The sequence below is a fragment of the Pseudonocardia endophytica genome (assembly GCF_004339565.1).
GTDB lineage: Bacteria > Actinomycetota > Actinomycetes > Mycobacteriales > Pseudonocardiaceae > Pseudonocardia > Pseudonocardia endophytica.
In genome coordinates, this window is sequence record NZ_SMFZ01000001.1 from 3,663,343 (window position 1) to 3,721,013 (window position 57,671).

Genomic DNA, 57,671 nt, shown 5'->3' on the forward strand with positions numbered 1-57,671 from the left:
ACACGAGGAGAAGAGATGGCCAAGCTCGACCTGGACACCGGCTACACGATGACGATCAACGGTCAACCGGTGACCTCACCCGGCACCGTCGACGTGGTGAACCCGGCGAACCTGCAGTCGATCGGCGCGGTGCCGGACTGCACGCGCGAGCAGCTCGACGAGACGATCGACGCCGCGTGGGAGGCGTTCGGCGAGTGGTCGCAGCGCCCGCTCGCGGAGCGCCAGCAGCTGGTGTCCACGCTCGGTGACCTGCTCGAGGAGCACGCCGAGGAGTTCATGGCGCTGCTCACCCGCGAGCAGGGCAAGCCGCGCGCCGGCGCGGAGTGGGAGGTGTTCGGCTCCGTCGCCTGGTTCCGGGAGATCGCCAAGCAGGGCCTCGGCGAGGAGGTCATCACCGACGACGACGAGCGTCGCGTGATCACCCGGTACACGCCGCTCGGCGTGGTCGGCGGCATCACGCCGTGGAACTTCCCGATCCTGCTGGCCGTCTGGAAGATCGCGCCCGCGCTGGTCACCGGCAACTGCATCGTGATCAAGCCGTCCCCGTTCACGCCGCTGACCACGCTGAAGCTGGCCGAGCTGGCCGCCAGGGTGCTGCCGCCCGGCGTGTTCAGCGTCGTGTCCGGCGGCGACGAGCTCGGCCAGTGGATGACCGCCCACCCGCGGCTGCGCAAGATCGCGTTCACCGGCAACACCGAGACCGGCAAGCACGTCATGGCCTCCGCCGCGACGAACCTCAAGCGGATCACCCTGGAGCTCGGCGGCAACGACCCGGCGATCGTGCTGCCGGACGTCGACCCCGCGACCGTCGCGCCGAAGATCTTCTGGGCGGCGTTCCAGAACAACGCCCAGTTCTGCAACGCGGCCAAGCGCATCTACATCCACGCCGACGTGTACGACGCGGTGCGCGACGCGCTCGTCGAGTACGCGAAGACGATCAAGGTCGGCAACGGCGCGGACGCCGACACCGGGCTCGGCCCGATCCAGAACGCGCCGCAGTACGCGAAGGTCAAGGAGTACTTCGACGACTGCCACGCCAACGGGTACACGTTCGCGCTCGGGGGCGAGATCGACGAGAAGGCGGAGGGCTGGTTCGTCCCGGTCACGCTCGTCGACGATCCGCCGGAGGACTCCCGGCTGGTCCGCGAGGAGCCGTTCGGGCCGATCCTGCCGCTGGTGCGCTGGACCGACGAGGAGGACGTCGTCGCCCGCGCGAACGACACCGACTGGGGCCTCGGCGCCACGGTGTGGGGCAGGGACCTGGACCGGATCGAGCGGATCGGCCGCCGGATCGAGGCCGGCACGGTGTGGCTGAACGAGGTGCACCAGTACTCGCCGCTGCAGGCGTTCGGCGGGCAGAAGCAGTCCGGCATCGGGTGCGAGAACTCCGAGGACGGGCTCAAGGAGTACACGAACTGGCAGTCGCTGACCCTGAACAAGGTCGCCGGCGCGGTGTGACAGCGGGTGGGTGCGGCCGGTCGGGCCGCACCCACCACCGCCTCCGCAGATGCGGATCGCCTCCCTTGCGCGGCTCCGCAGTTCGCGCTGAGATCGGTGCATGGGACTGCTGGACGAGAGCGTCTGGGCCGGGAAGCTGCTGCGTCGCGAGTGGACGGCGGGCCACGGCGGCGAACGGACCGTCGTGGAGCCGGCCACCGGCGGCGAGCTCGGCCGGGTCGGCGTCGCCGACCCGTCGGACGTCACCGCGGCGTGCGAGCAGGCGGCCGAGGCCCAGGGCGAGTGGGCGGCCCTGCCGTACTCGCGGCGCGCCGCGGTGCTGCGACGGGCGGGCGCCCTGTTCGAGGAGCACGCCGAGGAGATCCAGGGCTGGATCGTCCGCGAATCCGGTGGCATCGGTCCGAAGGCCCAGCTGGAGACGCACATCGCGGCCGAGGAGTGCTACGAGGCGGCCGCGCTGGCGTCGCACCCGACGGGCGAGATCCTGCGGACCGAGCAGCCCCGGCTGAGCTTCGCGCGCCGCCGCCCGGCCGGCGTGGTCGGCGTGATCGCGCCGTTCAACTTCCCGCTGATCCTGTCCATCCGGGCGGTCGCGCCCGCCCTCGCGCTCGGCAACGCCGTCGTGCTCAAGCCGGACCCGCGCACGGCGGTCTGCGGCGGCGTGAGCGTGGCGCGCGTGTTCGAGGAGGCCGGTCTGCCGGCCGGCGTGCTCGCGATGCTGCCGGGCGGCGCGGACTGCGGCGAGGCGGTGATCGCCGACCCGCGGGTGCGGGTGGTCGCGTTCACCGGCTCGACGCGCGCGGGCCGGGCCGTCGGCGCGCTGGCCGCGCAGCACCTGACCCGCGCGCACCTGGAGCTGGGCGGGAACTCGGCGCTCGTCGTCATGGGCGATGTCGACGTCGAGGAGGCGGCCTCGGCCGGAGCGTTCGGCTCGTTCATGCACCAGGGCCAGATCTGCATGACGACCGGACGGCACGTCGTCGACGCCGCGATCGCCGACGACTACGTGGCCGCTCTCGCCGAGCACGCCCGGAAGCTGCCGGTCGGCGATCCGGCGTCCGGCACCGTCGCGCTCGGCCCGATCATCGACGCCGTCCAGCGCGACCACGTCCACGAGCTGGTGACCGCGTCGGTCGCGGCGGGCGCCCGTGTCGACGCCGGCGGCACGTACGAGGACCTGTTCTACCGGCCGACCGTGCTCTCCGGAATCACCCCGCAGGCTCCGGCGTGGGCCGAGGAGGTGTTCGGGCCGGTCGCTCCGGTGATCCCGTACTCCACCGAGGACGAGGCGATCGCGCTGGCCGCGGACAGCGAGTACGGCCTGTCGCTCGGGATCCTCGCGCGCGACGGGCTGCGCGCGCTGGAGCTGTCCGAGCGGATCCCGTCCGGCGCGGTGCACATCAACGACCAGACCGTCGCCGACGAGAGCGTGGCCCCGTTCGGCGGACTCGGCTTCTCCGGCAACGGGTCGCGGACCGGCGGCATCCAGGCCAACCTGGACGCCTACACCGAGACCCAGTGGGTCACGGCGCAGAGCACGATCGCGCGTTACCCGTTCTGATCAGCCGGGCACGACCGCGGGGCCGACGACGGAAGGACGGACCCGATGACCGGACTGGACTGGCACGCGGAACGCGCCGACATGGACGGTCTCGCGCGCCTCGACCGCGAGCCGACCGACGACGGCATCGACCTCGCGGCCGTGCGCGGCTACCGCCTCGGCCGGGTCCGCGCGCAGATGGAGGCGCTGGACGTCGACGCGCTCGTCGTGTCCGACCCGGTCACCATCCGCTACGCCACCGGCGCGCGGAACATGCAGGTCTTCTCCATGCGCAACGAGCCGGCCCGGTACCTGCTGCTCACCCGGGACCGCTCGATCCTGCACGAGTTCACCGGCTGCCTGCACCTCGCCGAGGGCCTGGAGACGATCGACGAGATCCGCCCGGCGACGACGGCCAGCTTCGTCGCCGCAGGGCCCGGCATCGCCGACCGGGAGCGGGCCTGGGCCGAGCAGACGGCCGCGGAGATCACCAGGCTGGTCGGGGCCGGCGCCACGGTCGGGCTCGAGCGGCTCAACGCGGGCGCCGCGATCGCGCTCCACGAACGCGGGTTCCGGATCGTCGACGCCCAGCACGCCGTCGAGCTCGCCAGGGCGGTCAAGTCCACCGAGGAGCTGCGGTGCGTCCGGGCGTCGCTGCGGGCCACCGAGAACGGTGTCGCCGCACTGCGGGAAGCCCTGCGCCCCGGGCTCACCGAGGCCGAGCTCTGGTCGGTGCTGCACGCGTCGGTGATCGCGCAGAACGGCGACTACATCGAGACCCGGCTGCTGAACGCCGGTCGTCGTACGAATCCCTGGTTCCAGGAGACCGGCGACAACCGCATCGGGGCGGACGAGCTCGTCGCGCTCGACACCGACGTCGTCGGCTGCCACGGCTACTACTCGGACTTCTCCCGGACGTTCCACTCCGGACCCGGGAGCCCGACGTCGGAGCAGCGGGAGCTCTACCGGGTCGCCCACGAGCAGGTGCAGCACAACATCGGGATCCTGCGCCCGCACATGGGCTTCCGCGACTACGCCCGCGAGGCGTGGGACATCCCCGACGCGTTCTACGCGAACCGCTACTACCTGTCCGCGCACGGCTGCGGGATGACCGGCGAGTACCCGTACCTCTACCACCACGGCGACTTCCCGAGCGCGGGCTACGACGGCGAGATCCTGCCGGGCATGGTCGTCTGCGTGGAGAGCTACATCGGACGCGACGGCGGGGCCGAGGGCGTCAAGCTCGAGGAGCAGGTCCTGGTCACGGAGACCGGGACGGAGATCCTGTCCCGGTTCCCGTTCGAGGGCGCGCTGCTCGGGTAGCTCAGGCCAGGTGCTCGGCCAGGAACGCGTCGATCCGCTCCCACAGCGCGATCACGTTCTCCGGGTTGACGAAGCCGTGGCCCTCGTCGTCGCGGACCATGTAGTCGACGTCCACCCCGCGCGCCCGCAGCGACTCGACGATCCGGTCCGACTCGGCCTTCACCACCCGGGCGTCGTTGGCGCCCTGCGCCACGAACAGCGGGGCGGTGATCCGGTCCACCCTGGTGATCGGCGAGCGGGCCCGCATGTCGGCCAGCTGCTCCGGGTCGGCCGGGTCCCCGACGTAGCGGTACCAGTTCGGCGCCAGATAGGGCCGCACGAAGTCCGGTTGCGTGCGCATGAAGTTCTCCAGGTCGGAGATCCCCACCACGTCGACGACGGCGGCGAAGCGGTCCGGCGTGAACGTCGCCCCGACGAGCGCGGCGTACCCGCCGTAGGAGGCGCCGACGATCGCGACCCGGTCCGGGTCGGCGTAGCCCTGCTCCACGGCCCAGTCGACGCCGTCGAGCAGGTCGGTGTGCATCGCACCGGCGAGCTCGCCGATCCCCGCCCGCGTGTGCGCCCTGCCGAAGCCGACCGAGCCGCGGAAGTTCACCTGCAGCACGGCGTACCCGCGGTTGGCCAGCAGCTGTACCCCGGTGGCGTACTCCCAGGCGTCGCGCGTCCACGGTCCACCGTGGACGGCCAGCACGAGTGGCAGCCCGCGCGGCTCGACGCCGACCGGGAGGGTCAGGAACGACGGCAGCGTCAGCCCGTCCCGCGCCGTGATCGTCACCGGCCGCATCGGGGCGAGCGCCTCGGGGTCCAGGTGCGGGAACGGGCGGAACAGCAGTCGCCGCTCGCCGGTGGCGTGGTCGTAGAACCAGGTCACCGCGGGGTCGCGGTCGTGGGTGAACGAGACGACCCACCGCCGGCCGGACTCGTCGGAGCTGATCCGCGCCAGGTCGCCGTCGGAGAGGCCCTCCAGGTTCTTCAGCACGTCGGCGAAGTCCGGGTCCAGCGCGTGGATCACCTGCCGCTCACCGAGGTAGCGCACGCCGAGCAGCGCACCGGTGCGCCGGTCCTGGATCAGCGCGGACGGGAGCGCCGGGAACACCAGGGAGCGCGTGTCGATGTCCAGCGTCGGGTGGCTGTCGACGAGCGTCTCCTCGCCGGTGGCCAGGTCGATCCGGACGAGGTGGGTGCGGTCGGTGCCGCGGTAGGACGGCGCCCAGATCGCCGTCCGGTCCGGCGTGAGCTCGAACGGGCTGATGCCCACCGGGAAGTCGTCGCCGAGGAACGTCGTGACCGGCTGCGGGTCGCCGTCGTTCCATCGGGACAGCACGGTGTCGCCCGCCTCGGTGGCGGAGCTGACGAACAGCTCGTCGCCGGGGCCGCGCATCCAGCCGGCGTGGCCGGGGTTCTCGGCCAGCATCGTGAGCTCCCCGCTCGCGACGTCGATCTCGTAGAGGTCGAACAGCGCGTGGTCGCGGGCGTTGAGCTGGACCTCGGCCGTGCCCGGCCGGTCGCGCGGCTGCTCGATGCCGAGCACGCGCGCGCCGTCGAACGGGGTGAGGTCGTCGATCGCGCCGGAGGCCAGGTCGACGCGGAAGACGTGGTTGTTCTCGTCGCCGCCGGTGTCCTGCAGGTAGAGCACGCGGTCCGGTCCGGCCCACTCGAACCGCTGCACGGTCCGGGTCTCGTCGGCGGTCACGCAGCGCGGCTCTGCGCCGCCGTCCAGGTCCTCGATCCAGACGTTCAGGCGGTTGCGCCACGGAGCGAGGTACGCGATCCGGGTGCCGTCCGGCGAGATCGTCGCGGCGGTGCGCTCCGGCGGGGCGAACAGGTCTTCGACGCTGTAGCGGGTCATGACACCAGGACACACCGTGCCGTCGCGGCACACTCAAGCGTCGGTTCTCCGTCCCACCCGGACGTCACCCGAGCGAGGCGGCCGCCGTCCGCAGCTCGTCCAGTGCGGACGTCGCGTGCCGGGCGAGCGAGTCGGCGTCGCCACGCTCGTCGTCGGACCAGCGGGCGAAGGCCTGCTTGAACGCGAGCACCCCCAGCTCGCCCGCCACCCGGGCGGTCGCGTCCGGCACACCGCGGGCGACGAGCGCGTCGGTCACGGCCGCCACGAGACCCGCGGTCTTCGAGGCGTCCCGCTCCCGCAGCTCGGCACTGCCCGCGACGGCCACGCCCAGGAGGTGCCCGAACGCGTGCTGCTCCGGCGTGAACGACGCGGCGAGCACGGTCAGGCCTCCGGCCACCATCTCGATCGGCGAGGCGTCCGCCGGCGCGCCCGCGACACCCTCGGCGAGCAGCGCGCTGTGCTCCTGCTGGCCGGCGAACAGCACCTCCCGCTTGTCCGGAAAGTGCCGGAAGAACGTGGCCTTCGTCAGCCCGGCCCGTTCGGCGATCTGCGCGACGGTCGTCGTGTCGTAGCCCTGCTCGCCGTACAGGTCGATCGCGGCGCGCACCAGCCGCAGGCGCGCGTTCGGCTCCCATCGACCCACGCGTCCCATCCTAGTGACGAGACCTGGTCTCGTCATGGTGCTACGGTGACGAGACAAAGTCTCATCGCATCAGGGAGCACGTCATGCACGTCTTCGTCACCGGGGGGACCGGCACCATCGGCACCGCCGTCGTCGCCGAGCTGCTCGACCACGGCCACACCGTCCTCGCGCTGGCCCGGTCCGCCGACTCGGCACGGACCATCGAGACCGCGGGCGCCGAGCCCCTGCGCGGGGATCTGTCCGACGTGGACGTTCTGCGGTCCGGCGCCGCGCGGTCCGACGGGGTGGTCAGCCTCGCGTTCGGCCGTGACTACGGCAGCCCCGAGGCGCTGGCCGCCGGGATCGCCGAGGAGAGCGCCGCGCTCGCCGCCCTGTCCGACGAGCTCGTCGGGAGCGACCGGCCTCTCGTCGCCGTCTCGGGCACGCCGTGGATCCCGGGCCGTCCGTCCACGGAGGACGACCCGCTGTCGACGGACGGACCGGTCGGTGGCCGGAGCCGATCGGTGAACGCGCTGCTGGACATGGCGTCCCGCGGCGTGCGCAGCACGGCGGTGCGGATGCCGCGCTCGGTCCACGACGAGGGCCGCGGCGGGTTCGCCGGGCTGCTCACCGAGGCGGCACGCCGGTCAGGGGTGGCCGGCTACCCGGGTGACGGCACCCAGCGCTGGCCCGCCGTGCACGCGCGCGACGCCGCCGTCCTGTTCCGCCTCGCGCTCGAGTCGGCGCCCGCCGGGACGGCCTGGCACGCCGTCGCCGACGAGGGCGACGCCGTCCGTGACATCGCCGCCGTCGTCGGCAGGCGGCTGGGCCTGCCGGTCGAGCCGGTCCCCGAGGAGACGTTCGGCCCGTTCGGGCCGATCTTCGCCGCCGACCAGCCGTCGTCGAGCGCGCACACCCGCGACGCGCTCGGTTGGAAGCCGACGCACCCGAGCCTGCTGGAGGACCTGGAGAACATCCGGCCCAGATCCCGCTCAGCCCGTGGCGTTGTGCCCGCGCTCGCCCTCGGCGAACTCGACGGTGAAGCCGTCCGGGTCGCGCAGCTGCATCGACCGCTCGAAGCCACGGTCCCGCGGCGGGACCCGCACCTCGATCCCCTTCGCGACGAGGTCGGCGTACAGCCCGTCGAGGTCGTCCGTCCCGAGCTCGACCTGGACGAGCGACGCCGCGGGACCGAGGCGGTCGGCGGCCCCACCGGCCTGAAGCAGACCCACCGTGCCCGCGCCGAATCGCATCAGCGCGAACCCGCCGTTGCGGATCTCCTGGACGAATCCCAGCGACTCGTAGAACGAGATCGACTTCGCGACGTCACCGACGGGCAGACTGAGGCCCTCGAACCACGTGGTCATCAACGACTCCTGCGCACCTTCGACGAGTGCGCCACGAGTCGCCACCTCCGGTGGCGCACGGAGCGTTCCGACGCCGCACTCCGTGCGGAGGCGATCCTACGGCGTGACGCCCGGTCGCCGCCCGTCGTAGCTTCGTCGTCATGAACGACGGCACGGTCCTGATCACCGGCTCCGCCGGTCTCGTCGGTCACGCGGTCCGGCGGTTGCTGGAGATCGACGAGGTGGCCGTCGCCCCCGTCGACGTGCATGCCCGCTCCGCCGACGGCGTGGCGCAGATCGCCTGCGACCTGACCGACCCGGCCCGGCTGGACGAGGTGTTCTCGTCCGCCCGGCCGCACACGGTCGTCCACTGTGGAGGAGTATCGGGCCCGATGGTCGCGCCGGACGACCCGGCGACGGTGGTCCGCACCAATGTGGACGGCACCGCCGCGCTGCTGGAGGCCGCGCGACGACACGGCGTCACGCGGTTCGTCTACTGCTCGTCGATCGCCGCGTACGGCAGCACCGGATCCGGGCCGGTCCAGGAGGACACGCCGCTGCACCCCACCGACGTCTACGGGGCGACGAAGGCCGCGGGTGAGCACCTCGTCGAGGCCTACCGGCACACGCACGGGCTGTCCACGGCGTCGCTGCGGCTGGTCGCCGTGTACGGCCCGCGGCGCACGACCGGGTGCGCGATCCGCGACCTGCTGACCGACGCGGCCGCCGGTCGTCGAACCCGGTGGCCGGTGCCCGCCGACGCCCCGCACCAGTACGTCCACGTCGACGACGCGGCCCGGTCCGTCGTCGCCGCCGTCCGCTGCGCGGACGCCGTGGGCGCCTACAACGTCGCGGGCGGACCGCCGGTCACCGCGGCCGAGGTCGTCGCGGCGGTGCAGGCCGTCGACCCGCGCGCGACCGCGGATCTGGACCCAGCGGACCCCGTCGCCGCGGCCGGATGGCCGGGCGCGCTGGACACCACCGCGGCGCGCCGGGATCTCGGCTACGAGCCGGTGGTGGACCTCGTCGGCGGGGTCCGCACCTACCGCGCAGGAACGTGAGTCAGCGGCGGCGCAGCGGCGCCGTGGCCGCGTACAGGCGGCTGGCGAGCCGCGGGGCCGGAACGGTGACGAACGCCCTCCCGGCGCGCTGCGCCCGGAGCGTCGCCTCGACGACGTCGTGCGGCGTGCCCCACAGCCGCTCCGGGACGTGCCTCAGGTCCTCGTTGTGCCGGGCGTGGAACGCGGTGCGGATGTAGCCGGGCCGCACGCAGGTCACGCTGATGCCGCGCGAGCGGACGTCGGCGCGCAGCGATCGGGCGAAGTTCTCCACGGCCGCCTTCGTCGCGGAGTAGACCGGGTTGCCCGGCGCCGGCTGCGCGGCGGCCGAGCTGGAGACCAGCACGATCGCGCCGCGACCGCGTTCGAGCATGCCGGGCAGCACGGCCCGGCACAGCCGGATGACGGCGGTGAGGTTCACGGCGATCGTGTCGTCGATCGTCGGGACGTCCAGGTCGGACAGCACTCCGAGCCCGCCGGAGCCCGCGTTGGCCACCAGCAGCTCGACGTCGCGTCCGGCCAGCGACCGCTCCAGCGCGGCGAGATCGGCGGGATCGGTCAGGTCGCCTGCCACGGTCTCGGACGCCGCGACGTCGGCGGCGACCTCACCCAGCCCGTCGCGGGAGCGCCCGGCCATCAGCACGTGGTGACCGCGGCGCCCCAGCTCGCGGGCGAACTCGGCGCCGATGCCGCTGGACGCTCCGGTGACGACGGACCACGCCGTCGTCGCCGTCCGCGGGGACGGCAGCCCGGGACGCGGGGCGCGGGCGGGCGCAATGGGTGTTGCGGTCATGCCCTCCTTGTCGTGATCAGCGCAGGACCGTTACCACTTTCACCCGATCGGTCATCACGCGTGCGGAGCCCTCAGGTGTCCCGACGGAGGCGCGCGAGCTCCTCGAGGACCTCCCCGACGCGTTCGGTGTCGTCGACGACGAAGCCGGGCCCCGGTTCGTCGGCGCCGTCGTCGGAGTCCGTGAGCACGGTGATCGCGAGGTCACCGGGTCGGAGATCGCGCGGAGCCTCGTCGCCCGCGCCGACGACGACCGCCACGTCGGCCCCGACCTCGTCGCGCAGCTTCGCCACGTCCTCCGGCGGGATGTGACGAAGACCGCCCTTCGAGCCGGACAGCAACATCAGCTCGGCGACCTCGTCCGGGTCGCGACGCGACACGACGGCCACCGTCGTCCTCGGCAGCGCGAGCAGCACGTTGAGCGCCTCCGACGACTGCTGCTCGGCCCGCGCGTTCGCGGGGTCACCGAGATCGGGCGCCAGTCCGCCGTCGAAACCGCAGGCGACGACCAGGTGCGGGGTCGCGGCGATCCGGTCCAGCGCGGCCCACAGCTCGTCGAGATCATCCATCGCAGCAGCCTCCCGTCGTGATCAGGAGCACTCTGCTGCGCGGGACCGGCCCCGCACAAGCTCAGCCGGTCTGCTCGCCGTCGAACAGGTCGGCGCGGACGGCGACGAACTGTCCCGTGACGCGCTCGGTGCCGGGAACGACGGCCGCCCCCGGCGGGAGCGTCGGGTCGGCCTGCTCGTGCACGAGGACGTAGCGGCCGGTCGAGAGCAGCTGGTCGCGGACCGGGCGGAGGTCGAAGATCAGGTCCGGTTCCGGTGCGCCGCACCGCGTCGGCGAGGCCATCCAGTCCCGGTAGGACAGGTGGGCGCCGATCGGGCTGTGCGCGGTCAGCGCGTCGCAGGGGGCGAGGGTGTCGTCGGCGAGCCGGTTCGTGTCGATGTAGCGCTGCCGGTCGGGGTCGTCGAGCTCGAGGTACCGCATCACCATCCCGGCCTGCCCGCCGCCGACGAGCACCGGGCGACCGAGCTTCGCGCGCAACCGGTCGATCTCGGCGGACACCGCGGGCAGGAACGCCGCGTCACGCAGGTGCACCCGGTTGCGGCGCTCCACCCACGGCGGGCTGAAGCCGGCTGGCGTCCCCGGCACGACGAGATCGGGCGCCCATGCCGGCTGGCCCGCCGAGTCCTGGAGCATCGTCTGGCCCAGCCCGATCACCTGGGCACCGACCAGCACCGCCGCGAGCCCGACCGCGACCCGACGGCCGTACCGCTCGGCGGCACGCACGAACCCGACGCCGGCGAGCAGCCCGATCACGGCGACCGACGGGACGAAGAACCGGCCGGCCATCATCAGGTCCCCGCCGGAGAACACCGCTGCCGCGACGCCGGCCGCGGCGAACGCCCACAGCACCGTCTCGACGGCCGGTCGGCGGCCCCGGTGCAGGAACGCCCCGGCCAGTGCCACGACGATGACGACCACCGTGACCGGGCGGAGCAGCCAACGGTCGAAGTAGGTCAGCCCGCGCAGGACCGTGTCGGCGACCGGCGCACCGGTCTTCGCGACGACCGGCTGCGGGACCGGGTGACCGGTGTAGCCCCACCGGACCAGCGCGACCGCGATGCCGACGGCGGCCGCCACGGCGACCAACACCGCCAGCCTGCGGACCGCGTCCGGATACCGCCGCAGGAGAACGCCGGCACCGACCAGGCCGGCGATCAGCACGAACCCGGCCTCGGGCCGGACGAGCGTCTGGGCCAGCGCGACCGCGGTGAACGCCACCAGCACGCCGGACCCGGTCCCCCGTTCCAGGACGCGCACCGTGACGGCGGCGGCCAGGAGCAGCACGAACGCGGCCAGCGACGTCTCCAGCCCACCGAACGACCAGTGGACGAGATAGGCCCCGGTCCCGACGATCAGCGCGGCCGGTGCGGCTGCCCCCCGCTGCAACCGCTCCGCGAGCACGGCGGCGAGCACGGTCGTCGCCGCCCCGAACAGCACGCCGACGAGCAGCCCGACGATCGGCACCGGCAGCGACGTCGCGAGCGTGACCACGGCCAGCACGAGCACGTGCAGCAGGCTCGACGACTGCTCGACCGGGTCGCCGTTGTAGTTCTCGATCGCCCCGGTCGCGAGCAGGCGGTCCACCACACCGAACGTGATGTACGAGTCGTCCAGCCCGGCGGGGCCGAACAGCAGCAGACCGGCACCGACGAGGAGCCCGGGACCGGCCCAGGCAACGGCGGGGAGCGCCCGGCTCCGCAACTGGGACTGGACCACCCGAAGAGAGTAGAGGTGGACGTCGACGACGAATGCCGCGTGGCTCGACGAGCCGGACTGCAGGTGCCGAACGAGCGCCCGACGGCGGACGGGCGGCCCGACGGGACCTGACGACGGGTCGTCGCGGTCCGGCGGTGATCCATGGCGGAGGCGCTGTCAACGGGCGTCCGGCACCCCGTCGAAGTCGGGAAGCTCGATCCCGTTGATCGCGCGCTCGGCCAGCGCCATGATCGCGTCCATGTCCGGCTCCTGCGGCGGCGGCGCGTCCGGGTCGGGGGCCGCGAGACTGCTGACGTGCAGCCGTCCGATCTCCTGGTTGGCCTCGACGAACGGGCGCATCCGCTCCTCGTAGCGCGCGAACCCGACCTCCGGGTCCCACCCGGCGGCGGCCAGTTCGCCGGCCAGCAGGTACGCGCCGACCAGGGCGATCCCGGTGCCCTGACCGGACATCGGCGACGCGCAGCACGCCGCGTCCCCGATCAGCCCCACGCGGCCGCTCGACCAGCGGTCCATCACCACCTGAGCGACCTGGTCGAGGTAGAAGTCCGGGGCGTCGTCGAGGTGCGCCAGTATCCGCGGGGTCTCCCACCCGAAGCCGTCCATCCGCTCGCGCAGCAGGCGCTTCTGTGCGTCGACGTCCCGGTGGTCGACGTCGAAGTCGGCCGCCGAGAACGACAGCATCGCGATCGCCCGGCTGCTGTCCCCGACGGGCCGCAGGCCTGCCGAGCGGCCCGCCTCCTGGTAGTCGATCAGCCAGCGGTCCAGCCCGAACTCGTTGGGCACGGTGTAGAACGCCAGCACCAGCCCCAGGTGGTGGACGAACTTCTCGTGGTCGCCGACGACCATCGCCCGCAGCGGGGAGTGCAGCCCGTCCGCGCCGATCACCAGGTCGAACCGTCGCTCGTCGCCGCTCGCGAACGTGACGTCGACGCCGTCGGCGTCCTGGGTGAGCTCGGCGATCCGGTCGCCGAAGACGTACTCGACGCCGTCGCGGGTGTCGTCGTAGAGCACCCGGGACATGTTCCCGCGCAGGATCTCGATCTCCGCGATGTACCCGTCGCCGCCGTCGTCGGAGGCGCTGTAGGTCTCCAGCACGTTCCCGTCGACGTCCACCGTGTACGCGCCCGCGGTGTCGGTGCAGGCCGCACGGATCTGCGCGTCCAGCCCCATCCGCCGGATGACCTCCTTGGCCACCCCGCGCGCGTCCACCGCCTGGCCCCCCGGACGCAGCTCGGGGGCCCGCTCGACCACGGTCACCTCGGCACCCCGCCGCTGCAGCCAGTGGGCCAGCGCGGGGCCCGCGATGCTCGCCCCGGCGATCAACACCCTGTTGCCACTCATTCCCGTGCCCCTCACTCGCCGTCCCGGATCGCGGTCGTGATCCCAGGGGCAATGACGGGTCCACCGGCCGGAAGTAATCGGTGCCGCGGAATTGTCCGAATGGACCGTCAGGACGCTCCACCCTCGACGTCCGCGACGATGCGTTCCGCCAGCCGTTCCGACGAGAACGGGTTCTGTCCGGTGTAGAGATTGCGGTCCACGACCACGTGCGGGCGCAGCGGCAGAAGTGCCTTGGAATAGTCGGCGCCGTTCTCCTTGAGCCGGTCCTCGAGATACCAGGGCGCCTTCCACCCGAACGTGTTCAGGCGTTCCTCGGCGTTGGACAGCCCGGTCATCCGGTAGCCGGCGAACGGCCAGGAACCGTCGTCGGCGCGAGCGGCCAGCGCCGCCGCCGGGGAGTGGCACAGCAGGGCCAGCGGACGGCCCGACGTCACTCGCCGGGTCAGCAGGGCTCCGGAGACCGGGTCGTACGCGAGGTCCTCCATCGGGCCGTGCCCGCCCGGGTAGAACACGACGTCGAACGCGGACTCGTCGACGTCGGCAAGCACGACCGGACTGTCCAACCGGGACCGGATGGAGTCCAGATAGTCCGCGATCTCCCGGATCTTCGCGGGACGACCGGCCGTGCGCCCCATGCTGAGCTCGTCGAGCGTGGGCGCCACGCCACCCGGTGTCGCGACGGTGATGTCCCACCCGGCCGCCGTGAAGATCTTGTGGGGCATCGCGAGCTCCTCGCCCCAGTAACCGGACGGATGGACCGTGCCGTCCTTGAGCGTCCAGCGGTCGGCCGCGGTGACGACGAACAGCACCGAGGTCATCGTGCGTTCTCCTTCACGGTGCGCGTGGCGGTGCGGACAGGCAGCCAGGCCCGGTAGCGGCGCAGCGCCGCGCGGCGGCGGACCTGTTCCGCGACGAGTGCGAGTGCCGCCGGGAGGTGCGGCGCCGGGCGGGCGCCCCGGGCGAGACGGCGCAGTCGGACCCGGACGCGGGCCATGCCAGCGGCGGAGGCGAGCGCCTTGTTCGACCAGGTCACGGGCCGCATCGGCGCGGCGGTGGGTCGGCCGTCGCGCCAGCGGTCCGGCAGGTCAGGGGTGACGGCCAGCGCCGTGCCCATCCCGACGACGGCGACGCCCTCCGCCAGTGCCTCGTCGGCGGCCTCGCGGCGGGTGACACCGCCGGTGAGCATCAGGGGCAGCGGGCTCGTCGCGACGAGGTCGGTCGCCAGGTCGAGGAAGTAGGCCTCCCGGGCACGGGTGCGGTCGTCGGCCGGGCGTCCGGTCATGGCCGGACTCTCGTAGCTGCCGCCGGAGAGCTCGACGAGGTCGACGCCCAGCGGCTCGAGCCACGCGATCACCCGGCGGGCGTCGTCGGCCTCGAACCCGCCGCGCTGGAAATCGGCGGAGTTGAGCTTCACCGCGACGGCGAACGTCGGCGAGACGGCGGCACGCACGGCACGGACGACGTCGAGCAGCAGGCGGGCGCGGTTCTCCAGGCTGCCGCCCCACTCGTCGGTGCGACGGTTGGCGAGCGGCGAGAGGAACTGCGACAGCAGGTAACCGTGCGCGGCGTGGATCTCGACGCCGTCGAACCCGGCCAGCTCGGCGCGCCCGGCGGTGACGGCGAACCGTGCGACCGTGTCGGCGATCTGCTCCGCGGTCATCGCGACCGGTGTGCCGAACCGGCTGCTCTGCCTGCCCAGGTCGACACCGACCGCCGACGGGCCCCACACCACACCCGGCATGTCCGCCTCGACCTGACGGCCGGGGTGGTTGATCTGCATCCACATCGCGGCACCACCGGCCCTGCCCGCCATGGCCCACTCGGCGAACGGCTCCACGGGGGCGGCGTCGTCGAGCACGACTCCGGCCGGACCGGTCAGCGCCTCGGCGTCGACCATGACGTTCCCGGTGATCAGCAGTCCGGCTCCGCCGGTCCCCCACCGCCGGTACAGCTCGACCAGCCGCCGGTCCGGCAGCTGCCCGTGGCCGGCCATGTTCTCCTCCATCGCCGCCTTCGCGATGCGGTTGGGCAGCACCGACCCGGACGGCAGGTGCAGCGGCACGAACAGGTTGCTGGTCACCGGATTCCCTCCTAACATGATGTGAACACTGCACACATTAGCGCTCGATGCGAGCACTGTAAACATTGGAGTAGGTGACCCGTGCCGCAGCCGAGCACCCGGTACCACCACGGCAACCTGCGCGAGGCCTGCCTGACGGCCGCGCGGGAGCTCCTGGAGGAGGGCGGCAACTCCGAGCTGTCGTTGCGGGCGGTGGCCCGGCGAGCGGGGGTGTCGGCCACCGCGCCCTACCGCCACTTCGCCGACCGCGAGGCGTTGCTGTCCGGCGTCGCCGCGGAGGGCTACCTCGAGCTCGCCGCAACGCTCGCCGCCGCGCAGCCGTCGCCGTCGACGCCGGAGGATCTCGCCGACATCGGGATCGCGTACGTCCGCTTCGCCCTGGACCACCCCGCGCTGTTCCGGGTGATGTTCGCCGAGCCGTGCGACCCGACCAGCCCGGAACGCGTCGCGGCCACGACGGCGATCAACGAGTACCTGCACCGGATCGTCCGACAGGCGCTGCCGGACTCCGACACGGACTCCATGGCGACGACACTCTGGGCGCTCGTCCACGGCATGGCGTTCCTGCATCTGGACGGCAAGTTCGACTCGTCCGCACCGGACGCGGTGGCCGGGAAGATCCACGCGGCCGTGCGGTCGCTCCGCGCGTGACCGCGAGACCGATCCGGACGTAACGGGCTCCACCCGGCGCGCGAGTCGTCCTGCAGAGCAGGGGGTACGACGTGGTCGAGCCGTGGATCCGTCCGAGCGGTCCTCGTCCCGGGCCGCCGTTGGCCGGACGTGGTGCCGAACGGGCGGCGATCGTCGGGCGCGCACGTGACGTCGTCGACGGGCACCCTGCCGTCGTCTGGGTGGAGGGCGAGGCCGGAGCCGGGAAGTCCGCTCTGGTCGACGCCGTGGTCGGCGACCTGCCCGACGGGTTCGGGGTGCTCAGGGCCGAGGCGGACGAGCTCGACGTCGAGGAGCCGCTGGCGCTCGCCGCACAGCTCGGGGCGGGGGGCTCCGGCTCGGCCGGGCACGCCGCGTCGGAGCTCCTGCGCGGCTGGTCCGCGGCGCAGGACCGGGGACCGCTCGCCGTCGTCGTCGAGGACCTGCACTGGGCCGACCCGGACTCGCGGACGGCCCTGCTGGGTGCGGTCCGACGACTGGCCGGTGACCGGGTTCTCGTCGTCGTGACCAGCCGGCCCGGCGCAACGGACGGGTGGGCCCGCTTCGCTCTCGACGCCCGCCGTTGTCTACGGGTCGACGTCGGGGCGCTCACCGGGGCGGAGGTGGCCGAGCTGGGTGCCCTGCACGGCGTCGGTCTGGGCCCCGACGCCGCCGCCCGGCTGCACGCCCACACGGCGGGGCACGCCCTGCACGTCCGGACCCTGCTCACCGAGCTCTCGCCGGAACAGCTCACCCGTCGCGACGGTGTCCTGCCAGCGCCCCGTTCGCTGGCGGCGACCACGCTCGCCGCACTGACCGCGCTGCCAGCACCCACCCGGGAGCTGGCGCTCGCCCTCGCGACGGTCGCCCGCCCGATCCCGTTGCCGACCGTGGCCCGGATCGCGGGGGTCGCCCCGGACGCCGCGGACGCGCTCGTGGCCTCCGGCCTGGCCAGGGTGCGCGACGGCGACGCGGGCGACGAGATCGCGTTCGCCCACCCGCTGCACCGGGTGGCGGTGTGGGACGACCTCGCGCCGTCGCGGCGGCGGGCGTGGCACCGGGCCGCGGCCCGGCATCTCGGGGCACGCGAATCGCTGATGCACCGGGTCGCGGCCGCCGAGGGTCCCGACGACGCGCTGGGCGCTGACCTCGAGATCGCCGCGACCGGCCTCGGCCGCGTTCCCGCAGCCCGGATGCTGCTCGCCGCGGCCGGTGTGTCCACAGGGGAGCGTGCTGAACGGCTCCTCCTCGACGCGGTCGCGCTGCTGGTCGCGGCCGGGCGTCACCGGCAGGCCGCCGCACACCGGCCCGCGGTCGAGTCCTGCGCGGACGGTCCCCACCGCGATCTCGTCCTCGGCATGCTCGACTGGGAGGCGGGGGACGCCGGTCCGGCCGAGGCCGCGCTGAGCCGGGCCGCCGCCCCCGGCGGGCCACCCGGGATCGTCACCGCCGCGACGGTCCGGCTCGCCGTCCTGCTCTACACCGCGGGCCGGGGCGACGAGGCGGTCGCCACGGCCGTACGCGCGCTGGCCATGCCGGGCCTGACCACGGAGGACGAGCGGGAGGCGTGGATCGCGCTCGCGGTCGGCGAGCAGATGCGATCCGGGGCGGTCGCCGGTCTCGCGCGGCTCGAGCCCCGGCTCCCTCCGGTCGTGGCCGACCCGGCGGACACCGACCTGCTCGTGGCCAGGGGCACGCTCGAGTTCTTCGCCGCCCGGCCGGCCCGTGCCGTCGCCGACCTGACCGCGGCCATCCAGCTCTCGCACGCCGCGCCGACGATGGCGGGCGACCGGCTCACCCGCGCCCACCTGCAGCTCGCGAACGCGCAGATCCTCACCGGGGACTGGGCGTCCGCCGCCATCCACGCCCGGCTCGCGTCCCGGCTCGTCGACGAGGAGGACCTGGTCTGGGTGCGCGCGCAGACCGAGGGCATCCACGCCCGCCTGGCCGGCTGCGTCCGCGGCGACTGGACCGCCGCCGAGGCACACCTGCGGGCCGCGGGCGAGGCGGTCGGGCAACTGGGCAGCCTGGAGGCCGCGTTCACCACGCTGATCGCCCGCGCGCTCGTCGCCGACGCCAGGCAGGACCCGCGGGAGATCCTCACCGTGTTCGGCGGGCTGGTCGCCGGCGCCGCGCCGGTGCCCATGTCCACGGCTCTGACCTGGTGGCCGATGGTCGTCGACGCCGCGCTCGACGTCGGCGACACGGCGACCGCGGCGGAACTGCTGGCCCGGCTGCGGACCGCGGCCGAGGAGCGGTCGATCGACCTGCACGCGGTCGTCACCGGCCTGGGTGCCCGGCTCGACGAGGCCCGCGGCGACGTCGAGGGCGCGATCGCCGGTTACGAGCGGGCCACCGAGGCGCTGGGCCCGGAGGTCGTACTGCTCGACCGCGGCAAGCTCCTGCACCGGCACGGGAGGCTGTTGCTCGATCGAGGCGATCCGGCGAGCGCCCGGGAGCGGCTGGAGGCAGCGCTCGCCGTGTTCGGGCACGCGGCGCCCTACGAGGCCCGCGTCCGGCGCGACCTGGACCGGATCCGCGCGGCGAGCCCGTCGGTGCCGGTGCAGCGCGGCGCGGCAGAGCTGACCGAACGGGAACGCGAGGTGGTCGCGCTCGTCGCACGCGGGATGACGAACCGGGAGGTGGCCGCCGAGCTGTACGTCACCGACAAGGCCGTCGAGTACCACCTCGGCAACGTGTTCGCGAAGCTCGGGATCCGCTCCCGGCGCGCGCTCCGCGACCTGACCCCCGTCCCCCACTAGGGAGTTTCCCCAGGGACGGCCCGCCCGCTCCGGCGCAGGCTCGCAGTCATGGAACTCGTCGTCGACGTCACCGAGACGGACGGCCGTCTGCAGGGCACCGTCCGGCGCCCGGCGTCCACCGTGACCCATCCCTTCTCCGGGACCCTCGAACTCCTGGCCTGCCTCGAACGGCTCGGCTGCGGCGAGGACACCGCCCGGACCCGTGCGACAGGAGAGACCTCATGACCGCCCTCGGCGACACGATCGAGATCGACGACCGGACCGTCCTCGTGCTGGGGCAGGAGCTCGACGTCGACCACGACCAGCCGGACGTCGCGAACGCCCTGGTCCACCGGGTCGGCGAGACGCTCGTCGTCGTCGACACCGGCGTGACCGCGCCGTTCCGCGCGGCGCTCCTGGCCGCGACCCGCAGGGTCGGCGACTGGTCGCGGGCGCTGGTGCTGACCACCCACGGTCACACGGACCACGTCGGCAACAACGACATCGCCGACGAGCTGGGCGTACCCACCGAGCACTACGTCCCGGCCCGCGACCTCGACCAGATGCTCGACCCGGCGACGTACTGGGTGCGGTCGTTCACCCCGATCGCGGGCGTCGTCGCGCTGCCCGCCCCGCCGTCACTGGCCGGGAACAAGGTCGTCTCGCTGTTCCAGCCGCTGCACCCGTTCGCCTCGGTGACCCGCACCTACGAGGAGCGGCCGCTGGAGCGGATCCGCATCGGGTCCGCACGGCTGACCGGCTGGACGTTCGCCGACGGCGGCGTCCAGGTGCTGCGCAGCCAGGGCCACTGCGCCGGGCACGTGATCGTCCGCCTGCGCGACAACGGCGTCCTGCACCTCGCCGACGAGGCCAACGGGCCCTGCGGCGCGATGCCGGACTCCGACCAGCTCAAGATCCAGACGACCCTCGGCGCCGCGGCGACCATGCTCGAGGAGGGCGAGGCCACGATCCTCACCGACGGGCACACGTTCACCGTGCGCCGCGACGACGAGGCGCGGTCCTACCTGGACTCCGTACTGGACCAGGCCGCCGCCATGCACGAGGCCGCGCTGGGGCTCACCAAGGAGGCCGGCTCCGTGGTGCCGAGCGCGTTCACCGACCGCTACGCGCAGGCCCTCACCGACCTCGGCGTGGTCGGGGCGAACCCGAGCCCGTTCTTCACGGCCATGGTCGCGACGAACGAGCTCCGCGAGATCGGCCTGCGGCCGGAGTCCGGCGCTGTCGACGGCCCGTGGTCGCGGCCCGCGCTCACCGACCCCGCACCGGTCGCCGGGATGCCGCGCGGACTGGCTCTGCTGCCCGCCGCCGTCGCGATGCTGCGCTGGAAGATCCAGGGCCGGGACAAGGCCCCGACGACGGCCTCCGACCGGTGACCGCGCCGGCTCCCGACCCCCGCCGGTGGCTCGTCCTGGTCGCGATGACCGGCTCGCTGTCCATGATCATGCTCGACCAGACCGTCGTGTCGGTCGCGCTGCCGACGATGGCCCGCGAGCTGCCGCTGACCCCGCACGGCCAGCAGTGGGTGGTGAACGCCTACGTACTGGCCCTCGCCGCGCTCGTCGCACTCGGGGGGCGGGCCGCCGACCTGCTCGGCCGACCGCGCGCGTTCCGGATCGGGGTGTCGCTGTTCTTCCTGGCGTCCGCGGGTTGCGCGTTCGCCTGGGACGGCACGTCGATCGTGGTGTTCCGGGCCCTGCAGGGAGCCGGTGCGGCACTGATGATGCCGGTGTCGGCGACGATCGTGATGGCCGCGTTCCCGGCGCACGAGCGCGGCCGGGTGATGGCGATCTACGCCGGGATCAGCCAGGTGTTCCTGGCCCTCGGGCCGCTGGTGGGCGGCCTGCTCACCGAGTACGTGACGTGGCGGGCGGTCTTCCTGCTCAACGTCCCGGTCGGTCTCGCGACGCTGGCCCTCGTCGCCGTCGCGCGGGTGGAGAACCGGCCGGTCACGGGCGCCCGGATCTCGGTGCCCGACGTCGCCATGGTCGTCCCGGGCCTGGCGCTTCTCACGCTCGGCGTCCAGCAGCTCGCCGGCTGGGGGCGGGTCGCGCTCGTCCCGCTCGCCGTGGGCCTCGGGCTGTCCGTCTGGTTCGTGGTGCGCCAGCTCCGGTCCGCCGACCCGCTGATCCACATGAGACTGTTCGCCGACCGCGGCTTCACCGGGGACGCCGTCGTGATGGGCCTGGTGCAGTTCGGGCTGCTCGGGATCGTGCTCTACAGCTCGATCTACCTGCAGGAGCTGCTCGGCTTCGGCCCGATGGCCGCGGGGCTCGCCGCGCTCCCGCTGATCCTGCCGCTCACGCTGGCCGCCCAGGTCGGCGGGCGGTGGTTCGACCGGTCGGGCGTCCGGTCACCGGTGCTGACCGGGATGATCGTCTGCACGGTCGGCGTCGTCGCCTGGCTGGCCGCGCTCCCTGCGCTGAGCTACGTCCTGCAGCTCCCCGGGATGCTGCTCGTCGGGGTCGGACTCGGACTCACCCTGTCCCCCACCAACACCGACGCCCTCGGCCGCGTGTCCGACGACGAGCGCAGCCAGGCGTCCGGTGTGGTCCAGACCGTCCGCCAGGTCGGCGGGACACTCGGTGTCGCGGTGATCGGCGGCGTGGTCCTCGGCGTGGGCCCGGCACTGCCCGGCCGCACCGGCACGGCCGAGGCGATCGCGTCCGGCTTCGGTGTCGCGGCGGTGGCGTTCGGGCTCGCCGCACTGGCCGGAGCGGTACTGCTGTCGACCGCGTCCCGACCGGCCAGGAGCCCGGACGTCCGGGTGCGGTGACCGACGGGTGCCGCCGCAACCCGCGACGTCGCGGCGGGGTTTCCGTTCCCGAGATCACCAGCGGGAGACGGAGGCACACATGGCGCACTCATCGGACGGGTTCGATCCTCGTCCAGCGGTCGCGGGCTTCACCGAGCGCTTTCCCCGCCGGACAGGTCCGTTGCCGTTCGAGACCGCCCCGCCGCCGCCTCAGGCTCCCGTCGACCGCGCCGACCCGGCCGGCCTGCTCGCACTGCACGAAGCCGGCAGGCGGGCGACCGAGCTGTACAGCGGCCCGGTCGGGGAGCTGGTCGCCCGGGAGCTCCACTCCGTCGCGGAGTTCGGGTTCCGGTTCGCCCACGACACGCTCACCCGTCGGCTCGTCGAGCACCTGCTCGGGCCCGACGCGGGCAGGTCCGGGCCGGTCGGCGGGCCACCCGTGCCCGGTGACGGCGTCCGGGACGCCGGTCGCTCCCGCCACCGCGCTCACCCGGCCGACGTCCGGGTTCCCCGGTTCCAGGAGTTCCACAGCCGCGCGTAACGACCGCCGGCGGCAACGAGCTCGTCGTGCGATCCGTTCTCGACGATCCGGCCCCGCTCCATGACGACGATCCGGTCGCACGCCGCCGCCTGGGAGAGCCGGTGCGCGATCACCAATCCGGTGCGCCCGCGCAGCACGGCGTCCGCGGCACGGGCGAGCAGCTCGGCGTGCGTGGACCCGGCCTCGGCGGTGGCCTCGTCGAGGATCGCCAGATCGGGGTCGGCGAGCACCACGCGGGCCAGCGCGACCTGCTGGGCCTGCGCCGGGGTCAGGGCCGTCCCGCGGGCGCCGACGTCGGTGTCCAGGCCGTCGGGCAGCAGCTCGACCAGCCCGTCGGCCCCGGTCGTCTCGAGCGCGTCCCTGATCTGCTCGTCGGTGGCGTCCGGGGCGGCGAGGGTGAGGTTGTCGCGCAGCGTCCCGGCGAACACGTGCGACTCCTGCGTGATGACCGCGGTGCGCTCGGGCCGGGCGACCGAACCGGTGGCGGGTTCGTGAATGCCGGCGACGACACCCGCCAGCGTCGTCTTGCCCGCGCCGGACGCCCCGACCACGGCGAGCCGCTCACCGGTGCCGACCGTGAGGTCGACGTCGTCGAGGACCCTCGGCCCGCCGGCGTCGTACTGGAACCGGACGCTCTCGACCCGGACCGAGTCACCCGGACCGCTCCGGCCGGCGCGAGCCGGGTGGCGCGCCAGGTCGGCTACGCACACGTCCCGAACTTCAGCCCCGCGTTCAGCGCCTTCCACGGCGAGTCCCCGCGGGATCATCGGAACCGCGAGCATGTCCGGGTCGTCTGACTCCGTCTTCGGTCGCGCAGGGTCGAGCCGGCCGGCCGATCCGGACGACCGGGTGGCTGGTCGAGCGTCGGAGGCATGACACAGCCGACCACCCGATTCTCACCGGCGCAGTTCGTGCGCGCGCCCCTTCGCCTCGTCCGCACGCATCTGCGCGCCCATCTCGCGCTGAGCGGCCTGATGTACGGGGCCCTGCTGCTCGGCATGGCGGCCGCGATCGCGTTCCCGTCCCTGAACGCCGACCGGGTCGCCGGCATGGACGGGGACGGGACGACCGACCTGGTCGTGTCGCTGCTGCGGAACCCGTGGCTGTTCGCGCTGACGATCCTGGCCGTCAACGTGCTGACCGTCGCCCTGCCGACGATCCTGCTGCCGTCGTTGGTGGTGCCCTTCTCGGGCGTCGCCGTCGGCGTGTACCACGCTGTCGGGTTCGGGCTGACCCTCGCGCCCGTCAACGGGACCGCGGCGGCTGTGCTGATCCCGCACTCGCTGACGATCCTGATCGAGATCCAGGCGTACGTGCTGGTCATGCTCGGCGCCTACCTGCTGGGCAGGGCGTGGCTACGGCCCGCGGCCGTCGGCGCTCCGGACCGTCGCAGGGGGTACCTGCTCGGGTTGCGGCAGGTGGGACTGCTCGCCCTGCCCGCGATGGTGCTGTTCGTCGTCGGCGCGGTGTACGAGGCCCTGTCGCTCCGGTACATCGTCCCGGTACTCGCGGGGGGATGAGCGTCAGGAGCACGGCTCGTGGGCCGCGGTCGCGTCGTCGACGAGAGCGGTGCGGTCGTAGCCGCGCTCGAGCACCACGTGCGCCCCGGCGTCGAGGGCGGCGACGAGGAGCTCGACCTCCCGGGACCCTCCGACGACCTCCGACGAACCCGCCGGCCCGGACGAGAGGACGTCCGGGCAGGCGGAGGGGACAGCTATGGTCACGAGTGGTCGTGCACGATCACGCCACGGACGTTCTTGCCGTTGAGCAGGTCGTCGTAGCCCTCGTTGACCTGGTCGAGCGTGTAGGTCTTGGTGATGATCTCGTCGAGCTTGAGGTCCCCGGTCTGGTAGAGACCAAGGATCTTGGGGATGTCGACGGTCGGGTTGCAGTCGCCGAACAGGCTGCCCTTCACGGTCTTCTTGAACAGGGTCATGATCGATCCGGGGATCTGGACGTTCGTCGTCGAGAGCTTGTTCAGACCGGTCAGAACGACGGTGCCGCCCTTGCCTGTGTTGTCGAACGCATCAGTGACGATCTCTTCGGTGACGATGCCGGCGGTGACGATGGTCTTGTCCGCACCGTTGCCGTTGGTCATGGACCGGGCGAGGTCTCCGGCTTCGGCGGCCGTGGCGACGGCGTGCGTCGCCCCGAGCTCCATGGCCTTCTCGCGCTTGTTCTGCAGCGGGTCGATCGCGATCAGGTTCTTCGCCCCGGCGTAGCGCGCTCCCTGCACGGCGTTGATGCCGATGCCACCGACCCCCGCGACGATGACGGTCTCGCCGGCCGAGACGTCGGCGGCGTTCACCGCGGAACCCCACCCGGTCGGTACACCGCAGCCGACGAGGACGGCCTTGTCGAGGGGCAGGTCGTCGTCGACCTTCACGCAGGAGTTCTGGTGGATCGTCGCGTACTGGCTGAACGTGCCGAGCATGCACATCGCGCCGTACTTGCCCTGGGGGCCGGAGAACGGGAACCGCTCACCGGGCAGGTAGCCCTCCAGGATCGTCGCGCCCATGTCGCAGATCGCCTGCTGACCGGTGGAACACCACCGGCAGGTGCCGCAGTTCGGGATGAACGAGCAGACGACGTGGTCGCCGGCCTTGACGCGGGTGACTCCCTCGCCCACCTCTTCGATGATGCCCGCGCCCTCGTGGCCCAGCACCATCGGCAGCCGCGCCTCGAGGTCACCGTGAGCGATGTGGACGTCGGAGTGGCACAGCCCACCGTGGGTGTAGCGGATCAGGACCTCGCCGGCCTTCGGGCCCTCCAGGTCGAGCTCCTCGATCTCGATCGGCTTGCCGACCTCGTAGACGACCGCGGCCTTGGTCTTCACTGAACGCTCCTTCACGACGTCGGGTCGGAACATCGCCCGGCGTCCGCGCCGACGACGATGCGAGATCAGACCCTGCCGCACGGGAACGGTGCGGACTGTTCCACAACTGGACAGTGGTCAGACGTCGTCGGGCACGTCGAGTGCCTTCATCCGCCGGTAGAGCGTGGTCCGGCTGATGCCCAGTTCCCGGGCGGCCCGGAGCTTGTTCCCACCGTGCGCCTTCAGGGCGTGCAGGATGGCGACCCGCTCGGCCCGTTCGCGTGCACCACGGCCCGACCGGCGAGCGGTGGACCGGTAGCGCTCCGGCAGGTCACCGACCTCGATCCGTCGGGTGGGCAGCTCGGCGAGTTCCCGGACGAGGTTCGCGAGCTCGACCAGGTTGCCCGGCCACGGTTGAGCTCCGAGTGCCTGCAGAGCGCCAGGCGTCAGTATCAGCTCCCGGCCGTTGCCGGCACGGCGTGCCATCTCCTTGAACAGCGCGTTCAGATCGTGGCGCCGATCCCGCAGCGGGGACAGCTCGACCCGGTCCGAGCAGCGCGCGACGAGCCGGCCGATGTGAGAGGGCAGCTCGGACGTCGGGCCCGACGTCAGGACGAACCGCGGTCCCTCAGCCGTACCCATCGCACGACCCAGAACGGTGCAGAGAGCCGCGTCGAGTACGTCGACGTCGTCGACGATGACGGTGTCGGTGTCGCCACGGGTGATCCCGAGCAGCGTGGCGGCCCACGCCCGGTTGGAGCCGGACAGCGCCTCCGCTGCGTCGAGATGCGCTGTCGAGCCGCCGCCCGCGAGCCGGGCAGCCTCGGTGGAACGGCCGGTGCCCGGCTCCCCCGCGACGAGGAGGTCGCGGCCCGTCGGCAGGGCAGGCGTTGCGGCCGGTGCCGTGGACGCGACGGACGGACGGCGTGGCCCGAGGTGCACGAGTACCCCGTCCGACGTTCCGTCGATCCGTTCGGCTCGTGCCGCGACGGTCCCCATCGCTCCGAGGTCCACCTCGCTCGTGAGGTCACCGAGAGAACGAGCCTCGAGCGCGAGGCTGTTCAGCACGGACGGATCGGCCGATCCGAGGCGTTCGAGGCAGCTGCGGTTGGTGAGGACGGTGTCCTCCCCCAGCACCGCGATCGGCGAGGACCGCTGCCGGGTGGCGTGCTGGAAGGCGAGGAACAGGCGACGTTCGACCTCGCGGGCCCCGTCGAGCAGACGCAGCTCGATGTCCTGCGCGGCTCGCACGACCAGCGGCCCGAACAACGGATTCGCCGTCCGTGATGTCGAGGTGATGTCGAGGATGCCTTCGACCCGGCGCGTGAGCGGGTGCCGGACCGGGCAGCCGTAGCAGCTGAACGACTTGAAGGCGTGCAGATAGTGCTCGGCGCCGTTGATCGAGACGCCGTGGCCGAGCTCGTAGGCGGTCCCGAGCGCGTTGGTGCCGACCGCGTCCTCACCCAGCCCCGATCCCACCACCACGCCGCCCGATTCCAGGACGGCACGCAGCCGTCGATCCCCGCTCTGGAAGATCACGCGGCAGTCACGGTCGGCGAGCATCAGGCAGAGCGACTGGTCGTCGAGACGCGCAACGAGATCGTCGAGCACCGGAGCCGCCGCGATGGCCAACCTGCTGGACCGGTCGACGTCGACGACGGTCACCCTGGCCCCGGACTCGGGTCCGACCCCGCTCAGGCGGGCCCGATGCCAGGACATCGCGATCTCGGGACGCACCGGAGCGCGCCCTGCTGACGCGGCCGATCTCGCCACGACTCCTCCTCGGGCCTTCTCGGTCAGCGGGACGTGCCGGCTACGTCGATGTCTCCTGGGCTTTCCCGGCCGATGAGGCGTCGCCCAGTCCGAGCCGATCCACGGACGTCGCGCGCATCTCGACCTTGCGGACCTTGCCCGTGACGGTCATCGGGAACTCGTCGACGACCATCACGTAGCGCGGGATCTTGTAGTGGGCGAGCTTGCCGGTGGCGAACTCGCGCACCGCGTCCGCGTCGAGCGGTGTCGAGCCCTCGCGCTGGATGACCCAGGCGCAGAGCTCCTCGCCGTACTTGACGTCCGGGACGCCGACGACCTGCGCGTCGAGGATGTCCGGGTGGGTGTGGAGGAACTCCTCGATCTCCCGCGGGTAGACGTTCTCGCCGCCGCGGATGACCATGTCCTTGATCCGGCCGGTGATGTTGACGTAGCCGTCGTCGTCCATGACACCGAGGTCGCCGGTGTGCATCCACCGGGCCGGGTCGATCGCTTCGGCCGTCTTGTCCGGCTCGTTCCAGTAGCCGAGCATCACCGAGTAGCCGCGGGTGCACAGCTCACCCGGCTCACCGCGGGGCACCGTCAGACCCGTCTCCGGGTCGACGATCTTCACCTCGAGGTGCGGGAGTACCCGACCGACGGTGGAGACGCGCAGCTCGAGGGAGTCGTCGCGGCGGGTCTGGGTCGACACCGGGGACGTCTCGGTCATGCCGTACGCGATCGTCACCTCGGCCATCCCCATCCGGTCGACGACCTGCTTCATCACCTCGACCGGGCAGGGCGAGCCGGCCATGATCCCGGTGCGCAGGCTGGAGACGTCGTGGTCGGCGAACGTCGGGGCGTTCAGCTCCGCGATGAACATCGTCGGCACCCCGTACAGCGACGTGCAGCGCTCCTGCGCGACGGCGCGCAAGGTTGCCTCGGGGTCGAACCCCTGGGCGGGGATGACCATCGTCGAACCGTTGCTGGTGCAGCCCAGGTTGCCCATCACCATGCCGAAGCAGTGATAGAAGGGCACCGGGATGCAGACCCGGTCGTCCGACGTGTAGCCGAGGATCCGGCCCAGGAAGTAGCCGTTGTTGAGGATGTTGTGATGCGACAGCGTCGCGCCTTTCGGAAACCCCGTGGTGCCCGACGTGTACTGGATGTTGATCGGGTCGTCCGTGGTCAGGCTCGCCTGACGCTCGGCCAGCACGGCCGGATCCCCGGCCCGGCCCGCATCGAGCAACCCGTTCCACTCGTCGGAACCGATGAGCACCACGGATCGTAGGTCGGGACACTTCCCACGAACGTCGGCGATCATCTGCTCGTAGTTCGAGGTCTTGAACTCCCGGGCCGACACGAGCACCGAGACGCCGGCCTGGTTGAGCACGAACTCCAACTCGTGCGTGCGGTAGCTCGGGTTGATGTTGACCAGGATCGCGCCGAGCTTCGCCGAGGCGTACTGCAGCAACGTCCACTCCGCCATGTTCGGCGCCCAGATCCCGACCCGGTCGCCCTTCGCGACGCCGGTGTCGAGCAGACCGAGCGCCAGAGCGTCCACGTCGGACCGGAGTTGCGCGTAGGTCCAGCGCCGCCCGGTCGGCACCTCGACGAGTGCGTCACGGTCCGGGACAGCCGCGACGGTGCGGTCGAAGTTGTCACCGATCGTGTCGCCGAGCAGGGGGACGTCGGACACCCCCGACGCATAGGACGGCATGGAGGGAACGGCTGCAGGTGCGGTCAACGGAGTCTCCTCGTGGCCTCGGTGCCATCGGCAGGTTAATAGACATTAACCCGACGCGACCGAGCTCTCGAAACGCCGGGCCGGCCGGGTCTCCGCCCGACCCACCCCCGGCCGCGACCGTCGGTCGGGCCGGGGAGCGGTCAGGGGTCCAGCGGGTCCCGCTCAGAGAGCCACGTTGACGGACTTCGTCTGGGTGTACAGCCCGATCGCCTCGGCACCCAGCTCGCGACCCCAGCCGGACTGCTTGAATCCGCCGAACGGCATCGCGGTGTCGAAGCCGTTGTACTGATTGATCCACACCGAGCCGGCCTTCAGCTGGCGTGCCGTCCGATGGGCCTTGGAGATGTCCCGGGTCCAGATGCCGGCGGCGAGGCCGTACTCGCTGTCGTTCGCGACCGCCGCCACGCCGTGCTCGGCGCTGAACGGCAGGGCCGCCACGACGGGTCCGAAGATCTCCTCCCGGACGATGCTGGACTCCGGCTTGCAGTCGACGAACACGGTCGGCTCGATGAAGTAGCCCTCGTCGCCCCAGCGCTTCCCACCGGTCAGCGCACGTGCGCCATCGGCGATGCCCTCGGACAGATAGCGGGAGACCCGGTCGAACTGCTCCTGGGAGACCATCGGGCCGAGCTGGGTCGAGGGGTCCAGCCCGGGCCCGATCTTGACCTGGGACGCGGCGTCGGCGACCGCATGGGTGAACTCCTCGAAGATCGTGTCCTCGACGTAGAGCCGGGTGCCGGCCACGCAGCACTGACCGTGGTTGAACAGCCATGCGTTGAGCGAGCCGGGCACGGCGATGTCGAGGTCGGCGTCGGCGAACACCACGTTGGGGCTCTTCCCGCCCAGCTCGAGGGAGACCTTCTTCAGGTTGCCCCTCGCCGCGTCGACGATCAGCTTGCCGACCTCTGTGGACCCCGTGAAGGCGACCTTGTCGACGTCGTCGTGGGCCGCGATCGCCGCGCCCGCGTCTCCGTACCCGGTCACGATGTTGACGACGCCGGGCGGGAACCCGGCCTCCTCGAACAGCTCCCCGAGCAGAAGCGCGGTGAGCGGGGTCTGCTCGGCAGGCTTCAGCACGACCGTGTTGCCGGCGGCGATCGCCGGCGCGATCTTCCACGCCGTCATCAGGAGCGGGAAGTTCCACGGCACGATCTGCCCGCAGACACCGACCGGTTCACGCAGCGTGTAGGCGTGGAACTGGGAACCCTCCGGCGCGAAGGGCATGGACACGTCGACCGTGCTGCCCTCGATCTTGGTGGACCAGCCCGCGTAGTAGCGGAAGACGTCCGCCGCCCACCCGGTGTCGACGACCTGGGCGATCCCGGCCGACTTACCGTTGTCGAGTGCCTCGAGCTGACCGAAGATCTCGGCCTTCGCGGTGAGCAGGTCCCCGACCCGCCAGATCAGTTGCTCCCGCTGGTTCGGCTTCATCCGTGCCCACGGACCGTCCTCGAAAGCCCGGCGAGCCGCCGCGACGGCCCGGTGGACGTCCTCGGCCTGGCCGTGCGCGACCTCGGTGAGCTTCTCGCCGGTCGCCGGGTCGTACGTCGGGAACGTTCGGCCGGACGCGGAATCGACCCACTCGCCGTCGATCAGGAGCTGACGGTTCCGGCCCAGGAACTCACGTACGTCGGCGTGGACGGGCGCTGTGGCAGCCAGGGTCATGGTGTGCTCTCCCTCACCTCGATGTGACTGCGGAGAGCATGGCGGGCTCGTTCCGGCGGTCGTGTTCCATAACTGGACAGTGCGCCGGTATCCGCTCGCGGGTGACTGCGCCGACTCCGCAATCGGCGTCCCCGACGCCGAGGCACCGCGCCACGCCGGGCGGCGGCCCCGTCGACCACGATCCGCGCCGGCACCGCACGCCCCCCATCACACACTCCGCGCGCTGACGGGCCATCTGGGGACATCTCCGCCCGACGTCGTCGACGAGACCCGAGATCCCGGGCTCTTCGTGCGACCCCGCCGTCGCCACCGCGACCGTCCGAGTCGGCCGACCCCCGCAGGCTCCTGGTCCGGTGAATCGGCGAGGAGAGCCGCGGATCGGGGTCCGCGCCCGCTGTAGCGGACCTCGGCCGCCTCGACCTCCCCATCGGTAATGATTCATCGATCGGTACGAGATTCGTTCGTACCGGTAACCATGCGTGTCCACAAGAGGCTGGGTAATCACCCGACCCATATCTGAGTCACACCAGAAGAATCTTCCACAACCGCCGTTTCAAGATTCCCAGGAAAGGAACTCATCATGCCTGACGGTCAGGGCAACGCGGCCCATGCTGTGGGTACGGATGACAGTCGAGATGTGAGCGCGAGCATGGCGACACCGCAGCCGGCTCCACTGGACGTGCGGGTCGGGGGTGGCAGTGACCCGCTCGTGTTCGGGTTGCCGGTCTTCGTCGCCGGGTCGCTCGTGCTGGGGTTCGCCCTGGTCGGATGGGTAGCGATCCCGGGCGGCCTGGGCAGCGTGCTCCCGGAGACGACATTCGCGGCCGGCGTCGGCGAGTTCACGACGGCGCTCTGGGCGATCATCGTCGGCCAGTCGATGGTGGCGGCGATCTTCGGCCTGTTCGGGGTCTTCTGGTTCAGCCTGTTCGTTCTGATCAGTGGCATCTTCAACGACTGCGTGGATCTGGCCGTGTTGTTCAATCTGCTGGCGATCACGCTCGCGGCTCCGCTGTTCTTCGTGCTCGCCGGGATCTCGGTGCTGTGCTTCTGTGCGATCGGGCTGTACGCGTTTCTCAACGTCGCCTGGACCTCGACCGGGGCCCGCAGGTCCTTCCCGCCGCTCGGTCCGCCGCTGCTGCGGTGATCTGGCAGGCCGGTCGAGCCGGGCCGGGCCACCTTCCACGCCGGTGGCCATCCGACCGGCCCGGATCTCGACCGACCACAGGCTCGGGTCCGGCACCCCTCCGCCGCCGGCGTCGAGGGACCGCCCGATACCGGTCCACTATGGATGATCGACGGTCGGGCTCGTGGAGCTGCCCCGCCAGCCGCAGGATGAGGGCAGCGGCGTTGTCGTGGTCGATCGCCGCGCCCACAGCGGCGCCGGAGGGAGTGTGGGCCAGGTACTCGACCAGCCCGTCGCTGAAGTAGCGGACGGCGGTGTCGAGCAGGAAGTCCGCGGCGAACGACGGGATGCCCGGCACCTCGGGCGCGGGCAGGTCGGCCGGGTGCACGAACGCCACGGCCCGGCGCTCGGCCGCGCGTAGTGCCGCTCGGTACCGCGGGGGCAGGAGATGCTGGTGCAGGTCGATGCGGTCACAGGTGGACGGATCCCTTCTGGGGCGGCGGCCCGCCGGGCGATCGTCGCCCGTCCTGTCGCGCGTGGGCCGGCGTGATCGGTGACGCCGCCGCGCGCCGCTACGCGCGGGTTCGCGTCGTGGTGGTCTTCACGCTGTGCCGGCGGATCAGGTCCTGGAGGGTGTCGCCGTCGCGGTCGGCGATGGCGTCCACGAGTGCCGCGTGGATGCGGTACCGCTCGGTCATGACCTCCGCGATCGGCTGCTCGTCGACCGGGAGCACGGCGACGGTGTGACTTTTGATCATTTCGACGAGGGTCAGGTACATCGGTTTGAGGATCGGGCTCGGGTTCACGGCGGCGAACAGTTCGTGCAGGCGCCAGTTGGCGTGCATGAACGCGTCGGCGTCGAGCGCGCCGACCGCGTCGGCCATGGCGGCGATCTGTGTGCGGTAGCCGGCGACGTCGGCGGGCGAGGAGTACCAGGCCGCGTCGGTGATGAGCAGCGGGTCGAGTGCGTCCCGGACGCGGATGGCGTCGGCGATCGAGGAGGCGTCGTCGTCGATGGACAGGATGGAGTTGCCGAGCCGGACCGTCGGGGACTGCGCCGCGGCGAACAGGCCGCCGCCGGGGCCGGGCCGGACCGCGACCAGCCCGCGTGCCTGCGCCACTCGCAGGGCCTCGTTGAACGTGCCGACCGAGACTCCGCAGAGCTCGCGAAGCTCGGTCTTGGTGCCAAGGCGTGTGCCGGGCTCGATCTCACGGACCAACTCGGCGATCCGCTGAGCAGCACGTTCGGTACGTGAGACAGCACCGTCGCCCATCAGGTCGCTGGCCATGATCACCCCTCTCCCAAAAGAGCATGATGATTATGGCGCATGCCTTGACAGGGCACCAGTACCCCTCCGATACTGATTCAAGCATATTCATCATGCTTTATTTTGCGGGCCCGTCGAGGAGGACGCGATGCGCGAGACCGATACCCCTGTGTTGATCGTGGGTGGTGGCGGGGGCGGTCTGACCGCCTCGATGCTGCTGTCCCACCTCGGGATCGAGTCCTTGCTGGTCTCCCGGCATGCTGGGACGTCGATCCTGCCGAAGGCACACGTGCTCAACCAGCGCACGATGGAGATCTTCACCGAGCTCGGGGTGGCGTCGGAGATCGTCAGCCGGAGCACGCCGGCGGAGAACATGAAGGCGACCGGCTGGTACGCCGGGGTGGGCGGTCCCCACGACGGCTACGGCCGGCGCATCGGGGGGCTGGAGGTGTGGGGCGGCGGCTACACCGACCCGGACTTCATCGCGGCCAGCCCGTGCCGGACGGCGAACCTGCCCCAGATCCGGCTCGAACCCGTGCTCAAGGCGCACGCCGAGTCCTACGCCGAGGCGACGATCCGGTTCCACCACGAGCTGGTCGATCTGACCCAGGACGCCGACGGGGTGAGCGCCACGGTCCTCGACCGCGACAGCGGTGAGCAGTACACGGTGCGCAGCCCGTACGTGATCGGCGCGGACGGCGGGCGGACGGTCGGTGAGCTGATCGGGGTGGGGATGAGCGGGCCCACCAACCTCATGCGGATGGTCTCCACGCACCTCTCGGCGGACCTGTCGGCGCACCTGTCGGATCCGGACGTGCTGATCCGCTGGCTGGTCAACCCCGACTTCGGCGGTTCCTGGGCCTCCGGCGTCCTGGTGGCCATGGGCCCGGACCACTGGGGCACCGAATCCGAGGAGTGGGTCTTCCACCTGCAGTTCGACGTCGACGACCCGGACGCCGACGACCCGGCGAAGGTCCTCGAGCGTATCCGGGGCGCCCTGGGGATCCCGGACTTCGATCCGACGATCCACCACATCAGCCCCTGGATCATGGAGGGCGTACTGGCGGACTCGTTCCGGAAGGGGCGGGTGTTCCTGCTCGGCGACGCCGCGCACCGGCACCCGCCGACCGGCGGTCTCGGCCTCAACAGCGCGGTCCACGACGCCTACAACCTGTGCTGGAAGCTCGCCGCCGTGCTCGGCGGGCGGGCCGGTGCCGGGCTGCTCGACACCTACGAGGCCGAGCGGCGGCCGGTCGACGGCGCCAACGTCGACGCCGCGGTCAAGGCGGCGATGAACCACTTCACCATCGACGCCGCGCTCGAGCTCTCTCCCGACAAGACCCCCGAGCAGAACTGGGACGAGGTCCGGCCGCTGTGGGAGGACCTGCCGCGGTCGCAGGAGAAGCGCCACGCCCTCAACTCCGCGATCGGCTCGCAGACCATCGAGTTCCGCCACCACAACGTGGAGTTCGGCTACACCTACGACTCGTCCGCCGTCGTCGACGACGGGTCCGCACCGTACGTCCCGCTCGACCCGGTGCGGCTCTACGAGCCCGGCACCAAGCCCGGACACCCGCTCCCGCACGCCTTCGTCGAACGCGGGGGCGAGCGCATCCCGCTCGGCACGCTCGTCGACGGCGGTCACTTCGTGCTGCTCGCCGGGGAGGACGGCCACGCCTGGGTCGAGGCGGCGAACAAGCTCGCCGCCGAGACCGGGCTGGCACTGCGCGCCGGCCGGGTCGGGATGCTCGACGCCGACCACGCCGACATCGACTTCGTCGACGTGCGCTGCGCCTGGTTGAAGAATCGCGGCATCTCCGCCGACGGCGCAGTCCTGGTCCGCCCGGACCGCTACGTCGGGTTCCGCTCGGCCGGCTCGGTCGAGGACCCGCTCGGCGCCCTGACCGCTGCCGTCGCGCAGATCATGTCCACCCGACCGGCCGAGGAGACGAGCTGATGCGCATCGCGAACCTCGACGACCGGCTCGCCCTGATCGTCGACGACGGGACCGGCACGGACCGAGCCCTCGACGTGGAGCAGGCGAGCGACGGCCTGTTCTCCGCCGACCCGCAGGCGATCTACCCCCGGTGGGACGAGTTCCAGCGGTGGGCGGCCAGGGCAGACGCCGGCCCGGCCCGGACTTTTGAGCACCGAGACCTGGGCGCGCCGGCACCGCGGCCCGGACAGGTGCTTGCCATCGGGCTGAACTACCGCGACCACGCCGCCGAGTCCGGCCTCGACCTGCCCGACTCCCCGACCGTGTTCACCAAGTTCGTCTCCAGCTTCACCGGCCCGTACGGCGACGTCGTGCTGGCCGGGCCGACGGTCGACTGGGAGGTCGAGCTCGTCGCGGTGATCGGCAGGACGGCGCGGCGGGTGCCGGTGGAGCAGGGCTGGGACCACGTCGCCGGGCTGACCGCCGGCCAGGACCTGTCCGAGCGCACCGTCCAGCTGGCCGGACCGGCACCGCAGTTCAGCCTGGGCAAGTCCTTCCCCGGCTTCGGCCCGACCGGACCCTGGCTGGTCACCCCGGACGAGCTCGCCGACCGCGACGACATCGCGCTGGGCTGCGCCGTCAATGGCGAGTCCATGCAGAAGGGACGCACCAGCGATCTCGTGTTCACCGTGCCGCAGCTGGTCGCCGAGCTGTCCGCCGTGCTGGAACTCCGCCCAGGAGACGTGATCTTCACCGGCACCCCGGCCGGGGTCGGCGGGGGCCGCAAACCCCAGCGGTTCCTCGCCGCCGGCGACGAGCTCGTCACCACCGTCGAGGGCATCGGCACCATGCGCCACCGGCTCGTATCCGCCTGAGAGGAGTACCGACCATGAGCCTGCACCGCCTCACCGAGATCGTGATCGGCGTCCCGAACGTCGCCGAGACCGCCGACTACTACACCCAGTTCGGCCTCACCCCGGCCGACGTCACCTCCACCTACGGCGAACAGGCCCCCGCTCCCGGCACGGACGCCGAGCACCGCTTCGCCACCGTCGACGGCGGCCGGCAGCTCCGGGTGCGCCACAGCCGGCAACGGCGCCTGCTGTCACTCGGGGTCGGCGTCGACGACCCGGACGACCTGGACCGCATCGCCACCTCGCTGGCCGGCATCGACATCGAGGCCCGGCGCGACGGCGACCGCCTCGCCGCGGTCGACCCGGCCACCGGGCTGCAGGTGGCGGTGTCGGTGGCGTCGCGGATCCAGCAGGCCGCCACACCGACCCCGCCCTACAACGCGCCCGGCGACATGGAGCGCCCCGGCGTGCGCGCCCCGGCGATCCTGCGGCCGGACCCGGTCCGCCCGCGCAAGCTCGGGCACGTGGTGTTCGGCTCGACCGACCAGGCCGCCACCCAACGGTTCTTCACCGAGGGACTCGGATTCAAGGTCAGCGACGAGGCACCCGGCCTCGCCTCGTTCCTGCGGTGCTCCACCGACCACCACAACGTCCTGGTCCAGCAGGCCCCGGTCGGGTTCCTGCACCACACCTCGTGGGAGGTCGACGACGTCGACGAGGTCGGACGCGGCGCCACCGCCATGCTCGAGGGCCACCCCGAGCGGCACACCTGGGGACTCGGCCGCCACTACATCGGCTCGAACTTCTTCTGGTACCTGCGCGACCCGGCCGGCAACTTCTCCGAGTACTACTCCGACATCGACTGCATCCCCGACGACCAGATCTGGGAACCCGGCGTCGTGGCCGGCGAGAAGAGCCTCTACTCATGGGGACCTCCCCCGCCGCCGTCGTTCCTGCAGCCCGACGACCTGGCCGAGCTCATGACCGGCGCCCACGACGATGCCTGAGCCCGACACCCCCGGCGCCGGGCCGGGCGTGGTGCTGCGCAGCCCGGCCGACGACGTCCTCGACACCACCGGCATCGGCCACTACGTGCGCTGGCTGGCCGCCGAACGCGGTCTCACCTTCACCGACTACGAGCAGCTGTGGGCGTGGTCGGTGCGTGACCTCGACGGCTTCTGGTCCTCGATCTGGGACCACTTCGGGGTCCGCGGGAACTACGACACCGTCCTGGGCACCCGGGAGATGCCCGGCGCCCGGTGGTTCCCCGGCGCAGAGCTGAACTACGTCGAGCACATGCTCGGCGGCCCCGAGGACGCGGACCGGACCGCGGTGATCGCCCACTCGCAGACCCGCGAGCCCCGGCAGCTCACCTTCGGCGAGCTCGCCGACCAGGTCGCCCGCGCCCGAGCAGGCCTGCAGCGGCTCGGGGTCACCCGCGGCGACCGCGTCGCCGGGTACCTGCCCAACATCCCAGAGACCCTCGTGGCGTTCCTGGCCTGCGCCTCGCTCGGCGCGATCTGGGCCTCGTGCGCCCCCGAGTTCGGCGCCCGCAGCGTCATCGACCGGTTCGCCCAGATCGAACCCACCGTCCTGATCACCGTCGGCGGCTACACCTACGGCAGCAAGGACATCGACAAGACCGCCGACGTCGCGGCCATCCGCGCCGCGCTGCCCACGGTCGAGCACGTCGTCGGCATCACCTACGGGCCGTTCGCCGACCCGGGCACGACGTCGTGGGGGGAGCTCACCGTCGAGCCGGGACCGCTGCAGTTCGACTCCGTGCCCTTCGACCACCCGCTCTACGTGCTGTTCTCCTCGGGCACCACCGGACTGCCGAAGGCGATCGTGCACGGCCACGGCGGCATCCTGCTCGAACATCTCAAGGCCCATGCCCTGGGCCTCGACACCCGCCCCGGCGACCGCGTCCTCTGGTTCACCACCACCGCGTGGATGATGTGGAACCTGCTCGTCTCCGGCCTGCTGCACCGGGCCGCGATCGTGCTCGTGGACGGCAACCCCGCCCACCCGGACCTGCTCGAGCAGTGGCGCATCGCCGCCTCGACCCGCGCGACGCTGTTCGGCACCAGCCCCGGGTACCTCATGGCTTGCCGCGACGCCGGCATCGACCCCGCGCGCGACCTCGACCTGACCGCGCTGCGCACCCTCGGGGTCACCGGCGCACCGCTACCGGACACCGGCTTCGACTGGATCCAGCAACGGCTCGGTCCCGAAGTCCTGGTCAACTCCGTCAGCGGAGGCACCGACATCTGCTCCGGGTTCATCGGCGGCAACCCCTGGCTCCCGGTCTACCGGGGCGAGCTGGCCGGACCCTGCCTCGGCGTGGACGCCACCGCCCTCGACCCGGACGGCCACGAGATCGTCGACGCCCTCGGCGAGCTGGTGATCCGCCGGCCGATGCCCTCGATGCCGGTCCGTTTCTGGAACGACCCCGACGACAAGCGGTACCGATCCGCCTACTTCGACACCTACCCCGGCCTGTGGCGCCACGGCGACTGGGTCACGATGACCCGCCGCCGCAGCTTCGTCATCAGCGGACGGTCCGACGCCACCCTCAACCGCGGCGGGGTCCGCCTCGGAACCGCCGAGTTCTACAACGTCGTCGAAGAACTGCCCGAGATCACCGACAGCCTCGTCATCCACCTCGAGGACACCGACGGCGGACCGGGCCGGCTACTGCTCTACGTCGCGCTGCTCGACCGGACCGAGCTCGACGACGACCTCCGGAACCACATCCGCCGCGCCCTGCGCCAGCACCTGTCGCCCCGTCACGTCCCGGACGTCGTCGAGGCCGTGCCCGCCATCCCCCGCACCCTCACCGGCAAGAAACTCGAGACCCCGATCAAGCAGATCCTCCGCGGCCGACCCGTGACCGAGGTGGTCAGCCCGGACGCGACCGACAACTACGACGCCCTGACCGCGTTCACCGCACCGGCCGGCGGTGACCGAGCCACCTGTCCATAGTGGACGCACGGCGGTACCACGGAGGATCACGCCTGCTGGTGGGTCAGTGACCGTAGGTACTGCACGCCGAGTTGATCCCCACGGGGCGGCAGCAGGCCGAGCTGTCGTGCCATGTCGGTGATCTCGTAGGCGGCCTGGTAGTGGGCGAGTTTTCCCTCCTCGAACCGCAGGAAGACGTCGCAGCCCTGGAAGTCGAAGGTTGCGCCGGCCGTGGCTGCTGCGGTGCCCGAACCGCGCTGCCCCCAGAGAACGACGGCGCGATCACCGGACGGGCCGAAGAACCGCCCGACCTCGTAGTACTCGTAGTCGGGCATCGTCTTCCAGACGGTGTCCATGTACCGGCGGAGCTCGTCGTGACCGTGGACGACGGACGGCCAGAAGACGGTGTCGTCCCAGGTGATGTCCGGGCTGGTCAGCTCCAGCACGGCGTCGGTGCTACGCGATGTGAGTGCGTCGCCCCAGGCATTGCAGAACAGGTCGAGGTCCGGGATGTCGGCGGGGGCGGAGTTGCCCATGTCCGAGAGCCTTTCTGGGTGTGGCGGCGGGTCAGCGCGTGGCGCGGTCGACGAGGTGGCGGGCGATGGTCGAGCGCAGCACCTGGTTGGTGCCGGCGGCGATCTCGTACAGCTTGGCTTCGCGCCAGTAGCGCTCCATGCCGTACTCGGTCATGTAGGAGTAGCCGCCGAGGACCTGCATGCCGAGGTTCGCGACCCGGGTACCGATCTCGGTTGCGGCGACCTTGGCCGTCGCGGCATCGGCGGGGCCGGCGCTGCGGTTCTGCAGGCCGGTCGCGGCGCGCCAGGTCAGCAGTCGGGCGGCGTCGGTGGCGATGGACATGTCGGCGAGCATGTGGGCGACGGCCTGCAGATCGGCGATCCGGGCGCCGAACTGCTCCCGCTGAGCGGCGTAGATGCCGGCCTTGTCGAGCGCGCCCTGCGCGATTCCGAGTCCCATCGCCGCCGTCGCGACGCGTTCGCAGTCCAGCGAGGCGAACGCGGCCCGGAGCCCGTGTCCGACGGCCTCCGGGCCGCCGAGCACGTCGGCGCTCGTGAGCGGGACCCGGTCGAGGAACACCTCGCAGGTGTGCAGGGACTGCCCGGCCATCTTCGTGAGCTTCCTGATCGCGACGCCGGCCGCGGTGGTGGGCACGAGCAGCAACGAGAACCCCCGTGACGGCGAGGCCGCCGGGTCGGTCCGGGCCAGGACGAGGACGTGACCGGCGGTGTCGGCGCCGGTGGTGAACACCTTCTGCCCGGTCAGCACGACCCGGTCGCCGTCGACGACCGCGCGGGTGGTCGCGGCGGTGATGTCGGAGCCCGCGTCGGGTTCGGTGAACGCGATCGCGATCCGCTGCTCGCCGCTCGCGATCCCGGGGAGAAGACCCCGACGCTGTTCGAGCGTGCCGTAGCGGGCCACGGCCCGCGCGGTGACCGAGACGGTGGACAGGTAGGCCCAGGCGAGTGCCCCGCTGGCACGGGCGAGCTCTTCGACGACGAGGCAGACCGCGAGCTCGTCGATACCGGACCCGCCGTCGGATTCCTCGAAGGTCAGTCCGCACAGCCCCATCGCCGCGAGCCGGGCGTAGACGTGTTCGGGAAAGGTCTCGGAGGCGTCCCAGCCGGCCACCGCGGCGTCGTCGGCGTGTCTGGTGAGCATCCTGCGCACGGCGTCCTGCAGAGCGCGGTGCTCGTCGTCGAGCTCGAAGTCCACGTGATCAGGTCCCGACGGGCGCGGCACCCGGGACGGCCCGTTCGGCGCGCATGACGTGTTTGACGACCTTTCCGACGGCGTTGCGGGGCAGGGCGTCGGTGAACTCGTAGGAGCGGGGTCGCTTGTAGCCGGCGAGCCGGTCGCGACACCACCCGTCGAGTTCCTCGTCCAGCCCGGGCGTCGCCGCGGCGCCGGTGACGACGACGGCATGGACCCGTTCACCCCACCGCGGGTCGGGCAGGCCGATGACGGCGACGTCGGCGACGGAGGGATGCTGGTGCAGGACGGTCTCGACCTCGCGGGCGTAGACGTTCTCCCCACCACTGATGATCATGTCCTTGATCCGGTCGGTGAGGACCAGGTAACCGTCCGCGCGCCGGTAACCGGCGTCGCCGGTGTGCATGCGCCCGTCGCGCAGAACGGCCGCCGTCGCCTCGGGCGCGTCCCAGTACTCGGTGAGCAGGGCGGGCCCGCTGAAGGTGATCTCACCGACCTCGTCGGGCGCGGCGACCGTGTCGTCCGGGCGGACGACATCGGCGCGGTAGAACAGCAGGTCCCGGCCGGCGGCGGAGAGCAGCTCGGGCTTGGTGACCGGGTCGTGGTCGGCAGCGTCGAGCGCGACACCGATCCCGGCCTCGGTCATGCCGTAGAGCTGGGTGAACCCGCACCCGATCGCGGAGAGCGCACGTCTCAGGGCGGCGGGCTGGATCGGTGAGGCGCCGTAGAACACCGTGCGCAGGCTGGACAGGTCACGGGGCGTGCCTGTGTGGGCGGCGACCAGCCCGTCGATGATGGTGGGCACCGTGAGCAGCTGGTTGACCCGCTCGCGTTCGACGAGATCCAGCAGGCCGTTCGGATCGGGCACCCGAACCGTCACACAGGTCGCGGCGGCCGCGGTGTGCGCGAACGACACGAGCGACGCCAGGTGGAACAACGGCAGGGTCTGCAGGAACACGTCGTGCTCGTCGAGACGGAAGCTCGCGGTGAACGACGCGATCCGCGCGAACAGGGCCCCGTTGCTGGTGACCGCACCCTTCGCGGTTCCCGTGGTGCCGCTGGTGTAGAGCAGCTGAGCGGTCGCTGTAGCCGGCAACGGCACCAGCGGAGGCACCTCACTCGAGCCCGAGCCGAGTCGTTCGGCGAGCCTCTGCTCGTAGGATCGGGCGCCGTCGCCGCCCAGGCACCAGCGGATCGGCACCGGCAGCTCGGCCGCGACGGCCGCGAACTCCGGTGAGTGCACGAGCACGGTGGGCCTGCAGTCGGCGACGACCGCGGCCAGCTCCGGCGGGGCGAGCCGGAAGTTCGCCGGCACGAACACGGCCTGGATCCGCTGGCAGGCCACCTGCAGCTCGAGGAACTCGGGCTCGTTCGCGGCGAGCAGCAGCACCCGGTCACCCGGGGTCACCCCGGCCTCGTGCAGCAGTTCCCCCGCCGCAGCGGCTCGCCGATGCACGGCGAGGAACGTGTGCCGCACGTCGTCCTGGATGACGGCGAGCCGGTCCGGCGCGCGGCGCAGGCCCCGTTCGAGGAGGTCGGGAACGAACATCGCCGATCAGAGCTTCCCGGACAGCGCGTGGCTCCTGTGCTCGCGCAGCTGGGCCAGGCCGGCGTCGACACGGGCGCGGCTGTTCACGTCGGCGCACACGTCCCGGTAGGCCGCGGTCTCGTAGTCCACGGCGGTCAGCGGGTCCATGTTGGGCGAACGAAGCGTGACCTCCTTGAGCCGCATCTGGGTCTCCACCCCGAGCGCGGCCATCCGGCGGGCCAGGCCGGTCGCCTCGGCGACCACCGATCCGGTCTCCACCAGGACATCGGCGAGCCCGATCCGGTGGGCCTCGTCGGCGTCGATGTGATCGCCGGTGAAGAACATCAACTTCGCGCGGCTCAGCCCCACCAGGCGCCACAACGGCGAGAAGTGCGAGTGGATGCCGTACTTCGGCTGCGGCATGCCGATCATGACGTTGCGCGCGACGACCCGGAGGTCGCAGTGCGTCAGCAGGTCACAGCCGCCGGCGAACGCCGGACCCGCGACGGCGGCGATGGTCGGCTTCGGGTAGTCGGCCAACGTCCGGTACGCGCGGTGGTACATGCCCATCCTGCGGTAGTAGTCCCCGGCGTCGTGGTCCAGGTACTCCTGCAGGTCCATCCCCGCGGAGAAGAAGTCCTCCCCGCCGGTGATCACGACGACCGCGACCGAGTCGTCGCGGCGCCACTCGTCGAGACACGCCCCGATCTCGTCGCACACCACCGTCGACAGCGCGTTGCGCTTGTCCGGCCTGTTCAGGCGCAACAGGCCAACACCCCCATCGACGGAGGTCTTCAGGTAGGTCCACTGGCTCACGGCGACTCCCTCGTCCCGATCGGGCTAATATAGGAATCACTATATTCAGTGCGTCGGCGGCGTCAACCGTCATCGACCTCGCGCGTGAGAGGCTGCTGTCGTGTCCACTGCCCGACGCCCCCGTGGACGTCCGGCAGGCACCGGCGCTCCGGCCGGACGGGACCGGCTGCTCGCCGCGGCTCGGACCGAGTTCGCCCGGGCCGGCCTCGCCGGCGCATCGATCGAGACCATCACCACCGCCGCCGGCGTGGGCCCGCCCACGCTCTACCACCACTTCGGCAACAAGGCAGGCCTGTTCGTCGCCGTCACCAACGACGTCTACAGCCAGGTCCTGAAACACTTCGACACCGCCGTCGGCGACGCCGCAGACGAGGACCGCCCCACCTTCGACCGGGCGCTCGACGCCGTCCTACGAAGCTCAGTACCGATCATGCGGTCCGACCCGAGCCTGTCGGCCATGATCGCGGTGGCCCAGCTGGAGTTCCGGCGCGACACACAACTCGCCGTGTCCCTGCGGCCGATCATGCGATCCTTCCGGGCGTTCTTCGACGACCTGGCCGAGCAGGCACCACCCGAGCTCTGCCCCGGTCCCGACGACCGACGCCACCTCGCGCTGGCGCTGACCACGGTGATCACCGGACTCAACGCCCAGGCTCTGCTGCTCGAACGGCCCGACAGCTACGTCGGCATCGTCGACGCGATGCGCCGCCTCGTCGTCGGCTCCGTCCGCCAGTGAGTGTGGACCGTGGCCCACGAATCGGCGGGGCGCCGTGTTCAGGCGTTGCTGTGCGGAAGCTGGTTCCAAGCCCTGATCGAAGCAACCAGCTCTGCGACGTCGGCCGGGGCACTGAGGGATCGCCCGGTGGAGGTCTCGATCCGCCGGAGGCGGTACCGGACGGTGTTGGGGTGGCAGTAGAGGGCAGCCCCCGCCTCGGGGGCGGAGCCTCCGCAGTCCACCCAGACGTCGAACGTCCGGAGGAGGGTCTCCCGGTCGTCGGCCGGGAGGGTCAGCAGGTTGCTCAGGACTTCTCGCGCGGTGTCCAGCGCGGCGTGCGGGGCCGCGGCGAGCAGGACGTTGAGCGGCCGGTCCCGGAACTGTTCGACTCCGATGGTCCCCGGGTGGCTGTCGAGCGCGAGCCGGGCGAGCCGGAGCGCCCAGCCGGCCTGGCGGAGCTCGGCGAACACCGGACTGACCCCGACCAGCCCTGTGGCATGGGTGCCGAGCGAGCCGAGCACGGATGTCGCCCGTGATCGCTTGCCGAGCGAGACCAGCCCGAGGAAGTACTCCGTCTCGAGCCGCCACACCGAGCTGACGTCGAGCACGGCGAGGGCGGGTTCGATGCGCGGCATCGGATCGTGTCCGAGCTCGGCGCGGGCGACCACGACCAGGAACGCGCCGTCGAGGGGTAACCGTAGGGCTTGGGCCACCTCCCAGAGGGTTCCCTGCGCCGACGTTCCCGCCAGGACGGCTTCGACCAGCACGGCGCGCTCGCGCTCGCGGGTCCGGGCGAGGTGGTGCGCCTCGTCCCGGTAGGCGTCGGTGGCGGCGTCGCAGTAGGCGTTCTGCAGCCCGAAGACGGTGCCGGCGAGGTCGACGAGCGCGTCGTCGGGAATATCGGCGACGGTTCGGGCGGTGGCGATCATCCGTGTCCAGGTCTCGGCGAACCCGACCCGGTAGGCGGTCAGCATCTCGACCAGCGGCGCGCCCTGGGCCGCTCGGGCGCGACCGGTGGTCCGGGGTGGGTTCAGGTCGGGCTGCCCGGTCCCGCCGACGAGTCCGGCGACGATGAACTCGACGTTGTGCGCGACTGATGCGCGCAGCTCGTCGACGGTCACGATGTCGTCGCGCTGGTAGAGCGGGATCTCGGCCCGGATCCGGGTGACGACGGCGTCCAGCAGGGCGGGCATTCGTTCCTGGACTGCCGCGACGAGCAGCTCGGTGGCTTCTCGATGGCGGATCGGCGTCGATTCGGCCATGGGAGGACGGTAGTGCTCCGACCGTTGTTCGCAGTCACACCGGACGTTGGTTCTCCGACCAACGACACCGCGGCCGTGCCGCGTCACCGTCTGTCGACGTCGATGGAGACGGAGGCAACGGGATGAACCTGGCGAAGCACCTGGTCGAGACCGCGGCGAGCCGGCCGGACGGGGCCGCACTGCTGGTGGGCGACGAGACGGTGACCTACCGCGAGTTGCTGGAGAGGGCGGCCGCCGTTGCGGACCTCCTGGTCGGGTCGGGCGTCGGCCCTGGGGACCGGGTCGGGCTGGTCTCGCCGAACGTGCCGGCGTTCCCGGCAGCGTTCTACGGGGCGCTCCTGGCGGGGTGTGCGGTCGTGCCGATGAACCCGCTGCTGACCGGTCGCGAGGTCGATTACTACCTGGCCGACTCGAGCGCTCGGGCAGTGCTGGCCGAGCAGGGGGCGGCCGGAGCGGCCCGGGAGGCCGCGTCGGCCCTGGGTGTGCCGGTCGTCGAGCTCGACGCATCCGGTGTCGTCGGAGGTGGCCCGGCCGGCGGGGCGCCGGCGCCGGCGGTGCGCGACGGCGCCGACCTGGCTGTCGTGCTCTACACGTCCGGGACGACCGGGCAGCCGAAGGGGGCGATGCTCACCCACGCGAACCTGACGTCCAACGCCCGGACGGCGGCCGAGACCCTGATCAGGGCCACGCCGGACGACACGATCATGGGGTGCCTTCCGCTGTTCCACGTGTTCGGCCTGACCTGCGGGCTGAACGCGGCGGTGTTGTCCGGGGCGTCGCTGGCCCTGCTCCCGCGGTTCGACCCGACCCGCGCGCTGCAGACCATCTCCTGGCACCGGGTGACGGTGTTCGAGGGCGTCCCGACGATGTACGCGGCGATGCTGGGCGTTGCCGACGACCACGACACGTCGAGCCTGCGGACGTGTCTGTCCGGCGGGGCGGCGATGCCGGTGGAGGTCATGCGCGGCTTCGAGGAGCGGTTCGGCTGCCAGGTCCTCGAGGGCTACGGCCTGTCCGAGACGTCCCCGGTGGTGACCTTCAACCACCCGGACGCCGAACGCAGACCCGGCTCCATCGGCACGCCGGTACGCGGCGTCGAGGTGCGGGTCGTCGACGACACCGGCGCCGACGTCGCCACCGGCGAGATCGGCGAGATCGCCGTGCGCGGGGAGTGCCTGATGGCCGGCTACCTCGGGCGTCCGGACGCCACGGCCGAGGCGATCCCGGACGGCTGGTTCCGCACCGGCGATCTCGCGCGCGCCGACGACGACGGCTATCTCGTCATCGTCGACCGCAAGAAGCAGCTGATCATCCGCGGCGGCTACAACGTCTACCCGCGAGAGGTGGAGGAGGCGCTCTACGAGCACCCTGCGGTGGTCGAGGCCGCCGTCGTCGGACTGAAGCACTCGTCGCTCGGCGAGGAGATCGGGGCGGCGGTGGCGGTCGCGCCGGGGCACGCGTTCGACCCGGACGCGATCCGCACGTTCTGCAAGGAACGGGTGGCGGCCTACAAGTACCCGCGTCACATCTGGCAGGTCGAGTCGCTGCCCAAGGGCCCGACGGGCAAGGTCCTGCACCGCGAGGTGGTCGTCCCGTCCGATGTGGTGGTCGAGTGATGGCCGGGACGGACCGGGGCGGGATCCCGGACACCGACGACGCCCCGGACGTGGCCGGCGCTCCGCTCGACCTGTTGCTGGCCGACGCGACCCGGGGTGGCTGGCGCGCGCTCGCTCCGCGAACCTCGGCGCTGCGGTTCGCCGGCGGCCTCGCCCGCCGGCCGGGTCGCCTCGTCCGCCGCGGACGCGGACTCGCCGCCGAGCTCGGCCGCATCGCGTTCGGCACGTCGACCGTGGCACCCGAACCGCGCGACCGCCGGTTCACCGACGACGCGTGGTCGGGCAACCCCTTCCTGCGCCGGACCCTGCAGGCCTACCTGGCCGCCTCGCACACCGCCGACGCGCTGGTCGGCGACGCCGAGCTGACCGAGACCGACGCGCTCCGGGTGTCCACGGTCGTCTCGAACACCGCCGACGCGCTCGCCCCGAGCAACAACCCGCTGCTCAACCCGCGCGCACTCAAGGCGGTGGTCGACTCGGGGGGCGCCAACCTGGTGCGCGGCGTCCGCAACCTGGCCCGCGACGTGGCCGCCCCGCCGCGGATACCCCGCATGGTCGAGCCCGACGCGTTCGCCGTCGGCGAGACCGTCGGCACCAGCCCGGGCACGGTCGTCGCACGCACCCCGGTGTTCGAGTTGATCAGCTACGCCCCCGTGACCGAGCAGGTCCACGAGACCCCGCTGCTGATCGTCCCCCCCACGATCAACAAGTTCTACGTCGTCGACCTCGCGCCCGGCCGCAGCCTGGTCGAGTACCTCGTCGGCCGGGGTCACCAGGTCTTCGTGATGTCCTGGCGGAACCCGGACGTCCGGCACGCGGACTGGGGCTTCGACACCTACGGCGAGGCGATCCTGACTGCGCTGCGCACCTGCCGGGAGGTGACCGGCGCGCCGCGGACCTCGGTACTCAGCATGTGTTCGGGCGGCATCCTCACCTCGATGGTGCTGGCCCACCTGGCCGCCCGCGGCGAACTCGACACCATCGCCGCCGCGGCACTGTCGGTGGCCGTGCTCGACCAGGCCGACACCGGCCAGGCCGGTGCGCTCCTGACCCCCGCCGTGGCGGAGGCGGCCGTGCGGGCGTCGGCCGCCCGCGGCTACCTCGACGGCCGGTCGCTCGCCGAGGTCTTCGCCTGGCTGCGGCCCAACGACCTGGTCTGGAACTACTGGGTCGACAGCTACCTGCTCGGCCGGTCCCCCAAGCCGTTCGACGTGCTGTTCTGGAATGCGGACACGACCCGGATGACCGCCGCGCTGCATCGCGACTTCATCGACCTCGCCCGGCGCAACGCGCTCGTCGACGGGTCGGTGACCATGCTCGGCACGCCCGTCGACCTGTCGGCGGTCACTGTCGACACCTATGTCACGGCCGGCGCCACCGACCACCTGTGTCCGTGGCAGCGGTGCTACGCCACGACCCGGCTGTTCGGCGGCAAGAGCCGGTTCGTGCTCTCCTCCGGCGGGCACATCGCCTCGATCGTCAACCCGCCGCCCGGCGCTCGCAGCCGGTACCAGGTCAGCGACCACACCCCGGCCGATCCCGACGGGTGGGCGGCCGGGGCCGAACAGGTCGACGGCTCGTGGTGGCCGGACTTCGACGCCTGGCTCACCGCGCACGCCGGGCCCGAGGTCTCTGCCCCGACCACGCCCAGCACCACCGACCACCCCGCGCTGTGCGACGCACCCGGCACCTACGTCCACGTCTCGTGACCGTGTCCCACGAGGAGACGACGTCCGTCGAACACGTGCACGGTCGCCGGATCGCGGTCACCCATCGGCCCGGCCTGCCCGGGCGGGTGCCGCTGGTGCTCTGCTCGGGTATCGGCTCGTCCCGCGACCTGTTCGACCCACTGGTGGCGGCACTCGACCCCGGGCGGCCGGTCGTGCGCTTCGACCCGCCCGGCATCGGATCATCGCCGCCGTCCCGCACTCCGTACCGGATCCCGCAGCTCGCCGGAGCCGTCGCCGAGATCGTCCGCACCCTCGGCTACGAGCGGTTCGACGCGCTCGGCATCTCCTGGGGCGGCGGACCGGCCCAGCAGCTCGCCTTCAGCCAGCCGGACCGGTGCCGCCACCTGGTCCTCGTCGCCACCGGTACCGGAATGCTGATGGTCCCGGCACGGCCACGCACGCTGGCCCGGATGGTGACCCCGCGCCGGCACCGCGATCCCGGCTACGCGAGACGGATCGCCGGCGAGCTCTACGGCGGAGCCGCCCGCGAGGACCCGGACGCCGCCATCACTGCGCTGCACCGAGCGTCCACGGCCACTCCGGTGCGTGGCTATCTCCTGCAGCTGGCCGCGATCGCCGGCTGGACGAGCCTGCCGCTCCTGCCGTGCATCCGGCAGGCCACCCTCGTGCTCGCCGGCGACGACGATCCGCTGATCCCGCTCGTCAACTCCGCGATCCTCGGCCGCCTGCTGCCCCACGCGCAGGTCCACCGCTATCCGGGCGGCCACCTGCACCTGCTCACCCATCCCCGGGAGCTCGCACCGCTCATCGACTCCTTCCTGGGCGCCGATCCCGACACGACCGAAAGGACACGGCGGTGACCACCACCAGCGCCACCCCGCAGCTCGGTGAATCCCTCGGCACCGACTTCTTCTCCGTGCGCGAGCAGTTCACCGACGAGCAATGGACCCGGTTCCGCACCGCGAGACGCTTCGTCGACCAGGAGGTGCTCCCGACCGCCCCCGGCTACTGGGAACGCGCCGAGCTGCCATGGCCTCTCATCAACCGCCTCCCCGAGCTCGGCATCGTCGGGGAGGACATCGAGGGCTACGGCTGCTCGGCCATGAGCCCCACTGCCTGCGGCCTGGTCCACATGGAGCTCCACCGTGGCGACGGCAGCCTCGGCACCTTCCTCGGCGTGCACGCCGGGCTGGGTATGCAGTCCATCGCCATGTGCGGCTCCGAGGAGCAGAAGCAGCGCTGGCTGCCGGACATGGCGGCGCTCCGCAAACTCGGGGCGTTCGCGCTCACCGAGCCCGACCACGGCTCGGACTCCATCGCTCTGGAGACCACCGCCCGCCGCGACGGCGATCACTGGGTCATCGACGGACACAAGCGCTGGATCGGCAACGGCAGCCTCGCCGACGTCGTCGTCGTGTGGGCCCGCAACACCGAGACGGGCGAGATCAACGGCTTCGTCGTGGAGAAGGGCGAGGACGGCTACCCGGCCGGCTACGAGCCGACCGTGATCGAACACAAGGGCTCGCTCCGCGCGGTCTGGCAGGCCGACATCCGCCTCGACGGCGTCCGCGTGCCCGACGACAACCGTCTCGCCAGGGCCCGCAGCTTCGCCGACACCGCTCGCGTCCTCGCCACCACCCGCGGGGCCTGTGCCTGGATGGCACTCGGGCACGCCACCGGCGCCTACGACGCCGCCCTGCGCTACGCCACCGAACGCATCCAGTTCGGGAAACCGCTGACCAGCTTCCAGATCGTCCAGCAACGTCTCGTCACGATGCTCGCCGAGCTCACCGGAATGCAGCTCTACTGCATGCAGATCGGACGCCTGGCCGACGCCGGCCGCCTGTCCCCCACCGTCGCCGGCCTGGCCAAGATGAACAACACCACCAAGGCCCGAGCACTCATCGCCGAGGCCCGCGACCTCATGGGGGGCAACGGCATCCTCCTCGACAACCACGTCATGCGGCACATGGCCGACATCGAGGCCATCCACACCTTCGAGGGGACCGAGACCATGCAGACCCTCATCGTCGGCCGCGACATCACCGGAATCAGCGCCTTCTCCGGCACAAGTCGCTGAGCAACCCTGCGGTGGAAGGCACCGAAGGAGGTACAGGACGCTCGGCCGCATTCCGGTGCCAGACGATCATTATGCGATCAATGACGTACTGGTCGCCGCAGTTCAGGACAGTGGAGACGAGGGGAACCGAACCCCTGAACCCCGCCTTGCAAGGGAAGTGGTTGCACCGCTGCGTGGGGGAGCCTCGGGGGCGTCGGGCCGGGGTCGGAGCCGGCGCCCCCGAGGGAGGTCAGCCCTGTTCGAGGACGAAGTGGTACTCGACCGAGCGTGTCCCGTCGCCGGTGTCGGACGGATCGAGGATCAGCTCGGGCTTGGTCGCCCTGGCGACGTCGCTGTCGATCCACTGGCCACCACGGAAGTACAGCTGAGTCGTGATGGTGCGGTGGCCCGGAGCGCTGACCAGCAGGTGCAGGTGCGCCGGACGCCACGGGTGCCAGCCCGCAGCCTCGATCATCTTGCCTGTGGGGCCATCGGTAGGGATCTGGTAGGGCGCCGGCTCGATGGTGTGGATCTCGAAGCATCCGTGGTCGTCGGTGACGACCACGCCGCGCAGGTTGCCGTCCGGCAGGTGCGGGGCGAACCCGGAGTAGTAGCCCTGTTCGTCGGCCTGCCAGATGTCGAGCTCAGCGCCGGGCAGAGGCGCGCCGTCGGTGCCCTCGACCCGGCCGGAGAACACGAGCGGCGTGCCCCTCTCGTCGGGCCGCTGGGGCAGGCTCGCCGGCGTGTCCAGCCGTGCCTGGCCGGGCAGGTAGTAGGGGCCGAGGATCGATCCCTTCGTACCGTCCTGAGACCGTGCGGCGACCTCCTCGACGCTGTGTTCGACGAACACATCCAGGAACAGCGGCCACTCACCGCCCTCACCGACCTCGATCAGCCACTGTTTGACGGCTTGAAACTCGTCGTAGGTGACCTCGTGGTCAAGGACTGCGCGGTTGATGCCGTCGAGGACCGCCGAGACGACAGCACTGACCCGCTCGGGGTCCGCGGTCCGCTGCCCGGCCCGATAGGTGCGTGTCGCTTGAAAGTTGGCGGTGGCGTTGCTGCCCGACCCGGAAGCGGTCGGGCTTTCTTCTGTGGTGGTCATGGAGGGGGCTCCTCGTCAACTGCGGCCGATGATCGCGTCGGCACCGGGATTGATCAGGTCCGGCACGGTCCAGCCGTTCAGGTCGTACTCGTCGAGACACTGTTCGGCGAACCCCTTCATCGCCGCGGCGGTGCCGGACTGCTCGGCCACGAGCAGGAGCTCGGCGCGCACGCCCTCGTGGTTGCCGGAGTAGTTGCGCTCGTAGAGCTCGTGCCGGCCTCCGAACTCGGAGCCGATCGAGTCCCAGATCAGCTTCATCAGCTTCACCCGATCCACGGCCTCGTACCCGTTCGACCCGCGCACGTACCTGTCCAGATACGGCCGCACCTCCGGGGACAGGAAGTCCGCCGAGTGGCTGGGGAGGTAGATCAGCGACGCGCCGAGGTCCTGCATGATGATCTCCCGCACCCGCGGGTAACCGATCGTCATGAACCAGCGGTAGGCCAGTCCGTACTCCAGGTTGGGCAGCTTGGCGCCGTCGACCCAGTCGGCGGGGCTCGCGCACATCGCGTCGGACAGCGCCCAGAACAGGTTCCGCCAGCCGATCACCTCGCCGGCGCGTGTCTGCACGCCGCGGAAGTCCTTCGTGCCGGTGACCTCAAGGCCCTTCATCAGGAGGCCGGCGATGAAGTCGAGCTTGACCGCCAGCCGGGTGACGCCGTGGAACGTGAAGCGGTGCAGGAACCCCGAGCCGGGGAAGAACGTGGAGGCCTTCTCCGGGTCCCCGTAGATGAACACGTTCTCCCAGGGGATCAGCACCTTGTCCAGGACGAAGATCGTGTCGTTCTCGTCCATCCGGGACGAGAGCGGGTAGTCGAACGGCGAGCCCATCGCGGTGGCCTGCTGGGCGTAGGACGGGCGGCAGATCAGCTTCATGCCCGGTGCGCCCATCGGCACGGTGCAGACCAGCGAGTACTCACGCTTCTTGATCGGCAGGCCGTAGTGGGCGAGGAAGTTGAAGTGGGTGATCGCCGAGCCGGTGGCGACGACCTTCGCGCCGGACACGACGACGCCGTTCTCGTTCTCCTCCTCCACGTGCATGAACACGTCGGAGACCTCGTCCGGTGGGCGGTGGCGGTCGACCGGCGGGTTGATGATCGCGTGGTTCCAGTAGAGGACCTTCTCCTGGGACTCCTCGTACCAGCGCCGCGCGTTCGCCGCGTACGGGTCGTAGAACCCGGAGTTCGCGCCCAGGGTGCCGAGGAACGCGGCCTTGTAGTCGGGGCTGCGGCCCATGAACCCATAGGTCATCCGCGCCCACTCGGCGATCGCCTCGCGGTCCTTCTTCATGTCCTCGACCGAGTGCGGGGTGCGGAAGAAGGAGTGGGTGACACCAGAGCTGCCGGTGTCGGTGGGTACGACGAGCTTGTCGCGGCGGGTCGGGTCGTGCAGCGCGTCGTAGAGGCGCGCGGTCATCCGCACGGCGTTGCGGAACGCCGGGTGGGTCGTGACGTCATCGACCTTCTCCCCGTAGAGGAAGACCTCCCGGTCGTCGCGGAGGCTCTCGACGTACTCGTCGCCGGTCATGGGCCGGGTCGTCCGGCCGTCCTGGTTGGTGGGGGTGGGTACCGAGTCCTGTTGCAGGGTCACGCGTTCTCCTTCGGGTGATGGCTCTCGCAAGTGCGAGTGGCCGGCCGCCGCAGCGGCGGGGGGCGATCAGCGCAGGAGTCCCTGCGGAATCCACGTCTGCCCTTGCGGGCTGTCGGCGGAGTCGTCCCACGGCAGCGGATCGTGGCCGTCGCCGAGGTGGTGGAACTTTCCGGCATGGAAGAGCAGCGGCCGGCCCTCGTGGATCCGAAAGGCCTCGATCTGGCCGAGGTAGAGCACGTGGTCGCCGCCGTCGTGGTGGCGCCACGGGATACACGCGATGTGGGCCAGGGCGCCGTCGAGCGCCGGTGCGCCGCTGCCACCGTCGGCTATCCAGTCCACGTCCTGGTTGGGCGAGCCTGCGAAGTGCAGAGCGAGGTCACGCTGGCCGGCTTCGAGGACGTTGACGGTGAACGGTCGCTGCTCGACGAGCCCACACACTCGGGAGCGGCGGTCGAGCGACACCAACACGAGCGGCGGATCAAGGGACACCGCAGTGAATGCGTTGACCGTGGCGCCGTGCGGTTCCACTTCATTCCCTTCGCAGGTGACAACAGTGACACCGGTCGCGAAATGACCTAAACAGCGGCGCAGTTCCCGCGGATCGATGGCCACACCGATTCACTCCTTTCGACGCTCACGCTCCGCGCTCGCACGATCGTTGCTGTTCCACTACCGACTCTCGTTCGATACCGACCGCCGGTCAAGAAACTAGTCGCGAGCAATGATGGGATTGATACCTTTTCGGACCTGATAGCGAACCGGGCCTCGTGGTCACCCAGACTCGCGTTCCTGTAGTCGGAACACTCGGCTGGCACGCCAGGCTCGCCCTCCGTTCTTGCATTCGACGCCCCGCGGGGTTCGGGGGTCGCGCAGCGCAACGGGTCAGTCCCCTCCAAGCGGGTGGACACCGTGAACGACGGTCGAGTCGATCGTCCGTCGTGACTGCCGCCGCAGGTGCCCGATCCTCGTGCGGCTATCGGATAGCCACCGCGATTTCCGGATCGGGAAGGTGATGGGGAGTACCTAGGCTTCTGCGACCCAGCAAGACCTGACAGGTCCAGAGCACACAGGGGTGCACCGTGGGTGTGACAGCCAGAGCAGTCTCGCGGTCAGGAGCGTCCGAAGCGCAACGTGGTCGAGGGCGTCTCGCCGAAGCGCCGGGAGTAGGCCTGGGCGAATCGGCCGAGGTGGCTGAAGCCCCAGCGGTAGGCGACGTCGCCGACGGCGACCTCGCGAGGACCGGCAGCCGCGAGTTCCACCCGGACCAGGTCGAGCCGAACCCCCCGCAGATACGCGAGGGGCGTCTCGCCCAGGTAGCGGCGGAAGCCGTCCTCCAGCGCGCGGATCCCGACGCCTGCCGCGGCGGCAAGTTCACCCACGGTCCACGGGTACTCCGGCGACGCGTCGATCGCCTCGACCGCAAGTTTGACGGTGCGCGGTCGCGGGGGCGGCGCCTGAATGCGCAGTTCCTCGGAGTACGAGTGGGCCTGGCCCCAGAGCAGCCCGCCGACGATCAGTCGTCGCACCTCTTGCGCGAGCAGGGGCTGGGCCGCCAGCCCGCCGGGGACGTCGAGTTCGTCGGCCAGCAGCTGCACGGCGTGCAGCCATGTCCGGCCGACCGGCGAGGTCAGATCCATCGCCAGACGGAACCTGGCCTGCGTCGCCAGGGGCCGTTCGAGACGGCGGGCCAGCTCTTGCTGCACGGTGTCGCTGTCGACCTTCAGGCACAGCTGGGTGGTCCCGGCGCTCCAGCGGTCGAGGACCGTCCGCCCGGTCGGGTTGAAGACCGCGGCGGTGCGGGTGTCGCTCACGATCTGTTCGTCCCCGCAGGTCGAACGGACGTCACCACACAACGGGATGTTCACGTGGTAGGCGGTGGCGAGCTCGCCGCAGTCTTTGGTGATGTCGGCGTCATAGGTCAACCGGCCGAGCATCAGCGGGCCGAGTCGGACGGTGCTCATCTGCAGGCCGAACGTCGGGTTCTTACCGATCGGACGCAGATCCAGGGGGTAGTACGTCGCGCTGAGCTTCGCCCGCGCGTGATCGACGTCCGACGTCGCGAACTCGTCGGGCGACACGGTTGCTCGCAAGCCCGCATCGTCGGCAGGCACGTCGCTCATGTTCCCGCGGCTCGACGCGTGTCGGCAACGTTCTGACCGGAGCGAACAGGAGGGGGCCCTCCAGGGGAAAGGAGTCCGATCATGGAATTACGCCATCTGAGGTACTTCGTCGCTGTGGCGGAAGAACTGCACTTCGGGCGCGCTGCCGAGAAGCTCCACATGGCCCAGTCACCGTTGAGCAGGCAGATCCAGGGCCTCGAGCGAGAGTTGCGTACGCCGCTGTTGCGGCGGACCACCCGCCAGGTCAGCCTGACCGCGGCCGGCGCCGAGCTGCTCGAACGCGGCCGCAAGCTCCTCGCGCACGCCGACGAGGTCGTCGAGGTCGTGCGCGATGTCGGCCGCGACGCGTCGCCGGTCCGTATCGGCTTCACCGCCTGCGCCGCGAACGCGGTGCTCGGGCAGGTCGTGCAGATCGCCCGTGATGCGATGGGAGATCTCTCGGCCGACGTACGAACGGATCTGCTCACGCCGACGCAGCTGCACGCCGTCAGCGGCGGCAGCATCGACATCGGGTTCGTGGTGATGCCGTCGACGCCGGTCCCGGAAGAGCTCGGCATTGCGAGTGTGCGGATCGAACGGCTGGCCGTGGTCCTGCCCGACGGGCATCGACTCGCCGACGTGAAGCAGGTCAACCTGATCGACCTGGCCGACGAGGAGCTCGTGATGTTCGCCCGCTCCACCGGGTCGGTCGTGCGGGCGGTCCTGGACCAGGCCTGCGCTCGGGCTGGGTTCACCCCACAGGTCGTCCACCAGGCACGTGACACGGGCACGGTGCTGGGGTTGGTTGCTGCAGGGCTGGGCTGCACGGTGCTGCCTCTGTCGGTTCGGGAGGGCGCTGCGTCGGGGGTGCTGGTGCGGCCGCTGGCCGACCCGATCGAGATCGAGATCGGGATGGTGTGGCGCCGAGAGGAGACCCGCCGCGACGTCGCGAGGGTTGTCGCGGCCCTGCGCCGCGACGTCGCGTCGGCCGGGGATGGTCAGTCGCCCCCCGCGGCGGGTGGGACACCGCGGAGGGCGGCGTCGGCGCTCAGCCGGTCGGAGTGACCGCGGGCTCGGCTCGTCCGGCCGCGGCGAACTGCGCGGCCAGCGTCCACTGCGTGGGCTTGCGCGAGGAGTCGTGCCATGAGGCGCCCCGCTCGATCCAGAACCGCAACCACGCCTGGAAGGTCCACGTCTCGTCCCCGTGGACAGGGTCGTCGTCGATCCCGAAGCCGAAGCCGCAGCACGGGCACCGGCGCCGGGACGGATCACCGAAATGGATCGCATAGGGCGGGGCGAGCGATTCGCGGTCGCCCTCGGCTTCGGGTACGCCCTCGAACGCCAGATAGGGGGGCTCGTCGAGCCGGTCGAAGCAGCACACGGGACAGGTCGTCGTGGTTCGCTCCGCGCGGCGCAGCTCGCGCAGTCGGTGCGCGGCCGGCCCCAACCGCGCCAGGACGGGATGGGTCGCTGCGGAGTCCGCACGGGTGCTGGTCCACAGCTCGGCCAAGGCGTCGACCTCGGCTGCCGGCAGCTGGTGCACCGCCGCGAGCGGAGGGAGCCGTGTCGCGGCGGCCACGGCCTCATCCGAGAGGGAGAGCGGATCAGACAAGGCGTCGCGCAGCACGACGGAGTCTGCGGAACGCGAGGAATCGTCGGTCATGGCCGTCATCTTGCTGTCGGATTTGCGGGTCGGGCAAGGAGCATTACCTAGAAGCCGCACCCGGTCGTCCACATCGGGGCAGGTCACGACAATTCCGACCAGTTCGGTCTCAGTGTGGCCGGTTCGGTCTTTCCCCCTGAACGATCCCTACTGCGATGCTGACACAAGCACCCGAACGATGACTTGAGAAAGGGGCGGCGATGCCTCAGCTGAAGCGCGAGGAATGGTTCGATCTCGGTCGGAAGCTCGACTGGACACCGGAATACGTGAGCCGCGACGAACTCTTTCCGGAGTTCGCCACCGACGGCTCCGCCCTCCCCGCCGACGCATGGGAACAGTGGGACGAGCCCTACAAGGTGTCCTTCCGCGAGTACGTCGACATCCAGCGCCAGAAGGACGAGGGACTATACGGAGTCAAGACCGCGGTGGGGCGCACCCGCTACATCGAGGGCGCGGACCCCCGGTGGCGGGCGATCATCAAGGAGCACTACGGCATCGCCTCGGTGGCCGAGTACTTCGCCGGCCTGTCCGAAGCAAAGCTGGCCCGGTTCGCGCCGTCCGCGGCGTGGCGCACGGTGGCGACCCTGGGAATGCTCGACGAGATCCGCCACGGGCAGCTGCAGCTGTTCTTCCCGCACTCCTACGTCAAGCTTGACGACCAGTTCGACTGGGCGCACAAGATGTACCACACCAACGAGTGGGGAGCGATCGCCGCGCGATCGATCTTCAGTGACCTCTTCCTGGCCGGTACGGCCGTCGACGCCGCGATCGCCGAGACGTTCGTGTTCGAGACCGCCTTTACCAACCTGCAGTTCCTCGGGATGGCCTCGGACGCGCTCAAGGCCGGTGACGTCGAGTTCTCCTCCCTGCTGCAGTCGATCCAGACCGACGAGGCGCGCCACTCCCAGCAGGGCGCGGCGGTGATCGAGGTACTGCGCAGGCACGACCCCGATCACGCCCAGTACGTGGTGGACAAGTCCGTGTGGCGAACCTGGAAGGTGTTCGCGCTTCTCACAGGGATGGGCATGGACTACTACATGCCGCTCGAGCACCGCCGCCACTCCTTCAAGGAGTTCATGGAGGACATGGTCCTCGACCAGTTCAGCAAGTACATGCTCGACACCGGGCTGGCGCTGCCGTGGTACTGGAACCAGCTCCTCGACGAGGTCGACAACTTCCACCACTCGATGCACCTCGGCTCCTGGACCTACCGGCCCACGCTCTGGTGGGACCCCGCGGCCGGCGTGTCGCCCGAGGAGCGGGGGTGGCTCGTGTCGAAGTA

Annotated in this window: 50 protein-coding genes and 1 pseudogene (1 of these 51 running past the window's edge); 25 read left to right on the forward strand and 26 right to left on the reverse strand. The window is 71.5% G+C overall.

Going from position 1 to position 57,671, the window contains the following annotated elements; translation table 11 throughout:
- The first annotated feature begins 15 nt into the window (after window positions 1–15).
- The 3 genes from EV378_RS17005 (at window position 16) to EV378_RS17015 (ending at window position 4,321) form a co-directional block, all read left to right on the forward strand.
- The gene (locus tag EV378_RS17005; RefSeq protein WP_132426481.1) at window positions 16–1,458 is read left to right on the forward strand and encodes an aldehyde dehydrogenase family protein; all 1,443 of its coding nucleotides are present in this window, start codon (window positions 16–18) and stop codon (window positions 1,456–1,458) included.
- A 100-nt stretch (window positions 1,459–1,558) separates the two neighbouring features.
- Window positions 1,559–3,019, forward strand: coding sequence for a benzaldehyde dehydrogenase (locus EV378_RS17010; RefSeq protein ID WP_132426484.1), 1,461 nt, complete (start codon window positions 1,559–1,561; stop codon window positions 3,017–3,019).
- Between the two features lie 45 nt (window positions 3,020–3,064).
- Window positions 3,065–4,321, forward strand: a complete 1,257-nt coding sequence (locus EV378_RS17015; protein ID WP_132426487.1) for a M24 family metallopeptidase — start codon at window positions 3,065–3,067, stop codon at window positions 4,319–4,321.
- Between the two features lies 1 nt (window position 4,322).
- Here EV378_RS17015 and EV378_RS17020 read toward each other — a convergent pair whose 3' ends face one another.
- Both EV378_RS17020 and EV378_RS17025 read right to left on the reverse strand, forming a co-directional pair.
- Window positions 4,323–6,170, reverse strand: coding sequence for a S9 family peptidase (locus tag EV378_RS17020; RefSeq protein WP_132426490.1), 1,848 nt, complete (start codon window positions 6,168–6,170; stop codon window positions 4,323–4,325).
- A gap of 64 nt (window positions 6,171–6,234) precedes the next feature.
- Entirely contained in the window at window positions 6,235–6,813 is a 579-nt protein-coding gene (locus EV378_RS17025) for a TetR/AcrR family transcriptional regulator (RefSeq protein ID WP_132426493.1), read from the reverse strand.
- Window positions 6,814–6,896: 83 nt separating this feature from the next.
- Between EV378_RS17025 and EV378_RS17030 the strand changes: the two are divergent.
- Window positions 6,897–7,775: pseudogene (locus tag EV378_RS17030) on the forward strand (NAD-dependent epimerase/dehydratase family protein); the annotation flags it as partial.
- 9 nt (window positions 7,776–7,784) lie between these two features.
- Here EV378_RS17030 and EV378_RS37080 read toward each other — a convergent pair.
- The gene (locus EV378_RS37080; RefSeq protein WP_132428031.1) at window positions 7,785–8,159 is read right to left on the reverse strand and encodes a VOC family protein; all 375 of its coding nucleotides are present in this window, start codon (window positions 8,157–8,159) and stop codon (window positions 7,785–7,787) included.
- Between the two features lie 140 nt (window positions 8,160–8,299).
- Between EV378_RS37080 and EV378_RS17040 the strand changes: the two genes are divergently transcribed.
- Window positions 8,300–9,199: an NAD-dependent epimerase/dehydratase family protein gene (locus EV378_RS17040; protein WP_132426495.1), complete on the forward strand. Its 900-nt coding sequence runs from the start codon at window positions 8,300–8,302 to the stop codon at window positions 9,197–9,199.
- A gap of 1 nt (window position 9,200) precedes the next feature.
- On the opposite strand, the gene EV378_RS17045 is transcribed toward EV378_RS17040, so the two are convergent.
- From EV378_RS17045 to EV378_RS17070, 6 genes are all read right to left on the reverse strand, one after another.
- Window positions 9,201–9,989: an SDR family NAD(P)-dependent oxidoreductase gene (locus EV378_RS17045; protein WP_132426498.1), complete on the reverse strand. Its 789-nt coding sequence runs from the start codon at window positions 9,987–9,989 to the stop codon at window positions 9,201–9,203.
- Window positions 9,990–10,060: 71 nt separating this feature from the next.
- Window positions 10,061–10,555 carry an HAD family hydrolase gene (locus tag EV378_RS17050; protein WP_132426501.1) on the reverse strand — a complete coding sequence of 165 codons (495 nt, stop codon included), beginning with the start codon at window positions 10,553–10,555 and terminating at the stop codon, window positions 10,061–10,063.
- A 61-nt stretch (window positions 10,556–10,616) separates the two neighbouring features.
- The gene (locus EV378_RS17055) at window positions 10,617–12,272 is read right to left on the reverse strand and encodes a hypothetical protein (RefSeq protein WP_132426504.1); all 1,656 of its coding nucleotides are present in this window, start codon (window positions 12,270–12,272) and stop codon (window positions 10,617–10,619) included.
- A 156-nt stretch (window positions 12,273–12,428) separates the two neighbouring features.
- Window positions 12,429–13,613 carry an FAD-dependent monooxygenase gene (locus EV378_RS17060; RefSeq protein ID WP_165922316.1) on the reverse strand — a complete coding sequence of 395 codons (1,185 nt, stop codon included), beginning with the start codon at window positions 13,611–13,613 and terminating at the stop codon, window positions 12,429–12,431.
- Window positions 13,614–13,720: 107 nt separating this feature from the next.
- Window positions 13,721–14,431 (reverse strand): type 1 glutamine amidotransferase domain-containing protein, encoded by a 711-nt coding sequence (locus EV378_RS17065; RefSeq protein WP_132426507.1) that lies wholly within the window; start codon window positions 14,429–14,431, stop codon window positions 13,721–13,723.
- Entirely contained in the window at window positions 14,428–15,693 is a 1,266-nt protein-coding gene (locus EV378_RS17070; RefSeq protein WP_132426510.1) for an NADH:flavin oxidoreductase/NADH oxidase family protein, read from the reverse strand. Before EV378_RS17070 ends, EV378_RS17065 begins: the two co-directional genes overlap by 4 nt.
- 81 nt (window positions 15,694–15,774) lie before the next feature.
- On the opposite strand from EV378_RS17070, the gene EV378_RS17075 reads away from it, so the two are divergent.
- The 6 genes from EV378_RS17075 (at window position 15,775) to EV378_RS17095 (ending at window position 22,396) form a co-directional block, all read left to right on the forward strand.
- Window positions 15,775–16,344, forward strand: a complete 570-nt coding sequence (locus tag EV378_RS17075; RefSeq protein WP_132426513.1) for a TetR/AcrR family transcriptional regulator — start codon at window positions 15,775–15,777, stop codon at window positions 16,342–16,344.
- Window positions 16,345–16,463: 119 nt separating this feature from the next.
- On the forward strand, window positions 16,464–19,103 hold the full coding sequence (locus EV378_RS17080; protein ID WP_132426516.1) for a LuxR C-terminal-related transcriptional regulator: 2,640 nt from the start codon (window positions 16,464–16,466) through the stop codon (window positions 19,101–19,103).
- 48 nt (window positions 19,104–19,151) lie between these two features.
- Complete coding sequence (locus EV378_RS35380) at window positions 19,152–19,328, forward strand: hypothetical protein (protein ID WP_165922317.1); 177 nt, start codon at window positions 19,152–19,154, stop codon at window positions 19,326–19,328.
- Complete coding sequence (locus tag EV378_RS17085; RefSeq protein WP_132426519.1) at window positions 19,325–20,476, forward strand: MBL fold metallo-hydrolase; 1,152 nt, start codon at window positions 19,325–19,327, stop codon at window positions 20,474–20,476. Before EV378_RS35380 ends, EV378_RS17085 begins: the two co-directional genes overlap by 4 nt.
- The gene (locus tag EV378_RS17090) at window positions 20,473–21,876 is read left to right on the forward strand and encodes an MFS transporter (protein ID WP_132426522.1); all 1,404 of its coding nucleotides are present in this window, start codon (window positions 20,473–20,475) and stop codon (window positions 21,874–21,876) included. Before EV378_RS17085 ends, EV378_RS17090 begins: the two co-directional genes overlap by 4 nt.
- A gap of 79 nt (window positions 21,877–21,955) precedes the next feature.
- On the forward strand, window positions 21,956–22,396 hold the full coding sequence (locus EV378_RS17095; RefSeq protein ID WP_132426525.1) for a hypothetical protein: 441 nt from the start codon (window positions 21,956–21,958) through the stop codon (window positions 22,394–22,396).
- Here the strand turns inward: EV378_RS17095 and EV378_RS17100 are convergent.
- On the reverse strand, window positions 22,342–23,106 hold the full coding sequence (locus EV378_RS17100) for an ATP-binding cassette domain-containing protein (RefSeq protein ID WP_341540429.1): 765 nt from the start codon (window positions 23,104–23,106) through the stop codon (window positions 22,342–22,344). The two genes, EV378_RS17095 and EV378_RS17100, sit on opposite strands and share 55 nt — an antisense overlap.
- 162 nt (window positions 23,107–23,268) lie before the next feature.
- Between EV378_RS17100 and EV378_RS17105 the strand changes: the two genes are divergently transcribed.
- Window positions 23,269–23,916 (forward strand): stage II sporulation protein M, encoded by a 648-nt coding sequence (locus EV378_RS17105; protein WP_132426531.1) that lies wholly within the window; start codon window positions 23,269–23,271, stop codon window positions 23,914–23,916.
- Window positions 23,917–23,919: 3 nt separating this feature from the next.
- Here EV378_RS17105 and EV378_RS17110 read toward each other — a convergent pair whose 3' ends face one another.
- The 5 genes from EV378_RS17110 to EV378_RS17130 form a co-directional block, all read right to left on the reverse strand.
- Window positions 23,920–24,120, reverse strand: coding sequence for a hypothetical protein (locus EV378_RS17110; RefSeq protein ID WP_132426534.1), 201 nt, complete (start codon window positions 24,118–24,120; stop codon window positions 23,920–23,922).
- Window positions 24,117–25,232: an NDMA-dependent alcohol dehydrogenase gene (locus EV378_RS17115; protein WP_132428035.1), complete on the reverse strand. Its 1,116-nt coding sequence runs from the start codon at window positions 25,230–25,232 to the stop codon at window positions 24,117–24,119. The genes EV378_RS17110 and EV378_RS17115 overlap by 4 nt, the downstream gene beginning before the upstream one ends.
- 117 nt (window positions 25,233–25,349) lie before the next feature.
- On the reverse strand, window positions 25,350–26,984 hold the full coding sequence (locus EV378_RS17120) for a sigma-54-dependent Fis family transcriptional regulator (RefSeq protein ID WP_132426537.1): 1,635 nt from the start codon (window positions 26,982–26,984) through the stop codon (window positions 25,350–25,352).
- Between the two features lie 40 nt (window positions 26,985–27,024).
- The gene (locus tag EV378_RS17125) at window positions 27,025–28,680 is read right to left on the reverse strand and encodes an AMP-binding protein (RefSeq protein WP_132428037.1); all 1,656 of its coding nucleotides are present in this window, start codon (window positions 28,678–28,680) and stop codon (window positions 27,025–27,027) included.
- 189 nt (window positions 28,681–28,869) lie between these two features.
- Window positions 28,870–30,372, reverse strand: coding sequence for an aldehyde dehydrogenase family protein (locus EV378_RS17130; protein ID WP_132426540.1), 1,503 nt, complete (start codon window positions 30,370–30,372; stop codon window positions 28,870–28,872).
- Between the two features lie 649 nt (window positions 30,373–31,021).
- Between EV378_RS17130 and EV378_RS17135 the strand changes: the two genes are divergently transcribed.
- The gene (locus EV378_RS17135; protein ID WP_132426543.1) at window positions 31,022–31,516 is read left to right on the forward strand and encodes a hypothetical protein; all 495 of its coding nucleotides are present in this window, start codon (window positions 31,022–31,024) and stop codon (window positions 31,514–31,516) included.
- Between the two features lie 163 nt (window positions 31,517–31,679).
- Window positions 31,680–31,916, forward strand: a complete 237-nt coding sequence (locus EV378_RS17140; protein WP_132426546.1) for a hypothetical protein — start codon at window positions 31,680–31,682, stop codon at window positions 31,914–31,916.
- Between the two features lie 151 nt (window positions 31,917–32,067).
- Here EV378_RS17140 and EV378_RS17145 read toward each other — a convergent pair whose 3' ends face one another.
- A complete protein-coding gene (locus EV378_RS17145; RefSeq protein WP_207908693.1) occupies window positions 32,068–32,784 on the reverse strand; it encodes a FadR/GntR family transcriptional regulator in 717 nt (238 codons plus the stop codon).
- A 127-nt stretch (window positions 32,785–32,911) separates the two neighbouring features.
- On the opposite strand from EV378_RS17145, the gene EV378_RS17150 reads away from it, so the two are divergent.
- Genes EV378_RS17150 through EV378_RS17165 form a run of 4 tightly spaced genes read left to right on the forward strand, consistent with a single transcriptional unit; the run spans window position 32,912 to window position 38,538 of the window.
- Entirely contained in the window at window positions 32,912–34,720 is a 1,809-nt protein-coding gene (locus tag EV378_RS17150; RefSeq protein ID WP_132426549.1) for an FAD-dependent monooxygenase, read from the forward strand.
- On the forward strand, window positions 34,720–35,574 hold the full coding sequence (locus EV378_RS17155; protein WP_132426552.1) for a fumarylacetoacetate hydrolase family protein: 855 nt from the start codon (window positions 34,720–34,722) through the stop codon (window positions 35,572–35,574). The genes EV378_RS17150 and EV378_RS17155 overlap by 1 nt, the downstream gene beginning before the upstream one ends.
- A gap of 14 nt (window positions 35,575–35,588) precedes the next feature.
- Entirely contained in the window at window positions 35,589–36,560 is a 972-nt protein-coding gene (locus EV378_RS17160) for a VOC family protein (protein ID WP_132426555.1), read from the forward strand.
- Window positions 36,553–38,538 carry an acetoacetate--CoA ligase gene (locus EV378_RS17165; protein WP_243653510.1) on the forward strand — a complete coding sequence of 662 codons (1,986 nt, stop codon included), beginning with the start codon at window positions 36,553–36,555 and terminating at the stop codon, window positions 38,536–38,538. The genes EV378_RS17160 and EV378_RS17165 overlap by 8 nt, the downstream gene beginning before the upstream one ends.
- A gap of 26 nt (window positions 38,539–38,564) precedes the next feature.
- Here EV378_RS17165 and EV378_RS17170 read toward each other — a convergent pair whose 3' ends face one another.
- From EV378_RS17170 to EV378_RS17185, 4 genes are read right to left on the reverse strand one after another with little or no spacing between them, the layout of a single operon-like run.
- Window positions 38,565–39,053 (reverse strand): nuclear transport factor 2 family protein, encoded by a 489-nt coding sequence (locus EV378_RS17170; RefSeq protein ID WP_132426558.1) that lies wholly within the window; start codon window positions 39,051–39,053, stop codon window positions 38,565–38,567.
- Window positions 39,054–39,084: 31 nt separating this feature from the next.
- The gene (locus tag EV378_RS17175; protein WP_132426561.1) at window positions 39,085–40,248 is read right to left on the reverse strand and encodes an acyl-CoA dehydrogenase family protein; all 1,164 of its coding nucleotides are present in this window, start codon (window positions 40,246–40,248) and stop codon (window positions 39,085–39,087) included.
- Between the two features lie 4 nt (window positions 40,249–40,252).
- Window positions 40,253–41,794, reverse strand: coding sequence for an AMP-binding protein (locus EV378_RS17180; protein ID WP_132426564.1), 1,542 nt, complete (start codon window positions 41,792–41,794; stop codon window positions 40,253–40,255).
- A 6-nt stretch (window positions 41,795–41,800) separates the two neighbouring features.
- Window positions 41,801–42,589: an enoyl-CoA hydratase/isomerase family protein gene (locus tag EV378_RS17185; protein WP_132426567.1), complete on the reverse strand. Its 789-nt coding sequence runs from the start codon at window positions 42,587–42,589 to the stop codon at window positions 41,801–41,803.
- Window positions 42,590–42,689: 100 nt separating this feature from the next.
- Between EV378_RS17185 and EV378_RS17190 the strand changes: the two genes are divergently transcribed.
- Window positions 42,690–43,325 (forward strand): TetR/AcrR family transcriptional regulator, encoded by a 636-nt coding sequence (locus EV378_RS17190; RefSeq protein WP_132426570.1) that lies wholly within the window; start codon window positions 42,690–42,692, stop codon window positions 43,323–43,325.
- Window positions 43,326–43,363: 38 nt separating this feature from the next.
- Here the strand turns inward: EV378_RS17190 and EV378_RS17195 are convergent, their stop codons facing one another.
- On the reverse strand, window positions 43,364–44,566 hold the full coding sequence (locus tag EV378_RS17195) for a PucR family transcriptional regulator (RefSeq protein ID WP_132426573.1): 1,203 nt from the start codon (window positions 44,564–44,566) through the stop codon (window positions 43,364–43,366).
- Window positions 44,567–44,688: 122 nt separating this feature from the next.
- Between EV378_RS17195 and EV378_RS17200 the strand changes: the two genes are divergently transcribed.
- From EV378_RS17200 to EV378_RS17210, 4 genes are read left to right on the forward strand one after another with little or no spacing between them, the layout of a single operon-like run.
- On the forward strand, window positions 44,689–46,182 hold the full coding sequence (locus EV378_RS17200) for a long-chain-fatty-acid--CoA ligase (RefSeq protein ID WP_132426576.1): 1,494 nt from the start codon (window positions 44,689–44,691) through the stop codon (window positions 46,180–46,182).
- Window positions 46,182–47,891, forward strand: coding sequence for a PHA/PHB synthase family protein (locus EV378_RS35900; RefSeq protein ID WP_207908694.1), 1,710 nt, complete (start codon window positions 46,182–46,184; stop codon window positions 47,889–47,891). Before EV378_RS17200 ends, EV378_RS35900 begins: the two co-directional genes overlap by 1 nt.
- Window positions 47,888–48,733: an alpha/beta fold hydrolase gene (locus EV378_RS35905; protein WP_243653511.1), complete on the forward strand. Its 846-nt coding sequence runs from the start codon at window positions 47,888–47,890 to the stop codon at window positions 48,731–48,733. Before EV378_RS35900 ends, EV378_RS35905 begins: the two co-directional genes overlap by 4 nt.
- Window positions 48,730–49,953 carry an acyl-CoA dehydrogenase family protein gene (locus EV378_RS17210; protein ID WP_132426579.1) on the forward strand — a complete coding sequence of 408 codons (1,224 nt, stop codon included), beginning with the start codon at window positions 48,730–48,732 and terminating at the stop codon, window positions 49,951–49,953. The genes EV378_RS35905 and EV378_RS17210 overlap by 4 nt, the downstream gene beginning before the upstream one ends.
- A gap of 229 nt (window positions 49,954–50,182) precedes the next feature.
- On the opposite strand, the gene catA is transcribed toward EV378_RS17210, so the two are convergent.
- From catA to EV378_RS17230, 4 genes are all read right to left on the reverse strand, one after another.
- Window positions 50,183–51,037 carry a catechol 1,2-dioxygenase gene (gene catA, locus EV378_RS17215; RefSeq protein WP_132426582.1) on the reverse strand — a complete coding sequence of 285 codons (855 nt, stop codon included), beginning with the start codon at window positions 51,035–51,037 and terminating at the stop codon, window positions 50,183–50,185.
- A 15-nt stretch (window positions 51,038–51,052) separates the two neighbouring features.
- A complete protein-coding gene (locus EV378_RS17220) occupies window positions 51,053–52,564 on the reverse strand; it encodes a 4-hydroxyphenylacetate 3-hydroxylase family protein (RefSeq protein ID WP_132428044.1) in 1,512 nt (503 codons plus the stop codon).
- 129 nt (window positions 52,565–52,693) lie between these two features.
- On the reverse strand, window positions 52,694–53,239 hold the full coding sequence (locus EV378_RS17225; protein ID WP_132426585.1) for a flavin reductase family protein: 546 nt from the start codon (window positions 53,237–53,239) through the stop codon (window positions 52,694–52,696).
- Window positions 53,240–53,736: 497 nt separating this feature from the next.
- Window positions 53,737–54,747, reverse strand: coding sequence for an AraC family transcriptional regulator (locus tag EV378_RS17230; RefSeq protein ID WP_132426588.1), 1,011 nt, complete (start codon window positions 54,745–54,747; stop codon window positions 53,737–53,739).
- An 81-nt stretch (window positions 54,748–54,828) separates the two neighbouring features.
- Here EV378_RS17230 and EV378_RS17235 point away from each other — a divergent pair, with 81 nt between their 5' ends.
- Window positions 54,829–55,791 carry a LysR substrate-binding domain-containing protein gene (locus tag EV378_RS17235; protein WP_132426591.1) on the forward strand — a complete coding sequence of 321 codons (963 nt, stop codon included), beginning with the start codon at window positions 54,829–54,831 and terminating at the stop codon, window positions 55,789–55,791.
- Here EV378_RS17235 and EV378_RS17240 read toward each other — a convergent pair.
- Entirely contained in the window at window positions 55,775–56,389 is a 615-nt protein-coding gene (locus EV378_RS17240) for a hypothetical protein (RefSeq protein WP_132426594.1), read from the reverse strand. The genes EV378_RS17235 and EV378_RS17240 overlap by 17 nt on opposite strands.
- Window positions 56,390–56,589: 200 nt before the next feature.
- On the opposite strand from EV378_RS17240, the gene EV378_RS17245 reads away from it, so the two are divergent.
- Window positions 56,590–57,671 carry the 5' portion of a YHS domain-containing protein gene (locus EV378_RS17245; RefSeq protein ID WP_132426597.1) on the forward strand. It continues 385 nt past the right edge of the window, so only the first 1,082 of its 1,467 coding nucleotides appear in the window; it begins with the start codon at window positions 56,590–56,592; its stop codon lies beyond the right edge, outside the window.

Coding starts and splice junctions, on each gene's coding strand:
- EV378_RS17005 (WP_132426481.1), top strand. CDS start 16: ATGGCCAAGCTCGACCTGGACACCGGCTACACGATGACGATCAACGGT.
- EV378_RS17010 (WP_132426484.1), top strand. CDS start 1,559: ATGGGACTGCTGGACGAGAGCGTCTGGGCCGGGAAGCTGCTGCGTCGC.
- EV378_RS17015 (WP_132426487.1), top strand. CDS start 3,065: ATGACCGGACTGGACTGGCACGCGGAACGCGCCGACATGGACGGTCTC.
- EV378_RS17020 (WP_132426490.1), bottom strand. CDS start 6,170: ATGACCCGCTACAGCGTCGAAGACCTGTTCGCCCCGCCGGAGCGCACC.
- EV378_RS37080 (WP_132428031.1), bottom strand. CDS start 8,159: ATGACCACGTGGTTCGAGGGCCTCAGTCTGCCCGTCGGTGACGTCGCG.
- EV378_RS17040 (WP_132426495.1), top strand. CDS start 8,300: ATGAACGACGGCACGGTCCTGATCACCGGCTCCGCCGGTCTCGTCGGT.
- EV378_RS17045 (WP_132426498.1), bottom strand. CDS start 9,989: ATGACCGCAACACCCATTGCGCCCGCCCGCGCCCCGCGTCCCGGGCTG.
- EV378_RS17050 (WP_132426501.1), bottom strand. CDS start 10,555: ATGGATGATCTCGACGAGCTGTGGGCCGCGCTGGACCGGATCGCCGCG.
- EV378_RS17060 (WP_165922316.1), bottom strand. CDS start 13,613: ATGAGTGGCAACAGGGTGTTGATCGCCGGGGCGAGCATCGCGGGCCCC.
- EV378_RS17065 (WP_132426507.1), bottom strand. CDS start 14,431: ATGACCTCGGTGCTGTTCGTCGTCACCGCGGCCGACCGCTGGACGCTC.
- EV378_RS35380 (WP_165922317.1), top strand. CDS start 19,152: ATGGAACTCGTCGTCGACGTCACCGAGACGGACGGCCGTCTGCAGGGC.
- EV378_RS17085 (WP_132426519.1), top strand. CDS start 19,325: ATGACCGCCCTCGGCGACACGATCGAGATCGACGACCGGACCGTCCTC.
- EV378_RS17095 (WP_132426525.1), top strand. CDS start 21,956: ATGGCGCACTCATCGGACGGGTTCGATCCTCGTCCAGCGGTCGCGGGC.
- EV378_RS17105 (WP_132426531.1), top strand. CDS start 23,269: ATGACACAGCCGACCACCCGATTCTCACCGGCGCAGTTCGTGCGCGCG.
- EV378_RS17125 (WP_132428037.1), bottom strand. CDS start 28,680: ATGCCGTCCTATGCGTCGGGGGTGTCCGACGTCCCCCTGCTCGGCGAC.
- EV378_RS17130 (WP_132426540.1), bottom strand. CDS start 30,372: ATGACCCTGGCTGCCACAGCGCCCGTCCACGCCGACGTACGTGAGTTC.
- EV378_RS17135 (WP_132426543.1), top strand. CDS start 31,022: ATGGCGACACCGCAGCCGGCTCCACTGGACGTGCGGGTCGGGGGTGGC.
- EV378_RS17145 (WP_207908693.1), bottom strand. CDS start 32,784: ATGGCCAGCGACCTGATGGGCGACGGTGCTGTCTCACGTACCGAACGT.
- EV378_RS17150 (WP_132426549.1), top strand. CDS start 32,912: ATGCGCGAGACCGATACCCCTGTGTTGATCGTGGGTGGTGGCGGGGGC.
- EV378_RS17155 (WP_132426552.1), top strand. CDS start 34,720: ATGCGCATCGCGAACCTCGACGACCGGCTCGCCCTGATCGTCGACGAC.
- EV378_RS17160 (WP_132426555.1), top strand. CDS start 35,589: ATGAGCCTGCACCGCCTCACCGAGATCGTGATCGGCGTCCCGAACGTC.
- EV378_RS17165 (WP_243653510.1), top strand. CDS start 36,553: ATGCCTGAGCCCGACACCCCCGGCGCCGGGCCGGGCGTGGTGCTGCGC.
- EV378_RS17170 (WP_132426558.1), bottom strand. CDS start 39,053: ATGGGCAACTCCGCCCCCGCCGACATCCCGGACCTCGACCTGTTCTGC.
- EV378_RS17180 (WP_132426564.1), bottom strand. CDS start 41,794: ATGTTCGTTCCCGACCTCCTCGAACGGGGCCTGCGCCGCGCGCCGGAC.
- EV378_RS17195 (WP_132426573.1), bottom strand. CDS start 44,566: ATGGCCGAATCGACGCCGATCCGCCATCGAGAAGCCACCGAGCTGCTC.
- EV378_RS17200 (WP_132426576.1), top strand. CDS start 44,689: ATGAACCTGGCGAAGCACCTGGTCGAGACCGCGGCGAGCCGGCCGGAC.
- EV378_RS35900 (WP_207908694.1), top strand. CDS start 46,182: ATGGCCGGGACGGACCGGGGCGGGATCCCGGACACCGACGACGCCCCG.
- catA (WP_132426582.1), bottom strand. CDS start 51,037: ATGACCACCACAGAAGAAAGCCCGACCGCTTCCGGGTCGGGCAGCAAC.
- EV378_RS17220 (WP_132428044.1), bottom strand. CDS start 52,564: ATGACCGGCGACGAGTACGTCGAGAGCCTCCGCGACGACCGGGAGGTC.
- EV378_RS17230 (WP_132426588.1), bottom strand. CDS start 54,747: ATGAGCGACGTGCCTGCCGACGATGCGGGCTTGCGAGCAACCGTGTCG.
- EV378_RS17235 (WP_132426591.1), top strand. CDS start 54,829: ATGGAATTACGCCATCTGAGGTACTTCGTCGCTGTGGCGGAAGAACTG.
- EV378_RS17240 (WP_132426594.1), bottom strand. CDS start 56,389: ATGACCGACGATTCCTCGCGTTCCGCAGACTCCGTCGTGCTGCGCGAC.